This window comes from Nonomuraea sp. NPDC050790, from assembly GCF_044456745.1.
Lineage (GTDB): Bacteria > Actinomycetota > Actinomycetes > Streptosporangiales > Streptosporangiaceae > Nonomuraea.
This window is the reverse complement of sequence record NZ_JBITGF010000010.1, coordinates 112862-167127: the sequence shown is the minus strand read 5'-3', so window position 1 is coordinate 167127 and position 54266 is coordinate 112862. Positions and strand designations below refer to the sequence as shown.

The following is a 54266-nucleotide window of genomic DNA, read 5'->3' as shown; positions in this document are numbered from 1 at the left end:
GCCGACCTGCTGGACCGCCTGACGCCTCAGGAGCTCCAGGTGGTACGGCTGGCCGCCGAGGGAGCCAGCAGCAGGGAGATCGCGGCCAAGCTGTTCCTGAGCCCGCGGACCGTCGAGTACCACCTCTACAAGGCCTACCCCAAGCTCGGCATCACCTCCCGCAGAGAACTGGCCAGGCTCAACCTCTCCTAGCGCTGGACACCGGCTCGGGGGCGGGCTGGGTGGGCCGCTTGGGGCGGGGACGGGAGGCGCCGAGGAGGATCGCGCCCAGGACCGCCGCCGCGCCCACGAGCTGGCCGGGCGAGAGCGACTGGCCGAGCGCCGCCCAGCCGACTACCGCGGCCACCACCGGGCTGAGCAGGGCGAGCACCGTGACGCGGGTCGGGGCCAGCGTGGTGACGCCGCGGAACCACAGGACGTAGGCCAGCGCGGTGCCGACGAGCGTGAGGTAGGCGTAGCCGGCGAGATTGGTAAGGGTGAAGGCCGGCAGCGCGCCCTCGACCAGGAACACGAACGGCACCAGCAGCAGCCCGCCCCACGTCAGTTGCCAGCCGGTCAGCGCCAGCAGCGCGGTGGGGCGGTGGGCGAAGCCCTCAGGCGCTCCCCAGCGGCGCCCGAGCACGGTGCCCAGCGACATCACGCCCATTCCGCCGGCCGCCGCGGCCAGGCCGACCGCGTCGAGCGCGACCGTGGAGCGGAGCACGAGGAGCGCCACCCCGGCCACGCCGATGACGGCGCCGGCCATGGCCCGTCCGCCCGGCCGTTCCTTCAGCAGCAGGTACGCCAGCGCCGCCACCACGAACGGCCCCAAAGCCCCGAGGACCGCGGCCACGCCGCCGGGCAGCCGGTAGGCCCCGACGAACAGCAGGGCGAAGAACAAGCCGATGTTCAGGAAGCCGAGCAGGGCCGACCGCCACCACCACGCGTGCCGGGGCAACGCCAGCCGCCCGGCGAGCGCGGCCACTGCGGCGATGAGCAGCAGTCCGGCGGGCAGCGCGCGTACGGCGGCGGCCAGCAGGGGCCGGTTCGCCGGCAGGAACTCGGTGGTCACGAGGTAGGTGGTGCCCCAGAGCGCGGGCGCGACCGCGGTGACGGCGACAAGCCGAAAGTCTCTCATATCTAAGTATCTTAACCTTAAGCTACTTAGATGCAAGCTATCCTGGGAATCGTGGACGACGTCGACCGCATCATCGAGCAGTGGGCCCGCGAACGGCCCGACCTGGAGACACCGGCGATGGAGGTGTTCGGGCGCATCTACCGCATCTCGCAGCGGATGGCGGCCCGGCAGGAGCGGGTGCACGCGCGGTTCGGGATCAGCAGGGGCGAGTTCGACGTGGTGGCCACGTTGCGGCGGTCGGGCGAGCCGTACCAGCTCGCGCCGAAGGAGCTGGCGGCGTCGCTGATGCTGACCTCCGGCGGGATGACCGGGCGGCTCGACCGGCTGGAGAGGGCCGGGCTGGTCACCCGCTCGCCCGACCCCGACGACCGGCGCGGCCTGGTGATCACGCTGACCGCACGCGGCCTGGACGTGACCGACCAGGCCGTCGCGGCGGGGCTGGCGGCGCAGCGCGAGGTGTTCGACCTGCTGCCCGCGCGCACCCGCGAGGAACTGCCCGGCATGCTGCGCGACTTCCTCGCCCTGCTGGAGTGAGCTATCGGCCGGCCTCGAGTTCGGCGAGCAGCCTGGCGTAGGTGGGGGCGAGGCCGCGCAGTGCCCTGGCGGCGGCCGGGTCGTCGCCGGTCGTCAGCGGGTACTGGACGGCGCCCAGCAGGCGGGCCTGGTCGCGGGCCACCGCGGCGGCCTCGGGCAGGCCGAGCAGAGCGAGGCAGGCGGACGCGTCGGACAGGCGGTGGACGCCGACCCTGACGGCGAAGCCGGTCAGCAGCCCCCGGGTGTCCGGCGGCAGACCCGCTTCCACCAGGTCGGCCAGCGCGTACACGGCCTCGGCGCCGCCCAGCGTGCCCGGCGGGACCGGCAGGTCGGTACGGCCGGCCAGCCAGCGGGCGGCGCCCGGCAACGAGTCGCGCAGCGCGTCCATGAACGGCACCTCGCGGACCCGGGTGAAGGTGGTGCGCATGACGAAGCCGTCGGGTTCGTACGAGACGGAGTCGCCCTGCCACGATTTGAGGAAGTCCGCGACGGGCAGCGTGGCGTACGGGAAGCCCTCGGGGTCGTGCAGGAGGACCGTGTCGTCGTCCACCGCGAGGACGACGACGTAGTGGTCGGCGCTCAGGCCGTCGGGGGAGTAGGTCAGCAGTCCCATGTCGAGCGGGCCGGCCAGGACGGGGCCCTCCGCGGCGCGCAGGCGGGCGAGGGCCTCGTCGGCGGTGCCGCCGGTGGTGCGCGCGCAGGTCCAGCCGAGCGCCTGCATCGCCGCGTCGAGGCCGATCTCGGGGTCCCAGGCGTAGGGGTCGAAGTACGGGGTGTCGCCCCCGGTCAGTTGCGCGCCGAACGCGGCGCCGGTCAGCGTCTCGATGACGGCCACCGGCGGGGCGTGCTCGCCGAGGGCCATCGCGAGGGAGTTGGTGTAGCAGTAGGGGCCGGAGCCCAGGTAGGTGAGCATGCCGGTCAGTGAACGGCCTGCCACGGTGTGAGGGTCAAGTCCGGCGGTCCGCGCCGCCCGCCGTACCGCCGAGGGGGAGTGGCGGCGGGGTGTCTCGGGGGCGCGGACCGCGTGACCGGCCCCTGGGCGGCAGGGGCGCGGGCCGCGGGCCCGCCCTCGATCCCTGTGCGGTAGGGACGGAGGACGGGCCCGCTTGGAGGGGAACGTTTGGGCGAGGTGGGGTTCCGGCGCCTTGCGCCCGGAGGAGGCCGCCCGGCGTTCCCGTGGTGTTAGTGGCGGGCGAAGACCTGGGTCCAGTGCGGGCCCTTGGGGTCCTGGCCGGCGCCGATGTGGGTGTAGTTGCAGTTCATGATGTTGGCCTTGTGGCCGGGGCTCTTCATCCAGCCGTCCACGACGGAGGCGGCGGTGCGCTGGCCCATGGCGATGTTCTCGCCCCATGCCCTGATCGGGGAGAACCCTGCGGCCTTGATCCGGTCACCGGGGGAGCGGCCGTCCTGCGAGGTGTGCGAGAAGTAGCCCTTGGCCGCCATGTCGGCCGAGTGGCCCCTGGCCGCGGCGTGCAGCTTGGGGTCGTGGGTGAGGGGCTTGCAGCCGCCGGCCGCGCGGGCGGCGTTGGTGAGCCTGACGACCTCCTCCTCCACGGCCGAGCCGACGGCGCCGCCGTTCGAGGGGGTGGGCGTCGGCGTGGGGGTGGGTGCCGGGGTGCCGGTGGGGGTCGGCGTCGGCGTGGGAGTGGGGGTGGTGGAGCACGACAGCCGGACGGGCTTCGACTTGCTGCTCTGCCCGGCGGAGTCGAGGGCGATCACGTAGTAGGTGCGGGGGGTGGTGGTGCAGCGGATTCCGGCCACGATGCTGCCGTTGGTGATGATTTTGGAGCCGCTCTTGACCGTGCGGTCGGGGCCGGGACGGGCCTGCTTGATCCGTACCCGCAGGCGGGCCGGGTCGTCGCAGTTCTTGCGCGCGGCAGCCCCGCGCACCATGCCCTTGCCGTCGACGTACGGCTTGGCCGCGACGATCTGGCAGGGGTCCGCGCTGGCGGTGGCCGTAGCGGCGTGTGCGGCGGTGACGGAAGTGCTCAATGCCGCCAGACTTCCGAGGCAGGCAAGTGCCTGGAGCTGTCTGCGCACGTTGTCCTCCGGTGGGGGTTAGACGCTGCTTCGAACCCGCATTCTGGTGCGCACACATCGGGCATGTCCCGAAAAACCACCCTATACCTGGAGTCCCAGGTGTCCCATTCGTAACAAAACTCCCTCGCACCTGCGTAAACCTCTCCGCCTGGTCGCGCGTCTCTCCTTTTTCGTTACGGCAAGCCGCCCCCAAGCCACCCGCCGCCGTGCGCGGGCGCCGATCGGGGGGATCGCTTCTCAGGTCGGACGACACCCCGCCGCGACGGCCCACCTTGACCGGCCAAGGCGGTAGGGGCGCGCGTGACGGTGGCCCGCCACGCGCGGCCTGCCTGCCGTGACCCTGGAATGTCCGCGACCCCGTACGGCGGGTGGGGGTGGGGCGGCTTGCCGTAACGGATGGAAGGGGGTGACGGAGAGATCGGGGGCGAGATCAGCAGGAAACGGGCTTGAGCCAGGAGCACTCGAGGTCGGCGCCGGTGGAGGCGGAAGGGGACACCGAGCGCAGGTCGGCGGTGGCGTGGGTGCGGGAGAACTGCGCCAGCCGGATCGCGATCTTGTCCTCGATGTCCTTCGGCGAGCCGGACAGGTACTGGTTCAGCATGATCGCGAACACCAGCGGCTCCCCGTCCGCGCTCGTCACATACCCCGACAGCGCCGTCACGCCGGTGAGCGAGCCCGTCTTGGCGCGGACGTTGCCCGCGGCCGGGGTCCCGCGCATGCGGCTGCGCAGCGTCCCGCCCACGAACCGGTCCGGCTCGCCCGCGATCGGCAGCGAGTCGTAGAACGCCGGGAACCACGGCTTGCCCCGCACCGCGCTCAGCAGTTGCGTGATCGACGTCGGCGTGAAGCCGTCGCGTCGCGACAGCCCCGAGCCGTCGCGCATGTTGATGACCTGGACGCCGTTGGCCTTGGCGAAGTCGGTGCTGACCTTGAGCCCGGCCGCCCACGTGCCCTGGCCCGCGACCTTGCGTCCCATGGCCTTGGTGAGGATCTCGGCGTGGATGTTGTTGCTCAGCTTCATGAACGGCACCAGCAGCTCGCTCAACGGCATCGACTCGTGCTCGGCGAGCTCGATGGCGCCGGAGGGCGCGGCGGCGGCGGTCGTCGGGCCGAGGACCTTCACGCCGTGCTTGGCCAGCGCCTTGCGGAACAGCGAGGACACGTAGGCCGTGGGATCGTCGACGGCCACCCACTCCTGGTAGGGGTCGGCGACGGTGCCGGTGATGACGACGGTCCTGGTGCCGTGCTGGCGTTCGATGAGCACGTCGGTCTCCGCGCCCACCTTGGCCCGGTTGACGATGGTGAGGTAGTTCGTCTCCGGCGTCGTGGAGACCTTCACCTCGGAGCCCGCGGCGGCGACGGAGACGATGACCGATCCGGCGTCGTAGTCGCGGTCGGGGGAGGCGGTCAGGGCCGAGATCGGCGCGGCGTAGTACGCGGTCTCGTCGTCCCAGGACCAGTCGTTGCCGAGGCGCTGGCCGTCGAACCAGGTGTCGTCGGCCACCAGCCTGCCCGTGACGAGCTTGATGCCCTTGCCCGCCACGGCGGCGGCCAGGCGGTCGTAGTCCTCGGCCAGGACGGTCGGGTCGCCGGTGCCGCGCAGCACGAGGTCGCCGGTGAGGACGGAGCCGACCTTGCGGCCGGAGGACAGCACGGAGGTGGTGAAGCGGTGATCCAGCCCGAGCGTCTCGGCGGCCGCGGCGGCGGTGAACAGCTTGGTGTTGGAGGCGGGGGTGAGTAACTTGCCCGCGTCGGTGGCGTAGAGCTCCTCGCCGGTGCTCGCGCTCTTCACCACGACGCCCGCGCGGGCGATGGTGAGGCGGGAGTCGGCGAGGATCTTGTTGATGTCGGTGGCCAGGTCGGCCACGCCCGTGGCGGGGTCGAGGGCACTGGCCGGTGTGGCGGGTGCGGAAGCCCACGCGAGGGCCGCGACGAGCGCGCCCGCGGCGAGGGAGGCGGAGGTGCGCCGCATGTGATCTCCAAAAAGCTCAGGGGACTCGCTGGGATCATCGAACAGCGCAGGAAGCCTGTAATCCGCAAATATCCGTATTTTAGGCGGAGGGTTGACCCGAGGTCAGAAGGAAGCCGCAGTCTCCGAAGGAGATCTCGTCGCCCGAGCGCACCTTCGCCGGGCCCACCAGGCGCCAGCCGTTCAGCCGGGTGCCGTTGAGCGAGCCCAGGTCGACCAGCATCCATCCGCCGTCGTCCTCGCGCCGCAGCTCCGCGTGGATGCGCGAGACCGTCAGGTCCGACAGCACCAGGTCGCAGGCCGAGCCGCGGCCGACGACGTAGCGGACGCGCTCGTCGTCGGGCAGCGCGAGCCGGGGCAGCCGCGGACGCCGCCAGGCCGCCTGTACGCGGGTCGTGAGGTCGGACACGGCCGAGACCATGTCGGTCAGCCGCCGGCGCAGCGTGGGCCGGCGCGGCAGGTCGGCGACCAGCTCGTCGAGCTCGTAGCGGTTCTGCGCGCGCAACGCCTGATCCACCCTGCCGACGAAGGTGTCGTGGGAGATGCGTCCCTCGACTGCGCGGTCACGGAGCTCGTTGATCGCGCGATCACGTTCCCCGTCGGATGCGCGGAACGGGGGATGCGTCGAGCTCATTCCCTGAGTATCGGCCTGAGGAGCGTTCCCTGTCCAGAATACGCGGATCTCTTGCGATTGGCATACTGAGTATGCATACTCAGTATTCATGTCGATCAGACACGGAATGCTGGCACTCCTGAGCCAGGGGCCGCGTTACGGCTACCAGCTCAAGCAGGAGTTCGAGGCGTCGACGGGGGCGACCTGGCCGCTCAACATCGGCCAGGTCTACACGACGCTCTCGCGCATGGAACGTGACGGCCTGGTCGAGCCCGGCGGCGCCGACGAGCAGGGGCGAGCCGTCTACACGATCACCGAGGCCGGTCGGGAGGACCTGGCACGATGGTTCAGCACCCCCGTCGACCAGGGCGACCGGCCTCGGGACGAACTCGTGATCAAACTGGCCATGGCCGTCGCCGCCCAGGACACGGACGTGGCCCGCGTCATCCTCACCCAGCGCGCGGCCACCATGCGCACGCTGCAGGAACTGACCAGGGCCAAGCGGGCCCACACCGGCGAGCTCGCGCAGCGGCTCGTCCTCGATTCGACCATCTTCAAGGCCGAGGCGGAACAGCGCTGGCTGGACCACTGCGAGGCCGTTCTCAAGGAGAAGAAGGCATGACCGTGGTGAGTCTGCAGGACGTGACCCGCGTGCACGAGGGGGTGCACGCGCTCAACGGGGTGAGCCTCGACGTCTCGCCCGGCGAACTGGTCGCGGTGATGGGCCCTTCGGGCTCGGGCAAGTCGACCCTGCTCAACATCGCCGGCGGGCTCGACCGTCCCACCTCGGGCCGCGTGGTGATCGAGGACAGGGACCTGGCCCAGGTGTCCGACCTGGCCGCGCTGCGGCGCCGTAGCGTGGGATACGTCTTCCAGGACCTCAACCTCATCCCCACCCTCACCGCGGCGGAGAACGTGATGCTGCCCCGCGAGCTCGACGGCGTGCGCGCCCGGCAGGCCCGCGAGGAGGCCCACGCGGTGCTGGCCGAGGTGGCGCTCGACCACGTCGCCGACCGCTTCCCCCAGGAACTGTCCGGCGGCCAGCGCCAGCGCGTGGCGATCGCCCGCGCCCTGGTCGGGCAGCGGCGCCTGCTGCTGGCCGACGAGCCGACCGGCGCCCTGGACACCGCCACCGGCGACGAGATCCTCCAACTGCTGCGCGGCCGCTGCGACGCGGGCGCCGCCGTCCTCCTGGTCACCCACGAGCCGCGGTACGCCGCGTGGGCCGACAAGGTCGTCTTCCTGCGCGACGGCGAGATCGCGGACTCGACGGCGGTCCCGCTGGAGAGCGCCCGATGAGCGCCTTCGGCGCCGCGCTGCGCATCTCGCGGCGCGACAGCCTGCGCGCCAAGGGCCGCAGCACGCTGGTCATGGTGATGATCGCGTTGCCGGTGTTCGTCTTCACCGCCCTGCTGACCGGCATCGAAACGAGCCAGGTGAGCCCGCGCGAGGGCCTGACCGCCAGGCTCGGCGCGGCCGACGCCCAGATCATCACCCAGCACGCCCGCGGGCCGGTCCAGCAGAATGCCTTCGGGGAGGTCGTCGCCTACCCTGCGGACGAGGGCGCCGCGAAGCCCGGGGAATGGACGGCCGCCGAGATCGCGGCGCTGGCGCCCGGCCGCCTGATCACCTACGACATTGGCACGGTCGACGTCCGCATGGGCGCGACCTACCTGAACGTGCCCGCGCTGGAGATCGACCTGCGCGACCCCATGACCCGCGGCATGCGCGAACTGGTCGAGGGCCGGCTGCCCGCCGCGCCCGGGGAGGTCGCGGTCTCCGCCGCGCTCGCCGCCCGTGGGATGCGGGTCGGCGACACCCTGGAGGTGAGCAGGAAGTACCGGCCGGTGAAGGTGGTCGGCGTGCTCACGCACCCGTTCGAGCCGGTCAGGACCGAGCTCGTGGCCCCGCGCGGCACGATCCTGTTCGACCGGCGCGACGGCCAGGGCACCGGCTTCCTCCTCGACGCCGACGCCCCGGTGCTCTGGCCCGCCGTGGAGAAGCTCAACCAGTCCGGCCTGGCCGTGCGCTCGCGCGCCGTCGTGACCGACCCGCCGCCCGACACGGCCTTCGGCGACATGCCCGCCATTCTCGACACCCCCGCCATTCTCGACACTCCCGACGTCGTCAGCGTCATCACCATCGGCGCGGGCGTCATCATGATCGTCCTGGAGACCGTGCTGCTGGCCGGGCCCGCCTTCGCCGTCTCCCTGCGGCGCCGGCGCAGGGAACTGGCCGTCTACGCGGCCCAGGGAGCCTCGCCCGCCCACCTGCGCACGATCGTCCTGGCCGACGGCCTCGTCCTCGGCGGTCTCGCCACGGCCGCCGGTCTCGTTCTCGGCCTCGTGGCGGGCACGGCCGGGGTGGGGCTGGTCCCGTTCGTGACGTCGGTTGGGCCGGTCGACATCCCCTGGCCGTCCGTCGCGGGCATCGCCATGCTCGGGCTGGCCAGCGGGGTCATCGCCGCGCTCGTGCCGGCCGTCCAGGCCGCGCGCCAGGCCCCCGCCCAGGTGCTCGCCGGCCGCGAGGACGTCGTGCGGGGCGGGCGCGCGGGCCGGCCCGTGCTCGGCCTGCTGCTCGTGCTCGCCGGCCTCGTCGCCACCTACTTCGCGCTGCGGTCGGTCCTCACGATGATCCTGGCCGCGGCCGTGCTGGTGCAGCTCGGTCTGGTCGCGCTCATGCCGTGGCTGGTCCGCCGCACCGCGGGCCTGGCCGCGCGGCTGCCGCTCCCGCTGCGCCTGTCCGTCCGCGACGCCACCCGCCATCGTGTCCGTACGGCTTCCGCCGCCGCCGCGGTCATGGGCGTGACCACCGCGCTGGTGGCGGTGGGCATCGGCTACGCCAGCCTGGACGAGCAGGGGCGCGCCGCCTACAACGCGAGGATGCCCGCGGGCACCGTCACCGTCGGGGCGGTCACCGCCGACGAGGCGACCTGGGCGGGGTTGCGGGCTTCGGTGGAGAAGAAGTACTCGGGGACGAAGTTCGTGACCGGCTATGCCGTAAAGGGGAAGAAGAGTGGCGTGGGCCGGGTCGCGCTCGCCGACCCCATGCCGGCCTGCGGCCGCTGCACCGATGCCTTCCTCATGTACGACCTGCCGGTCGGTGAGGCGGACCTGCTGGCCCTCGCCCTGGGCCGCAGGGACGCCAAGGCGGAAGCGGCGCTGGCGGAGGGCAAGGCGGTCGTCTTCCGTCCGGACGCGATGAAGAACGGGCGGATCGACGTCGCGTTCATGGGCGATCGCGGCGGGGCGCCGGACGTGTCGGTGCCCGCGGTCGAGGCGCGCCCGTCCGACCCGTATCTGCAGGGCGCGCTGATCCCGCCCTCCGCCCTGGTCAAGGCCGGTTACACGGTGCTCCCTCGGCACCTGTTCGCCGCCTACACGCCGGCCGACCCACAGGCGTTCAAGAAGGAACTGGAGTCGATGGCCTGGGGCACGACCGTCTGGGTGGACTCCGGGTTCCGCAACGACTACGCGCCGCTGTTCTGGGCCATGGCGGTGGCGGCGATGGTCCTGGTGCTCGGCGGCACGCTCGCCGCCACCGGGCTGGCGGCGGCCGACATGCGCCGCGACCTGGACACCATGTCGGCGGTCGGCGCCCCGTCCGTCACCCGGCGGCTGGTCGTCGCCACGCAGGCCGCCTACATCACGTTGCTCGGCACGGTGGTGGGCGTGGGCGCGGGCCTGGTCACGGGCATCGCCCTGGCAGGGTCGGCGCCGCGCGACGTCAGCGGGGAGGCGCCGTCGCTCGACCTGGGCATGGTCACCGTCCCGTGGGCGCTGCTGGCCGTCACGGTGATCGTCCTGCCCGTGGTGGCGGCGGTGATCGCCGGGGCGTTCACCCGGACTCGGCTCACACTCGCCCGCCGGATCGCCTGACTTATCCACAGAACCCCATTCGGCCCCTCGACCCCCTCCGCCCGGCTGTCACAGTCGGTCACCAACCGGTGACACCTGGCTGAGGGGGTTCTAGCATGATGACCATGGCGCAGATCTGGACCATGATCGGCCTCATGGGTGCGGCTCTGGCCACCATGATCGGCCTGTGTTTGCGTACCATCAGGGCCGAGATCGGCGGCCTGGCAGGCGAGACAAGAGCCGAGTTCAGCGGCCTGCGTAATGAGATGCAGGCCGGGTTCAGCCGTCAGCGCGCCGAACTCGGCAGCCTGCGCAACGAGATGCAGGCGGAGATAGGTGGCCTGCGCCATGAGATGCGCGCCGAGATCGGCGGTCTACGGAACGAGATGCACGCGGAGATCGGTGGCTTGCGGCATGAGGTGAACGCGCGGTTCGACCATGTGGATCGGCGGCTGGACAAGCTCGAAGGGCTCGACCGAGAGGTGCACGCGCTCACCCTCAAGGTCTCCGGCTGGCAGCCGCCGCCACAGCCGCCCAAGGAGGCCGAGGAGGACTAGGCCCGGCGGGTCACCCGGATCTTCGACTGCTTGTGCCGGAGGTTCTCCCAGTCGGTCATGAAGACGGCGTCCAGATCGTGCCGGTCGGCCAGGGCGACCAGGGTTTCCGTGCGGTAGTAGAAGTCCTCGCGCAGGACCTGGTGCTCTTTGCCGTCGGTGCGGTCGAAGGTGAAGTCGAACCAGCCGTCCGGCTTCATCACCCGTCCCACGTGCCGGAAGCACTCCTCGATGACCTCCAGCGGGGAGTGGGAGAAGACGCTGTGGGCGTGGACGACGTCGAAGTACGCGTCGGGCAGGAAGGCCAGGCGCAGGTCGCGCACCGGCGTCAGGTGCGGCAGGCGGCCCTGCAGCCCGTGCGTCACCAGGGTCTCCTGGGCGGCGACGAGGATGTCGGGGGAGATGTCGAGGCCGTAGTAGTTGCCGGGCTCCAGGTAGTCGATGAACAGGCGGCCCGCCCGCAGGTTGCCGCAGCCGATCTCCAGCATGCGGTGCTCGGGGCGCAGGCCGTGCCCGACCAGGTAGTCGAACTGCAACCGGCCCAGCCGCATCCAGCGTTCGTGGGACTTGGAGCCGACCGCCGCCTCCGGGTTGCGGGCGGTGTCGGACTTCATGACGGCCCGGTAGTAGGCCACGTGGTCGTCGGTGCGCAGGCGCAGCCAGGTGTCGCGGCTCAGTCGCCGCAGGTGGGGGAAGATCCGGTCCGGATGCCTCAGGGCATAGCGGGCCTGGTGGTAGAGGCTTGTTCGGTCCATGGGACGTCCCTCGGCAGGCGGTACTTCAGAGTCATGAAAACAGACAACAGGATGATTACCGAGGGCACCACGGTCTGACCGAGCAAAACTGCGGTAACCGCACTGCCAGGTTGTTCGACCGGGCGGCTCGGGTCCGACTCGAGGAAGCCGCCGATCGACAGCACCGTTCCGAAGATCAGGGCGCCGAAGGAGGCGATGCCGCTCTCGATCGCCGTCCACACCCCGGTGAACACCCCGGCCCGCCGCTTGCCGGTGAGCGCGGCGTCCACCGCGACCACGTCGGCCAGCATCGAGAACTGCAGCAACTGGACTCCCGCGATGCCCGCTCCGACCAGGAGGAGCGTCAGATGCGCGTAGACCGGGCCCAGCAGGGGCGTGGCGGCGGCCAGCGCCGTCCCGCCCGCGTACAGCAGCGCGGCCAGCACCATCGCGCCCCGCTTGTCGAAGCGCTTCGACAGCCACACCCACAGCGGCATCGTCAGCAGCATCGGGCCCACCAGCACCGCGAAGAGCGTGGTGGTGGCCTTGGGGTCGCCGACCGTGTACGCGGCGAAGTACGGCGCGGCGGCCAGCATCATGCTGACGGCCAGCATCTGGGTGGAGCTAAGGGCCAGCAGCCAGAGGAAGGCCCGGTTGCGCCGGACCGCCTTGAACTGCTCCCACAGGCGGCCGCTGTCGGGTTCCGGGGCGCCGGTCATGGGGGCGCGGGCCGTACCGAAGAAGGAGCCGAGCATCGCGGCGAACATGATCACCGCGATCGTCACCGCCATGAGGCGGTAGCTGCCGAGCGTGCCGTTCTCGCCCTGGCTGTTGACGATCGTGGGGGCGAGGATGCCACTGATGGCGGTGGCGGCGCCGATGAAGACCATGCGCCACTGCAGCAGGGAGGTGCGCTCGTGGTAGTCCTCGGTCATCTCGGCGGGCATCGCCTTGTAGGGGACCTCGAACAGGGCGTACGCGGTGGCGGCGAGCAGGAAGCAGGCGCCCACGTAGAGGGCGGCGGGCAGGCCGCGCAGGGGTGGCCCGGCGAAGACGGCCACGAACGCCAGCGGCAGCGTGAGCGCTCCGGCCAGCAGCCACGGGCGGCGCGGTCCCAGGCGCGAACGCGTGCGGTCCGACCAGCGGCCCACCAGCGGGTTAATGACCAGGTCCCAGACCTTGGGCGCGGCCACGATCGCACCGGCCAGCCAGGCGGGGACCGCCAGGAAGTTGGTCATGTAGTAGAGCAGGAGGAGGCCGGGGACGGCGGCGAAGGTGGCCGTGCAGAAGGAGCCCACGCCGTAGCCGAGCCGCACGCCGCGCGGGACCGTGGGGGCGTTCGCCACCGGTGCGATCATGCCCCTCATTCAAACCTACCGAGCCCTTGCTCGGTAAGACCCAACCCCGGCCACCCGAAGTTCGGGGCCCTGACCAGTCAACGCCTTCAACAGGGCCCACAACCAGGCGTGATCTCCCGTGGAGTGGGCGCACTTCTAAAGAGCAACGTCCGAGCGCGTCGCCCCGGAGTGTGGTGCCCAAGGGGCGCTGCCCGGAACGCGGCGCCCACGGGGGCGTGGTCCGGAGGGCGGTGCCCAAGGGGTGCTGCCCGGAGCGTGGTGCCCATGGGGTGCGGTCCGGAAGGGGTGCTCCTCGGGGCCGTGTCCGGGGGTGCTTCCGGGGGCCGGTTGGGGCCGGTCCCCGGTTGGGTCAGTCGGTGACGTCGGCGCAGACCACGTGGGCGCCGATCTCCACCATCCGCTGCTCGCTGCGCGCATCGGCCACCCGGGCCATCAGGATCGGCGCCCCGCTGGCGGCGAACTGCGGCAGCCTGGCCCGCGCGCCCCTGTGCAGGTCGCGCACCACGTCCTCGGCCGCCGACATGTGCACCTTCACGTGCAGCATGATCCCCGTCGCCCCCGACGCGGTGCGGGCCTCGGAGATCCACACATGGTGCACGAGCGGGTAGTCGCCCAGCAGTTGGGCGATCGCCTGGCGCAGCGCGGGCAGGATCGGGTGGGTGCAGCGCCGGTAGCCGGGGTCCACCTGCTGCATCGGCCCGGACAGGTGCGGGCGCGGCGCCGGGATCCACGGCTGGGCGGGCGCCTCCGGCATCATGGCGGTCTTGTGCGCGGGGCGGAACATGTCCGCGCCGCGCGAGACCGTCGCCATCGCGCCCGTCGCGTAGGCCGCCGGCGCGGCGGCCGACAACACGGGTGTGGGTCCCGTCCTGGTGGATCTGAGGAAGCGCTGCAGATCGTCGATGGGTACGGCTGCCGCGGCAGGCCCGGCAGCGTCGATGACGATCTCCCGCACCCCGGTGACCCGCTGGATGTCCAGGATGGTGTCGGCGTCGCACGCCGACAGGGAATGGCTGCCTCGATGCCGGGCGTAGGTCATCGGGCTGGTGTACCCGAGCAGCACTCGGTCACCTGCCTGGGTCGTGCCGAGCACGACGGATCGGTCTGGCCGCACGGCAACCAGGACTCCACCATCACTGAGGGCGCCGAGCAGGCGGTGGGGACTGCCATGCTGGGCGAGCACGTCGGCGAGAGCGGGGTTCCCGATGCTCATATGACGAACCATAGGTAGTTGGCCACGGCTTATCAGGCTAATAGCGAATAAATCTCCCGATCAAGACAAAGATGGCCGCGGGATGGATGACTTTGCCCGGAGAGGGGTACTCGTCACCCTCGTATCCCCCGTCTCAGCTGCGGTATCGGCGTGCCGTACGTCTCAGATCCCAAGACCCTCGTGAACGCGTTCACAAGCGCGGATACACTCAGAGGGATCCCGAGGGGCCCGCCGCAGTGCCCCTCCACAGCCCGCCGCATGCCCTAAGGATCCACTGTGAACAAGCCCGTCGTCCTGGTCGCCGAGGAGCTCTCCGAGGCCGGCCTCGCCGTGCTCGCCGCGGACTTCGAGGTCCGTCACACCGACGGCGCCGACCGGTCCCAGCTTCTGCCCGCCATCGCCGATGTGGACGCGATCATCGTGAGGTCCGCCACCCAGGTGGACGCCGAGGCCATCGCGGCCGCGCCCAAGCTGCGCGTGGTCGCCCGCGCCGGCGTCGGCCTGGACAACGTTGACGTCGACGCGGCCACGAAGGCCGGTGTCATGGTCGTCAACGCGCCGACCTCCAACATCACCAGCGCCGCCGAGCAGACGATCGCGCTCATCCTGGCCTCCGCCCGCAACACCGCCCAGGCCCACTCGGCGCTGAAGAACGGTGAGTGGAAGCGGTCCAAGTACACCGGTGTCGAGCTGGACGAGAAGGTCGTGGCCATCCTCGGACTGGGCAAGATCGGTCAGCTTGTGGCCCAGCGCCTGCAGCCGTTCGGGGTCGAGCTGATCGCCTACGACCCCTACCTGCCGCCGGCCCGCGCCGCGCAGATGGGCGTGCGGCTGGTCAGCCTGGAGGAGGCCATCAAGCAGGCCGACTTCATCACCGTGCACCTGCCCAAGTCGAAGGAGACCCTCGGTCTCATCGGCGACAAGGAGCTGCACGAGGTCAAGCCGAGCGTACGGATCATCAACGTCGCCCGCGGCGGCATCGTGGACGAGGGCGCGCTCTACTCCGCGATCAAGGAGGGCCGGGTCGCCGGCGCCGGGCTCGACGTGTTCGCCAAGGAGCCCTGCACCGACAGCCCGCTGTTCGAGCTCGACCAGGTCGTCGCCACCCCGCACCTCGGCGCCTCCACGCACGAGGCCCAGGAGAAGGCCGGCACCCAGGTCGCGCGGAGCGTGAAGCTGGCGCTGGCGGGCGAGTTCGTGCCGGACGCGGTCAACGTCCAGGGCGGCGCGGTGGCCGAGGACGTCAAGCCCGGCCTGCCGCTGGCCGAGAAGCTGGGCCGCGTCTTCACCGCGCTGGCCGGCGAGGTCGCCACCAAGCTCGACGTCGAGGTGCGCGGCGAGATCGCCTCCCATGACGTGCGCGTGGTCGAGCTGGCCGCGCTCAAGGGCGTCTTCGCCGACGTCATCGAGGAGCAGGTCACCTACGTCAACGCGCCGCTGCTGGCCAAGGACCGCGGCATCCAGGTCGAGCTGGTCACCAGCTCCGAGAGCCCCGACTGGCGCAACGTCGTCACCGTCCGCGGCGTGCTGGCGGACGGCCGCCAGGTCTCGGTCTCGGGTACGCTCTCCGGGCCCCGCCAGGTCACCAAGATCGTCGAGGTCAACGGCTACGAGATGGAGATCGAGCCGACCGCCCACCTGTCGTTCTTCACCTACACCGACCGCCCCGGCATCGTCGGCGTGGTCGGCCGCCTGCTGGGCGAGCAGGGCATCAACATCGCCTCGATGCAGGTGGCGCGGGACACCAAGGGCGGCAAGGCGCTCATCGCGCTGACCGTGGACTCGGCCATCCCGGCCGACGTCGTGGACCAGATCATCGCCGAGATCGGCGCCGACAGCGGCCGCTCGGTGGACCTCGAGGACTGACCCTCCCGGGCCTGACCGATCACACAAGCGGCCGTCGTGGAATGTTCCACGGCGGCCGCTTTCCTGTCTCAGCATGCGAGATGCTAGGACATCCAACGAGATTCCCGGGGTACGCTGGCGGCAATGCGCCAGGTTCTCGTACTTATTACCTGCCGCGGCGGGGCCTGTTAGGGCAGGTCGACCACTCGCCGCGGTGTGTGGCGTTGCGTCGGCCGTTAAGACCCGTTCCCTCCGGATCCGTGACCCGGATCGGCGGACCAGGCTCGGTCCGACCCGTGACCGGGGTCCGGCCTTCTTCTCGAAGCAACTGAAGCACGCCCGCGAAATGAGACGAGTCGCATCATGTACGAGATGTACCCCTGGAACCACGCCGACGAGAACGAGGAAGAGGCGGCCGAGGCTGTCCAGTTCGCCCTGGACCGGCGTGACAACGGCGGCGCCCCCTCCCGCTAGACCGCCGCATGAGCAAGCGCGAGCGCCCCGAGCAACGGGGCGTCGTCGCTGAAGCGCGCCTGCCGTACCTCCGGAGCGAAAGGTACGGCCCGCCGCACCTCGGCCACCAGCCCCGGCATGATCACGTCGGCCGCGCCCATCATCCCGCCGCCCACCACGAGGCGCTCGGGATCGATGGTCACGCACAGGTTCGCCACGCTGACCGCCAGCAGCCGCAGCGCCTCCGTCACCAGCTCACCGACCGGGCCGTCGGCCCCGGACGCGTAGTGGGTGAGGAGGTGGGCGGTGGTGACCGGCCGGCCCAGCAGGGCTGAGGCGCGCCTGGCCAGGCCGCTGCCCGACACCCGTTCCTCCAGCGGCACGTGCCCGTCGGCGAACGCCGGTTCGCCGGGCTCCACCTGGAGGTAGCCGATCTCGCCGGCCGCGCCGTGCGCCCCGGGCACCACCGCGCCGCCGACGATCAGGGCGGCGGCCAGGCCGGTGCCGAGGTTCAAGTAGAGGCCGGTGGAGACGCCGCGCAGCGCGCCCCAGCGCAGTTCGGCCGCCGCCGCGGCGTTGACGTCGTTGTCGATGGCCACGGGGATGTCGCCGTACTCCTCGGCCAGCAGTCTGGGCAGTTCGAGGCCGTCCCAGCCGGGGACGTTGGGCGACAGCCGTACCACGCCGTCGCGGATCACCCCCGTGGTGGAGAAGCCGACCGCGGCCGGACGGCGGTCGAGGCGGCGGGCGGCGGCGAGCGCCCGCGCGAGCGTGTCAGGGCCGGTGTCCAGGCGCTCGCGCGCGGTGACCTCGGGCCCGTCGGCGCCGGAGACCCCCACCGCGATCTTCGTGCCGCCGACGTCGATGCCCAGCACCTGGCTCACCTGATGGGACCCTTTCTGGCGAGTGAGTCGATGGCGACGGCCAGTGCGAGCACCGCGGCCGTGACCATGAGGCGGACGGAGGAGTCCACGCTGAGCAGGAACATACCGCTGGTGATCGACTGGATGACCAGCACCCCCAGCAACGCGGCGTAGGCGCGGCCCCGGCCGCCGAACAGCGAGGTGCCGCCGATGACCGCGGCGGCGATGGCCATGAGCAGGATGTCGCTGCCGCCCGACTGCTGGTTGACCGCGGACAGCCGGCTGGCGGCGAGGATGCCGCCGGCCGCGGCGAGCGTCGAGCCCAGGCTGAAGGCCAGGATCCTGATCCTGGTCACGTTGATGCCCGCGCGCCTGGCCGCCTCGGCGTTGCCGCCGACCGCGTACACGTGCCGGCCGAAGGCGGTGTGGCGCAGCATGAGGTCGAACCCCACCACCAGCGTGCCGAAGATGACCAGCAGCAGTGGCACACCGCGGTCGGCCGACATGATCAGCACCCCGGTGCCGAGCAGCACCGCGAGCCCGGCCGAGCGCGCCCAGAGCCACCACGCGGCCGTGACCGGGAGCCCGGCCCGCGCCCGGTGGACCCGGTTGAGCAGGCTCACGCCGCCGGAGCCGAGGACCAGCCCCGCCACCACCAGCCACGACAGCCAGCCAGGCAGCCAGGTGTCGCTCAGCCCGGAGACGAAGCCGGTGAACGGCAGGTTGATCGTGCCCCCGTCCCGCAGCAGGTAGAGCAGCAGTCCCTGCCAGCCCATCAGCCCGGCCAGCGTGACCACGAACGACGGCATCCGCAGCCGGGTCAGCATCAGCCCGTGCAGCAGCCCGATGACCGCGCCCGCCGCCAGGGCGAGCCCGATCGAGGCCAGCGGGTGCCAGCCCTGCTTCACGTTGACGATCGTCATGATCGTCGCGCACAGGCCGCTGACCGACCCCGCCGACAGGTCGATCTCGCCCAGCAGCAGCACCATGATGAGGCCGAGCGCGATCGTGCCGGTCGCGGCCATCTGGAGCGCCAGCGTGGTGAGGTTCTGCGCCGACAGGAACCGGTCGTTGAGCGTGCTGAAGATCACCGCGATGGCGACGAGCGCGCCGACGACCGGCCACGCGCCGACGTCGCCCTGCTTCAACACCTTCAGGGGGTACGGCCTGCGCAGCGTCGTGTCCGGGTTCATGCTCCCGCTCCGGTGATGGCGGCGACGATCTCTTCCTGGGTGGCGGCGGCCGTACCGAAGAACCCGGCGTTGCGGCCCAGCCGCAGGACGGCCACCCGGTCGCTCACCGCGCGCACGTCGGCCAGGTTGTGCGAGACGACCAGCACCGCGAGGCCGCGCTCGCGCAGCCGCCCGATGAGCGCGAGCACCTGCGCGGTCTGCTCCACGCCGAGCGCGGCGGTCGGCTCGTCGAGGATGACCAGGCGCGGCGAGCCGAGCAGGGCCCGCGCGATGGCCACCGACTGCCGCTGGCCGCCGGAGAGCATCGCGACCGGCACCCTGATGTCGCGGATGCGCACGTCGAGCTGGTCGAGCAGGTCGCGGGTGGCGCGCTCCATCCTGATGTGGCGCAGGAATCGGTCCTCGGCGCCGAGGAAGAGGTTGCCGACGACGTCGAGGTTCTCGCACAGGGCGAGGTCCTGGTAGACGGTGGCGATGCCGAGGTGCTGGGCGTCGCGCGGGCCGCCGATCCTGACCGGCGAGCCGTCCACGGTGATCGTGCCCGCGTCCGGGACGACGACGCCGGAGATGGCCTTGACCAGGGTGGACTTGCCGGCGCCGTTGTCTCCCATGAGCGCGACGACCTCGCCGGGACGTAGGTCCAGGCTCGCCCCGTCGAGGGCCTGGACCGCGCCGTACCGCTTGGTGATCCCCGTGGCGGAGATCATCTACTGGATGCCGTTCTTCTCGCAGGCCGCCTTGACCTCGGCGGTGCAGATCTGCTCGACGGTGTAGAACCTGTCCTTCACGATCGTGTCCTTGACCTTGTCGGCGGTGACCGGGATCGGGTCGAGGAGGAAGGCCGGGATGTCGGCGGCGCCGTTGTTGACCTTGGTGGGGGCCTGCGGCGTCTGGCCGTTGGCGAGGGCGACGGCCAGTTCCGCCGACTTCTCCGCCTCAGCCCTGATGTCCAGATAAATGGTCATGTGCTGTTCGCCGGTGAGGATGCGCTGGATCGCGGCGAGTTCGGCGTCCTGGCCGGTGATGGGCGGCAGCGAGGCGTACCCCGCGCGCTTCATCGCCGCGATCGCCCCGCCCGCCATGCCGTCGTTCGCGCTCAGCACCCCCACGATCCTGTCCCGGCCCAGCGCGGTGATCGCCTGCTCCATCTCCTGCTGCGCCTTGTCCGGGCTCCAGTCCGGCGTGTCGAACTCCCGGCCCACCTTCACCTTGCCGTCCAGGACGCTCTTGGCGCCCTTCTTGTAGTCGGCGGAGCTGGGGTCGGTGGGGGAGCCGTGGATCATCACGATCTCGCCCTTCGCCGTCGTGCCCTTGGCGTCGAGCGCGTCCAGCAGCGCCTGCCCCTGCATCTCGCCGACCCGCACGTTGTTGAACGACACGTAGTACGCGTAGTCGATCCCCGAGATCAGCCGGTCGTAGGCGATGACCGGGATCTGCTTCTGCTTGGCCTGGTTGACCAGCGGCGCCACGGCCGCGGCGTCGACCGCGTCCAGGACCAGCACGTTCGCGCCCTGGGTCATGGCGGCCTCGACCTGCTGTTGCTGCTTGGCGGCGTCCTGGTCGGCGTTGCTGTAGAGGATCTCGCAGGTGGCGCAGAGCGCCTTGACCTTGGCCTCGAACAGGGGACGGTCGAACGCCTCGTACCGGGTCGTCTTGGATTCGGGCAGGAAGAGGGCGATCTTCTTGGCCGCCTGCCCCTGGTCGGCCTGGGACGGCCGGGTGCCGGCCGTCGTGTCCGCGCCTCCGCCGCCACATGCCGCCAGCAGCAGCATCGCGGCCGCCACGGGGACCATCACTGCTCGGTGCATCGCGCATCGTTCCTCTCGAGTGCAGCCGGACCCCCGATCCACCCACCAGCCGACCCCGCCCTTCACCGCCTTCGCCAGGACTCTCGGCCGGGCAGGACCGGATCGGATGATGGTTGGTAAGAAAGGTAATTTACTATCCCGCGCGTTGGCTAGAGTCTGCCGTGAAGGGGAGGTCGCGGTGCGAAGCGAGCTGGGAAACCCGCGGTTGCTGCGGGTCATGAACGAGCGGCGGCTGCTGGACCAGCTTCACCGCGAGGGCCCCGCGTCCAGAGCCGACCTCGCCAAGGTCACCGGCCTGTCCAAGCCGACCGTCTCCGCCGCGCTGGCCGGGCTCGAGGAGGACGGCCTGGTCCACCTCGTCGGCGAGGTGTCCGGCCGCCCCGGCCCCGTCACCTCCCTCTACGACGTCAACGCCGCCTCGGCCCACGTCGCCGGCATCGACATCGGCCGCAACTGGATCCGGGTGGCGGTGGCCGATCTGCGGGGGGCGTTCGCGGGCCGTACCGACGGGCGTAACACCGCGCGGACCTCCGCCGAGCTGGGCGAACTCGTCGCGGGGCTGGCGCGGGCGGCGGCGCGGGAAGCCGAGCTCGACTGGTCGGCCATCGTCTGCGCGGTCGTGGGCTCGCCCGGCGTCTACGACCAGAACGCCGGCCGCCTCGACCTCGCCCCCAACCTCCCCGGCCCCGACCTGGCCGAGCGCCTGCGCGCCGCCCTCAACGTGGACCTGGTCATCGAGAACGACATCAACCTCGCCGCGGTCGGCGAGCACGCCTACGGCGAGGGCCGGGGCAAGTCGAACTTCGCCCTGGTCTCGATCGGCACCGGCGTGGGCATGGGCATCGTCGTCAACGGCGAGCTGTACGTGGGGGCCAGGGGCGCCGCGGGAGAGGTCTCCTACATCCCGGCCGTCGAGGAGCAGGCCGTGGACCAGCGGGACGCGCGGGAGCACGGGGCCACCGAGACCCTGGCCGCGGCGCCGGGCGTGGTGCGCGCGGCACGGGCCGCGGGGCTGTCCCTGGACACGGCCAAGGAGGTCTTCGCCGCCGCGGAGAGCGGCGACCGGGCGGCCCTGTCGGTCGTGGCCGCGGAGGGCCGCAGGATCGGCGGCCTGCTCGTGGCGGTGGCCGCCGTCCTGGATCCCGAGGTGATCGTGCTGTCCGGCGGCGTCGGGCACAACCTCGACCTGCTGGGCGAGGCCATCCAGCGCCGGATCGCCGAACTGGGCCCCCTCAGGCCCGCGGTCGTGGCCAGCGCGCTGGGCGACAGCGGCGTGTTGCTGGGCGCCGTCGCCCACGCGCGCGGCCGGGCCTGGGACCTGATCTTCTCCGCCCGTATGGGCTGAGGCCCTGCTATGTGCTGAGGCCCCGTATGGGCTGAGGCCCTGTTATGTGCTGATGCCCCGTATGGGCTGAGGCCCTGTTATGGGCTGAGGCTCAGAGGGTCGCGGTCGGCATGACGGGCGCCGGCGCGCGGCGCAGTTCGGCGAGACGGTCGGTGAGCTTGACGCCCTTGGGGTCCGGGCGCACCGCGCCCACGAACGCCCGCCGCCGCCACGAGCTCAGCTTCTCCTCCTTGACCACGTCCCCGGTACGCGGCGCGTGCACCATGTGACCAGGCTTGGAGATCATGCCCACGTGCCCCAACCCGGAGAAGAAGACCAGGTCACCGGGCTTGAGATCCTTCCAGGCGATCTTCCTGGAGAAGGCGGAGTACTGCTGGGCGGCGGTGCGGGGCAGTTCGATGCCCGCGCTCTCGTAGGCGCGCAGCATGAGTCCTGAGCAGTCGTAGCCGCGCCTGCCGGTGCCGCCCCAGACGTACGGCGTGCCGCGCTTGTCCATGGCGTAGGCCAGGGCCTTCTCCCAACTGGGCTTGGGCGCCTGCCGTTCCTGGACCTGCTTGACCACCTGACCGGTCAGCGTCACCTCGTAGGGGTCGACGGCGGCGCTGTCGGGAGCGGCGGTGGCGGGGGATGCGAGGGTGGCCGCGGTGACACAGGTGAGCACGGCGGTCGCGATGATGCGAGACAGGGGAATGTCCTTCCACACGGCCTACCGGGTTAGCTGTCGGGCTCGGGCTGGAAGTCGCCCTACCGCGCTGGGATGACGCGGATTCGCCCCATAGGGGAAGTGGGTCCCCGGCTCCGCGCTACGGTGCGCGGATTCGGCTCGTGGGACTCTAACGAAACAGTCAAAAGCGTGCAAATCGGGCAAAATGCAGTGTCCGAAAAATGAGATGGGTTGCTCGGCAGGCGAGACGAACCGGTAAGGTACCGCCCATGGAGTCGCGTAGCATTCGCCTGGCCGTCATCCCCGGAGACGGGATCGGCACCGAGGTCGTCAACGAGGGCCTCAAGGTCCTCGAAGCGGTCGGTCCCAAGTTCGACATCACGCACTACGACCTCGGCGCGGACCGCTACGCCAGGACCGGCGAAGTCCTGCCCGACTCCGTGCTCCAGGAGCTGCGCGGCTACGACGCGATCCTGCTCGGCGCCGTCGGCGACCCCCGCAAGGTGCCGCCCGGCCTGCTGGAGCGCGACCTGCTCCTGCGCATCCGCTTCGACTTCGACCACTACGTCAACCTGCGCCCGGTCAAGCTGCTGCCCGGCGTCGCGACGCCGCTGGCGAACACTCCGCCGGAGAACCTCGACATCGTCGTCGTCCGCGAGGGCACCGAGTCGCTCTACGCCGGGACCGGCGGCGCCATGCGCAAGGGCACGCCGTACGAGGTGGCGACGCAGGAGTCCATCAACACCGCCTACGGCGTCGAGCGCGTCGTCCGCTACGCCTTCGCCAAGGCGCAGAGCCGCCCGCGCAGGAAGCTCACGCTGGTCCACAAGACCAACGTGCTCACCTTCGCCGGCGACCTCTGGCAGCGCACCTTCGACCGCGTGGCCGAGGAGTACCCCGAGGTCACCACCGACTACGTGCACATCGACGCGGCCACGATGTTCTTCGTCAACCAGCCCGAGCGCTTCGACGTGATCGTCACCGACAACCTGTTCGGCGACATCATCACCGACCTCGGCGCCGCCGTGGCCGGTGGCATCGGCCTGGCGGCCAGCGGCAACATCAACCCCGAGGGCGCCGCGCCGAGCATGTTCGAGCCGGTCCACGGCAGCGCGCCCGACATCGCCGGGCAGGGCAAGGCCGACCCGACCGCCACGGTCCTCTCGGTCGCCATGCTCCTGGACCACCTCGGCCTGACCGCCGAGGCCGCCCGGGTCGAGCAGGCCGTCGCCGCCGACATCGCCGAGCGCGGCGCCGCCCGCACCACCGCGGAGATCGGCGACGACCTCGCCGCCCGAGTATCCGGCGGCGCCTGACGCCGCAGGCCACCGGCCCCGCGAGCGGCCCGCCGTACCCTTGGACCATCGGTACGGCAGGCGGCTCAGGACCACCCGGTACCCCAGACCTGACCAGCGGCCCAGGCGCCCCAGCGCACTCGCGGCCGCCTGACCACCTACGCCCGGTGGCTCGCGAGAGCCTCCGGGCGTTTTCGTTGCGCCCTAACGGTCGTCCTTTTAGATGCAGTAAGTTCCCTCTACCCGATCCGGCGCAGAATGGATGCAGGGTAGTCCTCAAAGAAAGAGAAGGATCTCCGTCATGACCACCTCTCAGAAGCTCAGCTTCGACGTGCAGCTATCCGACCACGCTCGCACCGCGGCAGAGCGCGAGGCGGTACTGGCGAGCCCCGGGTTCGGGAAGGCCTTCACCGACCACATGGTCTCGATCGACTACACCGAGGGCGCCGGCTGGCACGACGCCCGCCTGACGCCGTACGGGCCGCTCACGCTCGACCCCGCGACCTCCGTCTTCCACTACGCGCAGGAACTGTTCGAGGGACTCAAGGCCTACCGCCACGCGAACGGCTCGATCGTCACCTTCCGCCCGTACGCCAACGCCGCCCGCTTCAACCAGTCCTGCCTGCGCATGGCCATGCCGGAGCTGCTGGAGGACACCTTCGTCGAGGCGCTCGAAGTCCTGGTCCAGGCCGACCGCGACTGGGTCCCCACCACCGAGGGCCACAGCCTCTACCTGCGCCCGTTCATCATCGCGACCCAGGTCGGCCTCGGCGTCAACTACCCGTCCGAGAACTACCGCTTCATGGTGATCGCCTCACCCGCCGCCTCGTACTTCAGCGGCGGCGTCAAGCCGGTCTCGGTGTGGCTGTCGACCGACTACACCCGTGCCGCGCCCGGCGGCACCGGCGCCGCCAAGTGCGGCGGCAACTACGCCGGCGCCTTCGTCGCCCAGCGCGAGGCCGTCGCCCAGGGCTGCGACCAGGTCGTCTGGCTCGACTCCCACGAGCACCGCTACGTGGAGGAGATGGGCGGCATGAACCTCTTCTTCGTCTACGGCGACCGCCTCCTCACCCCCGCCCTCACCGGAACGCTCCTGCCCGGCATCACCCGCGAGTCCATCCTCACGCTCGCCGGCGACCTGGGCCTGAAGGCCGAGGAGGGCCGCCTGTCGATCGAGGAGTGGCAGGCCGGCTGCGAGTCGGGCGAGCTGACCGAGGTCTTCGCCTGCGGCACCGCCGCCGTGGTGACGCCGGTCGGCTCGGTCAAGGGCGCCGACCGCGCCTGGACCGTGGGCGACGGCACGCCGGGCCCGGTCACGATGCGCGTGCGCGACGAGCTGGTCGGCATCCAGTACGGCACCCGCCCCGACCCCCACGCCTGGATCCACAAGATCAGCTAGTTCTTGCGGATCAGGGTGAGCCCGTCGGAGATCGGGAGGATGGTCGTGGTCACGCGGGGATCCTGCATGACCATGTCGTTGAACTCGCGGATCGCCACCGTGTTGTCGTCGTTCCTGGACGGGTCGACCACGTAGCCCGTCCAGAGCGTGTTGTCCACCATGATCAGCCCGCCCGGACGCAGGCGCTCCATGAGCAGCTCGTAGTAGGCGGGGTAGCCGGGCTTGTCGGCGTCGATGAAGGCCAGGTCCACCGAGCGCTGCAGGGCGGGCAGGGTCTCGGCGGCCGGGCCGATGGTCAGGGTGACGCGGTCGGCGATCCCGGCCTCCTCCCAGTAGCGCTTGGCGATCGCCGTCCACTCCTCGCTCACGTCGTAGCAGTACAGGTGGCCGCCGGACAGGCCGCGGGCCAGGCAGAGCGACGAGTAGCCGGTGAACGTGCCCACCTCGACGACCACCGACGGGTCGAGGAGCTGGGTGAGCATGGTGAGCAGCCGCCCCTGGGAGGCGGAGACCTGCATGGCGGCCTGGTCGCCGGTCGCCTCGCGGGTCTCGATGGCGAGCTGCTCCAGGAGCGGGTCCGGGCGCGTGGTGTGTTCGTGGATGTACTGGGCGATCGGCTGGTCGAGCACGAAGTTCTTCATGGCGTCATTGTCGATCAGCGGACGGCCTCAGTGTCGATGGGTTCGGCCGTGTCGAAGGCAATGTCCATGGCTGGGCAATATGTCGTAAATGATATGGTCGCCTGCGATGAACAAGAGGCTGGTGGCGGCCGGGGTCGCCGCGTGTGTCGTGCTTGCCGTACTCGCCGTCGTGGCCTTCTCCGAGCCGAGCGGCAACCAGGGCGCCTACCAGCTCACCCGCCAGCCGGACGGCTCGATGGTCCTGGCCAGGCCGGGGGTCACCGCGCCGGTCCTGGATCTGTACGAGGACTTCGACTGTCCCGTCTGCAAGCAGCTCCACGCGGCCGTCGATCCCACGATCCAGCGCCTGGCCAAGGCGGGCAGCGTGAAGGTGGTCTTCCACCCGGTGACGATCTTCCGGGACGAGCCGATGCGGTCCAACAGCGTACGGGCCGCCGCGGCCGCCCGCTGCGTGCCCGCGGCCAACTGGCTGGCCTTCCGCGACCAGCTCTACGCCATCCAGCCCGCCCCGCACGGCACCGCCAGCGGCTTCACGCCCGAGGAACTGGTGGGCGCCGCGCGCAAGGCGGGCGCCTCGGTGGACGAGTGCGTGAGCACGCAGACCTTCGCCGGGCAGCACCTCAGCGAGAACGCCGGCCCCCGCCTCGACGGGACCCCGACCGTGCTGTTCAACGGCCAGATGCTGGGCGATGTGGCCTTCGACGCGAAGGCCCTGGAACAGCTCATCACCGGCGGCGACGGCGTCTCCATCTGACGGCCGGAGCAAAGGATGTCCCACAACGTGAGATCAGTGTGCCAGATGGTGAATCCATGTGGCAGACTCGGCTGCACCATGTTCTACGGTCTGCTCATTATCGGCAGGCGCGCTGGCTGACAAAGGACACCGCCAGCGCGCAGACCTCTCACGTCCGTGAGGGGTCTTTTTCATTTCCACGGGAGACCAAATCAGATGGCCGACGACCGCTTCCACGTGTACGACACCACGCTGCGCGACGGCGCACAGCAGGAAGGCCTCAACCTGACGGTGGCCGACAAGCTGTCCGTCGCGCGCCACCTGGACAGCCTGGGCGTCGGCTTCATCGAGGGGGGCTGGCCGGGCGCCAACCCCAAGGACACAGAGTTCTTCAGGCGGGCTCGAACAGAGCTCGACCTGAAGCACGCGCAGCTTGCCGCGTTCGGCGCGACCCGCCGGGCAGGCATGAAGGCAGCCGATGACCCTCTGGTCGCCGCACTGCGCGAATCCGGCGCGCCGGTCGTGACCCTTGTCGCCAAGAGTCACGACCGGCACGTGGAGCTGGCCCTCCGCACGACCCTCAGTGAGAATCTCGCGATGATCCGCGACACCGTCTCTCATCTGAAAGCGGAGGGCCAGCGGGTCTTCCTCGACGCCGAGCACTTCTTCGACGGGTACAAGTCGAACCCAGCCTACGCTCTGGAGGTCCTCAGGACGGCGGCCGAGGCCGGGGCCGACGTCGTCGCACTGTGCGACACCAACGGCGGCATGCTCCCCGACGAGCTCGCCGAGGTGGTGTACGCGGCCGCCCAGACCAGCGCCCGCGTCGGCATCCACTGCCACGACGACACCGGCTGCGCGGTCGCGAACACGCTGGCCGCGGTCAAGGCCGGCGCCACCCACGTCCAGGGCTGCGCCAACGGCTACGGCGAGCGCTCGGGCAACGCGAACCTGTTCACCGTCGTGGCGAACCTGCAGCTCAAGCGCGGCTTCGACCTGGTGCCGCCGGCCGCGCTCCAGGACATGACCAGGATCGCCCACGCCATCACCGAGGTCACCAACGTCACCCCGAACTCCCACGCCCCCTACGTGGGCATGTCCGCCTTCGCGCACAAGGCCGGCCTGCACGCCAGCGCCATCAAGGTGGACCCGAACCTCTACCAGCACATCGACCCCGCCGCCGTCGGCAACGACATGCGCATGCTGGTCTCCGACATGGCCGGTCGCGCGAGCGTCGAGCTGAAGGGCCGCGAGCTGGGCTACGAGCTGTCCGCCGAGAACTCCAAGGAGCTCGTCGACCGGGTCAAGGAGCTGGAGTCGCAGGGCTACACGTTCGAGGCCGCCGACGCCTCGTTCGAGCTGCTGCTGCGCGACACCCTGCACGGCGAGCGCAGGCGCCACTTCGAGGTCGAGTCCTGGCGCGTGATCGTCGAGCGCACCAAGGGCGGCGAACTGGTCAGCGAGGCCACGGTCAAGCTGCACGCCAAGGGCGAGCGCATCGTGGCCACCGGCGAGGGCAACGGCCCGGTCAACGCCCTCGACCGGGCGGTCCGCCTGGGCCTGGAGAAGCTCTACCCCGAGCTGGCCGCGGTCGAGCTGATCGACTTCAAGGTGCGCATACTCGAGGGCACCCACGGCACCGACGCCATCACCCGCGTCCTCATCACGACCAGCGACGCCACGGGCGAGTGGGCCACGGTCGGCGTGGACGAGAACATCATCGACGCCTCCTGGCAGGCCCTGGAGCAGGCCGTCACCTACGGCCTGCTGCGGGCGGGCCGCGAGTTGTAGCAGGCCGTAAAGCGCCGGGTGTTAAGGACTTTTGGGGTACGGCGCCGCCGTACCCCAAAGGCCGTCACTTACTGATGCGGACCGCGTCGGCGATCACGAGGCCGGTGCCGGAGGTCCACCGGCTCACCCCGACGACGTTGTAGTCGCCCGCGTTGAGCGAGAAGGTGCCGAGGCTGCGCCACCCGCCCCCGCCGGAACGCTGGTCGACGTAGACCGTCTGGTTGCCGCCCGAGGCGGCCACGATGTACGGGGCCGAGCTGTTGTAGCCGGGCAGTGCCGGGTACCAGACCTCGACCTTGTAGGTGCCCGCGGTGGGGATGTTCGCCTTGTACCAGGCCGGGTCGCTGGCCGCGACGGGCTCGGCGAAGCGGTAGTCGGGGCCGTGGCGCTGGTCGGAGTACGTTGAGGTGCCCCAGTTCGCGCTCGCGGTGAACCGGCCGGCGGTGGTGTTGTCCACGATGGTGGACCAGGTGGTGCCGCCGCCTCCGGTGACGTACTGCATGTACTTGTTCCAGTCCCAGTGCCGGCCCGGGTCGGTGTGGGTGGCGCCGGGGACCTCGTTGTGCCCGATGATGCCGGTGCGCGTCTTCGGGATGCCGTACTTGTTGCACAGGTAGGCGGTCAGCGCGGCGGAGCTGCGGTACATGGCGTCGGTGAACCACGACGGGTTGTCGACGAAGCCCTCGTGCTCGATGCCGATGGAACGCGTGTTGTAGCTCCAGTTGCCGGCGTGCCAGGCGACGTCCTTGTCACGGACCATCTGGGTGACCGCGCCGTCGGAGGAGCGGATCACGTAGTGGGCGGAGACGTTGGCGCTCGGGTTCTGGAACCAGGAGATGGTGCCGGCGTACGAGCCCTGCGTGACGTGGATGATCACGCGGTCGATGTTGTAGCTGGACTCGCGGCTGGAGGCGGTGTAGTTGCCCGAGTTCGCCGCGACCCAGGCGGCCGGCGGGTAGTCGGGGCTGAGGGCGGCCATGGCGGTGAGGTCCTGGGCCTGCTCGTACGCGCCGCGCTCGGCGGTCACCATCTGGGCGGGAACGCTGATCTGCTCGGCGCCCGCGGTGCCGGTCACGCCCTTGCCGAGGAAGTCGTAGACGGTGTCGGCGTACAGGCGGGCGGTGGCCGGGTCGGCGGCGTTGCTGTACTTGGCGACGACCGGGTACCACGCCCCGGGCGGCGCGTCGGCGGCCAGGCCGAGCTCGTCGGCGTAGGCGCGCAGCACGGCCGCGCCGCCCCTGACGTTGGCCGCGGCGTCGCGCTTGAGCGCCCGCGTGGACAGGCCGGTCAGCTCCGCGGCCTTCTCCAGGACCTTGGCGGTCGGGTTGCTGACCAGGTGCATCACGCCGTAGCCGCCGCTGGCGCTGGGCTGTCCCGCGTGCCCGTCGAAGTGGGTCTCGGCGTAGGCGATGGTGGCCAGCAGGTCGCGGGGGACCTTGTAGGTCTGCGCGGCCTGGGCGAAGGCGTCGCCGAGCGGGGCGGCCTGGACGTTCGCGCGGGCGGTCGTGGTCGGCAGGACGAGGGTGAGCATGGCGATCATGCTCGTCACGAGCAGCACTAATCGGGGGGTTCGAGTAGCCCTCATGGCCGCAAGATACGACTATCCCTGACTGATGTCGATAATTGACATCACTCCGGCTTTACTTGAAACTTTCCGTCGTCCCTGTGTTCAGAAGACCACCGACACGCCGTTCACCTTCACCTTGCCGCCCGAGCACGACACCTTGGGGTCGTCGGCGCCCGGCACGACCACCGTCACCAGCTCCTTGGCCGCGGGCGAGACCACCACGCTGGCTGGCTTCTTCGACAGGTACGTTGGCGACACCCAGCCCCGCTTGCCGCCCCGCTCCACCTTCTGCCCGCCGACCGGCGTGCAGCCCGCGAACTGCACCAGCGTGACCCGGTACTTCCCGTCGCCCAGCACGACCCGCCCGCCCGCGTTCGACACGACCGTGAACGAAGGGTCGAACCGCCACAGGTTGCGCACCTTCTTCCCGCCGCTCGCGCTGTCGCGCACCGCCATCACGTCCTCGCCGTGGTTGACGAACACGCTCCTGGTACGCCCCACGCCGTACGCCTTGTCGGCCACCCGGAAGGTCTGGCGGCCGGAGCCGTACGTCGCCTTCGTGAGCTTCGTGGCGGTACGCGGGCGGAACCGCGCCCCCTCGACGAGGGGCACGTTGTGCGCCTCGGGGGAGAGCGTCCAGTAGCGGTAGGAGCTCTTCTCGTAGGAGTGGAAGCCCGCGTCGACCAGGATGTCGCGGCCGTCGGCGTAGTAGGTGACGCCCATGTGGTCCTCGTGCCCGTGGAACTTCATCCCCGGCCCGAACCGCAGCGAGTAGTAGGCCGACTCCTTGGTCCAGTCGGTCCGACCGAAGACGTAGCCGGCCCGGTAGACCTTGACCTTCTCCTTGGGCGTGCCCGTCTCCATCTTCGGCTGGGTCTCGGCGCTGCCGTCGCCGATCGGCACCATGTAGCCGCTGGGCTCGGTGGAGTGGGCGACGAAGTCCTTCAGCGCCTCGGTGCGCTTGGCGATCTCGCCTGGCACCTTGCGGCCGCAGTCGCGCATGTTGGTCATGGCGACCTGGAGCCGGCCGTACACGTAGACGGCGTAGCGCGGCGCCTGCTCCATGAGCGCGCCCTGTGAGTCGACGTCGAGCTTGACCGTGCCGGTCAGCCGCTTGATCGCCAGCGACGCCCAGTCGCGCCGCTCCAGCCGGCAGCCGATCGCCAGGAGCGCGATGTCCTGGTCGATGCCGTGGTTGTGCCCCTTCTTGTACAGCCGCGCGTCCGACAGCAGCTTCGCGTGTTCCTTGAGGCTGTCCTTCAGCCACCCGTCGCCGACGTGCATGCTCAGGCAGACCAGCGCCTGCGTGCGCAGCGAGGTCGGGTGGTCCTTCCAGACATAGTCCTTGGTACGGCCGGCCCCACGCCTGTTGCTGGCCACCCAGTCCTTGGTGATCTCCTTGGCCCGCTCCAGGTACCGCGGCTCACCGGTGTTCTCGTAGCTGACGACCAGCGTGCCGACCCAGCGCAGCGAGTGGAAGACGAACTCCCACGACCGGTTCCGGTACGGGCTCGCGCCCCAGTTGATCTTCTTGCCCAGCTTGTACGGCGGCTGCCCGACGAGCGAGATCTCCCCGTTCATCACGTCTTCGGCGGTGGGCGTGCCGGGGATCCAGTCACCCTGGCACTGGGCGGTGCGTTTCACCTTGTCAGCGGCCTGCGCGGGGGTCCCGAGCCCGGTGGTGGCGAGCATGAGGGCAAGGGGGATCGCGAGGCGGCGCACGCCGGTGTCCTTCCGAGGGTGTTTCACGGGAGCGAGACATGCTCTCGAACCGACGATCAAGAGGTCAAGCCGGGTGCGCGATCGTTAGCGGCTCGATGCCATGCTGACTTCGTGAACTACGCAGACATCCTGATCCCGGACACCGCCGCCTGCCGGCTCGCGCTTGAGGTGGCCACCGAGTTCCACACCCCGTCGCTGCTCAACCACTCGATACGCGCGTACCTCTTCGCCGCCGCCTACGGTGAGACCAACGCCATAGCCTTCGACGCCGAACTGCTCTACGTCTCGGCGATGCTGCACGACCTGGGCCTGGCGAAGGATTTCGACAACCACACGGTCCCCTTCGAGGAGGCCGGTGGGCACGTGGCGTGGGTGTTCGGGGCGGGGGCGGGCTGGCCGCCGGAGCGCAGGAGGCGTGCCGCCGAGGTGATCGTGCGCCACATGTGGCCGGAGGTGGACGTCACGAAGGACCCCGAGGGCCACCTGCTGGAGCTCTCCACGGCCATGGACATCTCCGGCCGCCAGACCGACGAGATCCCCGAGCCGGCCAAGCAGGAGATTCTGCGCCGCTACCCGCGCCTGGACCTCGTGGAGCGGTTCACGGCTCGGATGACCGAGCAGGGCACCCGCAAACCGGACAGCGTGGCCGGCGGCTTCGTCCGCGCCGGATTCGCCGACAAGCTCGCCGCCAACCCCCTGAACTTCCTCGACGCGTGATGCGCGTCGGCCGTGACGTGCCCGCATAGGGTTGGCGCATGGCTGTCGTGAAGATCAACGCTCTGACCGTTCCCGCCGAGATGCGCGAGGACCTGGAGAAGAGGTTCGCCAACCGGGCCGGGATGGTCGACTCGGCCGACGGGTTCGAGTGGTTCGAGCTGCTGCGGCCGCTCGAGGGGACCGACCAGTACCTCGTGTACACGCGCTGGCGCAGTGAGGAGGACTACCTGGCCTGGCAGCGGGGCCCGGCCTTCCAGCGCGGCCACGCGCAGGCCGCCGAGGCCGCCAAGAGCCAGGGCCACGGCCACGCGGCGGCGACCGGCTCCCAGGTCTGGACCTTCGAGGTCATCCAAAGCGCCGCCCCCAAGTCGTGACCCCACCCGGGTGGCCCACCGCGCCAGGGCAGGCCACCCGGCCAGCACCCCCGCCCTGGGCCGCCGCACCTGGACGCGCCTTGGGAGGCGGCCAGGCGAACACCCTGCCAGCGGGCATAAAGGCGTCCTGCCAGTGGAGCCACAACGCACGTGTGGGCAATCACACGGATTTCCGACGAGCCGCACGGCTGAACGCAGGCGGGCACGGGTTGCCCAGTCCGCAGGGTCAGCGGCAGGCCAGGGGTGGGGGTTAAAAGGGCGCCGAGACGGCGGGGTGGTGGGCGACGCGCCCTCGGCGGTGGCCAGGGTGGGGCACGGGAAGTGGTGAACGTGGGCCGTTGCGGTGGGCACCACGTCCGACGTGAGAAGCGACCCCCACGATCGGCGGAAACCCGCGACGGCGGGTGGCGGTACGGGGGCTTGCCGTAACAGAAAGAAAGACGGCATCCAGGAAAAAGGTCGTAGTCCCGACCGGATTCGAACCGGCGCTACCGCCTTGAGAGGGCGGCGTCCTGGGCCACTAGACGACGGGACCTTCGTGGACTTGTGACAGTGGTAGTCCCGACCGGATTCGAACCGGCGCTACCGCCTTGAGAGGGCGGCGTCCTGGGCCACTAGACGACGGGACCCTGATCACAAGTGATTTCGCCGGGTCTCCCCGGCGACGCAGGTAACTCTACCGCACCCCGAGGAGCACTCCAAACCGCTTAACCGCCCAGGAGATCGGGCCGGTGGCGCCGGATCCAGGCCCCCATCGGCCCTCGTTCCCACAGCGGATCCAGCTCTCCCAACGGGATCGCGACCTCGCTCCTCCCGGTCGCCGGATCGACGGGCGCGGCCGCCAGCCGCCGCCGCATCCACCCCGGCACCCGCTCAGGAGTACGGCGGGTGCCCCACCCGATGATCCCGGTCGCCCGCAACGGCTGCGTCCTGACCCGCATCCCCCCGCGCCGCCCGATCCACCGCGGATCGGCGCTCTGCGTCTCCACCACCCCGACACGGGTGATGTCCCCCCACAGCAGCCGGACGGAGAAGCCGTGCGCGTCGCTCAGCGAGACGCCCTCCCCGGAGAAGCGCACGACCGTCCCCGAGACCAGCCTGCGGTGCTTCACCACCAGCACGCCCGCCAGCACCGCCACCCCGGCCAGCCCCACCAGCACGCCGCCGACCGTGGACCCGGTCAGGATGGCGCCCAGCAGGAGGAGGACGAGGAAGAAGAGCAGCAGCGGCCCGGCGAAGGCGAGGGCGAAGCGCGGGAAGGAACCCGGGCGAATACGGAACTCTTCCATAAGCAGAAAACGGATGCCCTATCGAGAGGACATCCGTCAAAAGCTGGGGTACCAGGACTCGAACCTAGACTAACTGAACCAGAATCAGTCGTGCTGCCAATTACACCATACCCCACCGAAACGAACCCCTTGGGGAGTTCGCCTGGCGACCTCCGAAAGAATAGCCCAGCTTGGCGGTCACCACCAAAACGATTGCCCGACCGGGCGTCGGGGGCGCCCGGCGACCCCGCGACATGCCAAGCTGAAGGAGGACAAAACCACCGCATGAGGAGCTCGAACGTTGGCAGAGAACCCGTTCTTCACACCCAGCAGCCTGCCCTATCAGCTGCCTGATTTCGGGGCTATCCGGGAGGAGCACTACCTCCCCGCGTTCGAGCGCGGCATGAGCGAGCACCTGACCGAGGTGGCGGCGATCGCGGACAGCGAGGAAACGCCCACGTTCGACAACACGATCGCGGCGCTGGAGCGCTCGGGCCGCGTCCTCGGCCGCACGGGCATGGTCTTCTACAGCATTGTCTCCTCCGACTCCACCGACGGCATCATGGCCATCGAGAAGGAGATCTCGCCGAGGCTGACCAAGCACAGCGACGAGATCCGGCTCAACCGCGCGCTGTGGGCGCGGATCAAGCAGGTCAACACCTCCGACCCGGAGGAGTCGTGGCTGCTGGAGAAGTACCGCGAGGACTTCATCAGGGCCGGAGCCGACCTGTCGGAGAGCGACCAGGAGCGGCTCAAGCGGCTCAACGAGGAGCTCGCCACCCTGTCCACCGACTTCTCGCAGAACCTGCTCAGGGCGAGCAAGGAGTCCGCGCTGGTCGTGGAGGACGCCGCCGAGCTCGACGGGTTCGACGAGGCGCAGCTCAAGGCGCTGGAGAAGGACGGCAAGTACGTCCTGCCGCTGCTCAACTTCACCAACCAGCCCGGCCTGGCGCAGCTCACGAACCGGGAGACCCGCCGCAGGCTGTACGAGCTGTCGGTGGAGCGGGCGCCGGAGAACCTGAAGCTGGCCGTCCGGATGGCCACCCTGCGCGCCGAGCGGGCCAAGCTGCTCGGCTTCCCGAGCCACGCCGCCTACAGCGTCGCCGACCAGACGGCCAAGACGGCCGAGGCGGTCGAGGAGATGCTCGGCCAGCTCGTCGGCCCCGCCGTACGCAATGCCAAGAAGGAGGCGGAGGCGCTGGCCGAGCAGGCCGGGTTCGCGATCGAGCCGTGGGACTGGTCGTTCTACACCGAGAAGGTGCGCCAGGCGAAGTACGACTTCGACGCCGACGCGATGCGCCCCTACTTCGAGCTCGACCGCGTCTTCCGCGACGGTATCTTCTACGCGGCGGGCCGCCTGTACGGGCTGAGCTTCACCCAGCGGACCGACCTCAAGGGCTACCACGAGGACGTCTCGGTGTGGGAGGTGTCCAACGAGGACGGCTCGCAGCTCGGCCTGTTCCTGCTCGACCCGTACGCCCGCCCGACCAAGCGCGGCGGCGCGTGGATGAACAACCTGGTCGACCAGTCCTACCTGTTCGGCGAGCTGCCCGTCGTCATGAACAACCTGAACGTCACCAAGCCGGCCGACGGCCCGACGCTGCTGACGTTCGACGAGGTCGACACCGCCTTCCACGAGTTCGGGCACGCGCTGCACGGCCTGTTCTCCGCGGTGCGCTACCCGAGGGTGTCGGGCACCAACGTGCCGCGCGACTTCGTGGAGTACCCGTCACAGGTCAACGAGATGTGGGCGACCTGGCCGGAGATCCTCGCCAACTACGCCAAGCACTACGAGACGGGCGAGCCGATGCCCGCCGAGCTGGTGGAGAAGATGCAGGCGACGGAGAAGTTCAACCAGGGCTTCGCGACGGTCGAGTACCTGGCCGCGACGCTGCTGGACTGGGCCTGGCACAAGCTGGCCGCGGGCGAGACGGTCGAGGACGCGCGCGCGTTCGAGGCCGCGGCCCTGGAGTCGGCCGGGATCGCCTTCCCGCTCGTCCTGCCGCGCTACCGCACCAACTACTTCGCGCACATCTTCTCCGGCGGCTACAGCGCCGGCTACTACTCCTACATCTGGAGCGAGGTGCTCGACGCCGAGAGCGTGGAGTGGTTCAAGGAGAACGGCGGCCTGAAGCGCGAGAACGGCGACCACTTCCGCCGCGAGCTGCTGTCGAAGGGCGGCAGCCTCGACGCGCTGACCGCCTTCCGCAACTTCCGGGGCCGCGAGCCCAGCATCCGCCCGCTGCTTGAGCGTCGCGGATTGGTGTAGAAAGTCCCTTCTGAGGGGGTACGGCGGGGCCTGCCGTACCCCCTCACTCGTCTTCCGCGCCCAGTTCCTTCCGCAGCCACTCCCGCTCCGCCGCGCCGGTGGCCCGCGCGACCAGCAGCATGCCGCGCCGGTAGGGATCGCTCTCCTCCTCGGCCCGCACCGGCCGCTCGCCGTCGTAGAAGAAGCTGGCGGGGGTCTCCAGGAAGTCGAGCCTGCGCCGCAGCACCCGCGCCCGTTCGGCCGGATCCGGCAGCGCCGACAGGAACGTCAGCAGCGCGAAGAACCGCGTCTGGTCGCTGATGTCGACGTCCGTGGGCTCGCGCAGCCGCCGCCGCAGCTCCCGCCTGCCGTCCGCCGTCAGCGTCAGCACAAGCCGGCGGGCCGCCGCGCTGCCCTCCTCCTCGTGCCGTTCGACCAGGCCCTTGGCCTCCAGCCGGGCGATGGCCGGGTAGAGCGCGCCGTCGCTGACCGGCCGCAGGTGCCCGCTGAGCAGGCTGGCGTTCCCCGTCTACGTGGAGTTGCTCGCCGCGGTCGTCGCGGTCAGCGTGATCGACCTGCTCTGGGTCTCCGGCCTGGGCGAGAGCGCGGTCGCGGCGGTCACCGTGGCCACGACCACCGAATACCTGGCGCTCGGGCTGTTCCTGGCCGTCGAGACCGGCCTGACCGTGCTCGTCGGCCGCCGCGACGGCCGCGCGCCGCTCGCGCCCCTGGTCAGGACCGGCTGGCTGCTCTGGGCCGCGATCAGCCTCGCCGTGGCCATGCCCGGCGTGCTGCTGCGCGAGCCCCTGGCCGCCCTGCTCGCCGCCGACGCGCCCACCGCCGCCCTGGCCGCCGACTACTACCTGATCTCCCTGGCCGGCCTGCCCGTCTTCTTCGCCCAATGCGTGGTGTACGGCGTGCTCAAAGGCAAGGGCGACACCAGGACCCCGATGCGCAACGCGCTGACCTGCAACGCCCTGGTCGTCGTCCTGGACCCGCTGCTCATCCACGGCCTTGACATGGGCGTCCAGGGCGCCGCGTCGGCCACCGTCCTGGCCCGCCTGGCCACGCTCTGCCTGGCCCTGCGCGCGCTCGTCCGGCAGGCGCCCGCCGACGCTCCGGGCCGGGTCCCGGCATGGGAGATCGTGCGCACCGGGCTGCCCATGTCCGGCGACTTCCTGGCCCGCGCCCTCGTGGGCATGCTCCTGGTGGACGTCGTCGCGCGGCACGGCGTGGCGGCGCAGGCCGGCTACGGCATCGGCTCGAAGGTCATGCTGGCCGGGGTCATGGCCTTCTACGCCCTGCGCCAGGCCACGATGATCAGAACGGCCCGCTCGGAGCCCGCCGGCCGGCCGCTGCTGCTCGGCCTCGGCGCCGGGGTGGCCGTCGCGGCGGTGCTCAACCTGGTGGCGGTGCCGGTCGCCGGATGGTTCACCGCCGACCCGGGCCCGGCCGTGGAGTTTCTGCGCTGGATGACGCTCTACCTGGTGCCCTTCGGCGGGCTGATCGCCGCGGGCGGCGTCCTGCAGGCCAGCGGGAGGGGCGGCCGCCTGCTGGCCGCCACGCTGGCCGGCTTCGCGGTGCAGGTGCCGCTCGCCTACCTGCTGAGCTCGTGGCTGGGCGTCACGGGCGTGTGGGTGGCGATGGCCGCCGGGGCTCTGGTGAGCCTCGGCGGCGCCGTACTCACGCCTGGAGCTTGGACAGGGCGGCGCGCAGCCGCTCCTGCGCGCGCTCGCGCCCGAGCACCTCGATCGACTCGAACAGCGGCAGGCCCACGGTCCGGCCCGTGACGGCCACGCGGACCGGCGCCTGCGCCTTGCCGAGCTTCAGCCCGTGCAGGGCGCCGACCTCCTCCAGCGCGACCTTGAGCGACTCGGGGTCCCAGCTGACGGTGTCCAGGCGCTCCAGGTAGCCGGAGAGGATCTCCACCGGGGAGTTCTTCATCGCCTTGTCCCAGGAGACCTCGTCGAAGACGGGCTCGGGCAGGAAGAGGAAGTCGACGTTCTGCCGGATCTCCGACAGCACCGCGATGCGCGTCTGGGCCAGCGGGGCGACCTTGCTGAACGTCTCGCGGTCCCAGCTCGGGTCGAGGTAGGCGGCGCAGCGCTCCTCGAAGGTCTCCAGCGGCAGCGCGCGGATGTACTCGCCGTTGAAGGCGCGCAGCTTCTTCTCGTCGAAGTAGGCGCTGGCGGAGTTGACGTCCGCCAGCTTGAACAGCGGCATCATCTCCGACCACGGCATGATCTCGCGGTCGTCGCCGGGGCCCCAGCCCAGCAGCATGAGGTAGTTGACCATCGCCTCGGCCAGGTAGCCCTCGTCGCGGTAGGACTCCAGGGCGACCTTGTCGCGGCGCTTGGACAGCTTCTTGCGCTGCTCGTTGACGATCACCGGCAGGTGGGCCCAGATCGGGGGCCGCTTGCCGAGCGCGGGCCAGAGCATGACCTGCTTGGCCGCGTTGCCCAGGTGCTCCTCGCCGCGGATGACGTGGGTGATGTCCTGGGTGATGTCGTCGACCGCGTTGGCCAGCACGTAGAGCGGCGAGCCGTCGGTGCGGGCGATGACGAAGTCCTCCTGCGCGTCGTTGGGGAACTCGACGCGGCCGCGGATGACGTCCTCCACCACCGTGACGCCCTCGTCGGGCGTGCGGAAGCGGGTCGCGCCGGCGGTCAGGCCGCGCTCGCGGCAGTGGCCGTCGTAGCCCTTGTGCTCGGAGCCGGTGCGCGCCACCAGGTCCTCGCGGGTGCAGTCACAGTGGTACGCGCGCCCGTCGGCCAGCAGCTTCGCCACGGCCTCGCGGTGCTGCGGCTCGAAGGCGGACTGGAAGTAGGGGCCCTCGAAGGCCGGGTTGGTGCCGTTGACGCCGATCCAGTCGAGCGCGGCGATGATGCCCTCGGTCCACTCCGGCCGGTTGCGCGAGGCGTCGGTGTCCTCGATGCGCAGCACGAACTGGCCGCCCGACTGCTCGGCCAGCGCCCAGTTGAACAGCGCGGTGCGGGCGCCGCCCACGTGGAACATGCCGGTCGGTGAGGGCGCGAAGCGCACCCGCAGGTCAGTCACGGGATACCACCTTGTTCGTGAGTGTGCCGATGCCCTCGATGCCGACGCTGACCTCGTCGCCGACCTCCAGCGGGCCCACGCCCGCGGGGGTGCCGGTCAGGATCACGTCGCCGGGGATCAGCGTCATGACCGCGCTGACGTAGGCCACCAGCGCGGGGATGTCGTTGATGAGCTGGTTCGTGCGGCCGCTCTGGCGCACCTCGCCGTTGACCGTCGTGGTCAGCGCGAGGTCGCTCGGGTCGAGGTCGGTCTGGATCCACGGCCCCAGCGGGCAGAAGGTGTCGAAGCCCTTGGCCCGGGTGAACTGCACGTCCTTCTTCTGCAGGTCGCGGGCGGTGACGTCGTTGGCGCAGGTGTAGCCGAAGATGACGTCCTTGACCCGCTCGACCGGGACCTCCCTGCACAGTCGGCCGATGACCACGGCCAGCTCGCCCTCGTAGTCGACGCGGTCGGACAGGGTCGTCGGGTAGGCGATGGGCTCGCCGTGGCCGATGACCGAGGTCGACGGCTTGAGGAAGATGAGCGGTTCCTCCGGCACCTCGTTGCCCAGCTCCGCGGCGTGCTCGGCGTAGTTGCGCCCGATGGCGATCACCTTGCTCGGCAGCATCGGGGACAGCAGCTTCACCTCGGCCAGCGGGAACCGCTCACCGGTGAACTGCACCTGGTTGAAGGGGTGCCCGGCGACCGCGGAGACGACCTCCTCGCCCGGACCGCCCTCGACCACGCCGAACGAGACACCTTCGCCTGTGGAGAACCTCGCTATACGCACCCGACAAGGCTAGCGCCGACCTGCCGGGTCCTGGCCCACGTAGGTCCGTGGCTCATTTAGCGCAAGTCAGGACTTGTCAATAAATCCAGCTCGTGACGCATTTTTCCCGGTATGTCGGAAATTTAGCCTGAAGCAGTTGCTACATGCTGTGACACTTCAATTCTCGGGGGTGACGATCGTGTCGGAAGCCACGGTCAAGGAGACGCCGGCCGTACCGCGGGCGCGGACCCAGAACGGCTCCGCGAGCGGCGCGCTCGACAGTGAGAACGGCACCACGACCATCGACGACGGTGTGGTCGCCAAGATAGCCGGGCTCGCCGCCCGCGAGGTGAGCGGCGTGTACGAGATGGGCGCGGGCGCCGCCCGCGCCATGGGGACGGTGCGGGGATTCGTCGGCGCCGACAAGAGCGTCGCGCAGGGCGTGTCGGTCGAGGTGGGCGAGCGCCAGGCCGCCGTGGACCTCGACCTGGTCGTCGAGTACGGCACCGCCATCCCCGACCTGGCAGGAGCGGTGCGCAAGAACGTCGTCACCGCGGTCGAGCGCATGTGCGGCCTGGAGGTCACCGAGGTCAACATCAAGATCGACGACGTGCACATGCCCGGTCAGCGGTCCGAGGAGACGCCCAAGAAGGAGCCCCGGGTCCAATGACCGACGCCCGGGCGATCGCCGACATGGCACGCGGCGTCCCGGGGGTGGCCGGCCTGTCCGGCGGCCCGTTCGGGACCGTGTCCACCTACCTGCCGGGTGAGCGCCTGGTGGGGGTGGCCGTGCGCGACGACGGCGTCGAGATCTCGATCGTCGCCCGCAACGGGCACCCGCTGCCCCAGCTCGCCGCGACGGTACGCCGCGCGGTGGCGGGCCTGGCGGACGGTCGCCCGGTCAACATCCGCATCGACGACCTGGAGGAGACCTCATGACGAACTATCCGCTGTCCATCATCGGGATGGCCGTGGGCATCGTGCTCGGCCTCGCCGGGGCCTTCGGCGGCATCGGTGCGTTCCTGCTGGTGCTGCTGCTCGGCGCGCTCGGCTTCCTCGTCGGCCGCCTCGCCGAGGGCGGCGAGGTGAACGTGGCCCACCTCACGGTGAGACGCAAATGACCGCGACCGAGGTCGCCACGGCGCAGGCGCCCGCCGACGTCCTGGTGCCCGCCCAGCGGGTGCCGTCGCGGGCGCGCGGGCGCACCACGGTCACCGACCGCGCGGCCACCCGCATCACCTGCGCGCTGGCCGGCTCGCTGCCCGGGGTGGTCGCGGTCGCCGAGCACGACGGCCTGCCCTGGACCCGTACCACCGCCGCGCGGGTGGACGGCGACCAGGTGCGGGTCCGGCTGTTCGTCACCGTGGGCTACCCGGCGCCGCTGCGCTCGACCGCCCGCCGCATCCGCGAGGAACTGGCCGGTGAGCTCGGCCGCCTGACCGGGCTGACCGCGACGGAGATCGACGTCATCGTCACGCACCTGGCACAGGAGAACGAGGGGGCGGCGTCGTGAGCGCGGATCGGGCTGACCGGGCGGCGCTCAAGGAGTTCCGGCCCCAGCGCACGGTGCCCGCGGTGATCGTGGCGGTGCTCCTGGTCGCGCTGGGCGCGGTCGTGGCCGCCGAGGTGATCTCCTGGCTCTTCGGCCGCCCGGTCGGCTGGCTCCCGGCGGCGAACATGCTGGACTGGGCCGCCGCCACGCCGTGGCAGAGCCCGGTCGTGCTGGTCGGCGCCATCGTGGTGACGTTGATCGGGCTGGCGCTGCTGGTGTTCGCGCTCGTGCCCGGCCGGCCGAGGCTCGTGCCGCTGCACACCAGCGACCCGCAGCTCGTCATCGGGGTACGGCCGCAGAGCTTCTCCAGCGCCCTGGCCCACGCCGCGGGCGAGGTGCCGGGCGTGCGCTCGGCCGAGGCGGCGCTGCGCGGCAGGACCGTCGCGGTCACGGCGACCACCAGCGGCTGGAACGACGCCGCCACCGGGGCACAGGTCCGCGAGGCCGTGCTGACACGGATGGAGGGACTCGCGCCGGTCCAGCGCTACCAGGTGTCCGTCCGGCTGAAGGAGCGAGCGTGAACCGCACCACCCGGCGGGGCAACCGCCTCGGCCTGGCCCTGGTCGGGCTGCTGCTGGCCGTGCTCGGGGGCGCGGCCGTGGCCAGGAGCCTCGCGCTGATGCCGCAGAACTGGGCGCCGGCCGCGGAGCCGCTGGTCAACGGGCCGGTGAGGGAGTTCTTCGCCTTCTCGTGGGCCTGGTGGCTGGTGGCGCTCGCCGGGCTCGTGCTGGTCGTGCTGGGGTTGCGGTGGCTGGCCGTACAGGCGAGGAGCTCGCGGCTGTCGTCGCTGCGCCTCGACAACGGGCCCGAGGGCGTCACGGAGATCGCCGCGAGCGGCGTGACCGACGCCGTCGCGGCGGAGGCCGCCGCGAGCCCCGCGGTGCTGAGCGCCCGCGCCGACCTGGCGGGCTCGCCCCGCCACCCAGAGGTACGGCTGCGCCTGGTCGCCGACGAGCGCGCCCCGATCGACGAGATCAAGGAACACCTGGCCGGCGTGGCGATCCCGCACATGCGCCAGGCCCTGGAGACCGACCGGCTGCCCGCGATCGCCCGGGTGAGCCTGAAACCGCCCTCCGCCCGCTGAGCGGGGCGGAGGGCGATCGGGTCAGGCGGTGGAGCGGGCCTTGAACAGGGCGCGCTTGGCCGCCTTGGCGACCTGCTTGTCCGGGTGGACCTGGGAGATCAGGTCGAGGAGTTCCTCCACGTGCGCGTGGGGGATCTTCCAGATGACCTCCAGCAGGTTGTTCAGGAGCTCGGGCCCGACGTCACGCAGGCTGCTCACGAACTCGGCGCGTCCCAGACCCGCGGAGATGGTCCACATGTCCAGGATGAGCCAGTGGGTGTCGTCCTGGGTGGGTTCGGGGGCATCGGGGACCTGGAGCTGGGTGAGGTGGGTGGCGGCGTAGGGGCGCAGCGCCGGGTGTGACAGCGCCTGCTGCCAGGCGGGGACGGCGGCCTCGCCCAGCGTGCCGACCACGCTGGCCGCCTGCACGCGGACCAGGGCGTCGTTGTCGTCCTGCGCCGCCGCGTCCAGCAGCTCCTGGGCGGCCCTGCCCGGCTCGCGCAGCTCCATCCAGGCGGCGAACTCGGCGTCCGCCTCCTCCTCCGGCAGCTCGGCGCTCAGCGTGAGCAGGTCGAGCGCGCTCATCGACTCGATGGCCGGTCGCGCGTCCACCTCGATGTCGGCGTCGTCGGCCAGGTGCACGACGCCCTCGACGCCCAGCGGGGTCAGCCTGACCTCGCCGGAGACGGTGACCATGCCGTAGCCGACCAGCCAGTCGAGCACGGGGGCGAGCGGGTCGCCGCCGTACTGGCCGGCGGCCGCGGTCCAGGCTTCCGCGCCCAGCTCGTCGATCTCGGCGGCGGCCTCCTCCAGCTCGCGCCTGAGGCCGTCGAGCTCGCGGGCGCCGCCGGCCAGCAGCAGCCGGATCAGCAGGCCGCGGGTGAGACCGGCCAGGGCCATGGTGAGGTCGTCGTCGTCGAGCTCGGGGTCGCCGTAGTCGACGGAGTGCAGGCCCAGCATCCACGCGTCGAGGACGTCCTCGTCGTCGTCGAAGGGCCAGCTCGCGGTGTCGTCGTCGACGCTGACGGTGTCGTCGCCGGCGGGTTCGATGAACTCCAGGTCGACCGCGAGGTTCCAGATGTTCCACAGTTGCGGGACGTCCTCGCCGGCCTGGGGTTTCGGCAGCCCGACCACGTCGAGGGCCTCGACCACCTCCTCGTCGGACAGCAGCGAGTCGTCGCCGACCCGGCGCCCGGGGCCGACCCAGACCGACAGGTCACGGGCCTTGGCGATCAGCGGTACGGCCCGCACCGCCTCGGCCAGCTCGGAGTCGGGGCTGAGCCGGATGGTGTCGAGCTCGGCGAGCCGGTCGGCGAACGGCTCGAAGTCGCCGAGGTCGCCGCCCTCCTCCTCGTCGTCCTCGTCACCTTCGTCGTCTTCGTCGCCTATGAGGTCCTCCATCAGATCGATGAAGTCCTCCTCGACGTCGGCGAGCTCGCCGAGGAGGTCGGCCAGCGCGTCGGAGCGCTCGCTCAGCCGGCCGGACTTCGACAGGAACGTGAGGTAGGCGTCGAGCGCCGGGACCATGCCGTCGGCGGCGGCATCGGGGTCGTCCACCACCTTGGGCATCTGTTCGAGCATGACGCCACGGACGTCGGCACGCTTCCAGGTGCCGACATCGGAGGAGAAGGTGATGCGGTGCCAAAGAGCGGCGGGTCCCACCAGTTCGGGGGAACTGTCGGGCGCGTTGGTGCGCGCCCAGACGATGAACTCTTCGAGCAGGGGTCGCAGCTCAGTGGCGGCTACCTCGATGCGATCTGTCACCCACTCAGGCTAGTGCGCCCGGGACGCGCTCGGCTCCCCAAATAGACGGTTTAGCTGATCATGGCACCTCAGGAGGAACGGCGCATCGACTCGGTGATCCGCTCGGCCGCCGCCATCACCGGTACGGCGTGCAGCCGGCCGGGCGCGCGGGTGAGTCGCTCGATCGGACCGGAGACCGAGACGGCGGCGATCACCTTGCCCCCGCTGCCCCTGATGGGCGCCGAGACGCTGGCCACACCCTGCTCGCGCTCGCCCACGCTGTGGGCCCATCCACGCCTGCGCACGCTGGCCAGGGTCGCGGCGGTGAACTTGGCGCCGCGCAGCCCCCGGTGCAGCCGGTCGGGCTCCTCCCAGGCGAGCAGGATCTGGGCGGCCGAACCCGCGGTCATCGGCAGCGCCGACCCCACGGGCACGGTGTCACGCAGCCCGCTGGCCCGTTCCGCGGCGGCCACGCACACGCGCTCGTCACCCTGGCGCCGGTAGAGCTGGGCGCTCTCGCCGGTCAGATCGCGCAACTGGGTCAGCACGGGCGCCGCCACGGCCAGGAGCCGGTCCTCACCGGCTGCGGTGGACAACTCCGACAGCCGCGGTCCCAGGACGAATCTGCCCTGCGTGTCACGCGTCACGATGCGGTGGTGCTCAAGCGCCACGGCCAGGCGGTGTGCCGTCGGCCGGGCCAGTCCGGTGGCCTGAACGAGCTGCGCGAGCGAGGCCGGTCCGGCCTCCAGGGCATTGAGCACGAGAACGGCCTTGTCCAGTACGCCGACTCCGCTAGAGTTGTCCATACACCGATACTGCCGTCTCGACATATGAGAAGGCAAGTCGGCGCGGAGTCTCAAGGAGGAGATCAATGGGCCGCACACTGGCGGAGAAGGTCTGGGAGCGACACGTCGTACGGCGCGCCGAAGGCGAACCCGACCTGCTCTTCATCGACCTTCACCTCATCCACGAGGTGACCAGCCCGCAGGCGTTCGACGGCCTTCGCATGGCCGGACGCCAGGTGCGCAGGCCCGATCTCACCATCGCCACCGAGGACCACAACGTGCCCACCGTGCTGGGCCCGATCAGCGACCCGGTCTCCAAGACGCAGGTCGAGACCCTGCGCAAGAACGCCGCCGAGTTCGGCGTCCGCCTCCATCCGATGGGCGACGCCGGGCAGGGCGTGGTGCACATCATCGGCCCGCAGTTCGGCCTGACCCAGCCGGGCATGACGATCGTGTGTGGCGATTCTCACACCTCCACCCACGGCGCCTTCGGCGGCATCGCCTTCGGCATCGGCACCTCCGAGGTCGAGCACGTGCTGGCCACCCAGACGCTGCCCGCCTACCGGCCCAAGACGATGGCCATCGAGGTCTCCGGCGAGCTGCCCGTCGGCGTCACGGCCAAGGACCTGATCCTGGCCATCATCGCCAAGATCGGCACCGGCGGCGGCCAGGGCTACATCGTGGAGTACCGGGGCGAGGCCGTCCGCAAGCTCTCGATGGAGGGCCGGATGACCGTCTGCAACATGTCGATCGAGGCCGGCGCCCGCGCGGGCATGATCGCTCCGGACGAGACCACGTTCGCCTACCTCAAGGGCCGCAAACACGCGCCCTCCGGCGCCGACTGGGACCAGGCCGTCGAGTACTGGAAGACGCTCAGGACCGACGACGACGCGGTCTTCGACAAGGTCGTGGAGATCGACGCCTCCACGCTCACGCCGTTCGTCACCTGGGGCACCAATCCCGGGCAGGGGCTGCCGCTGGGCGCCGCCGTACCGGATCCCGCGGAGATGGCGGACGCCACCGAGCGGGCCGCGGCCGAGCGGGCGCTGGAGTACATGGGGCTGAGCGCGGGCACGCCGCTGCGCGAGATCGAGGTCGACACCGTCTTCGTCGGCTCGTGCACCAACGGCCGCATCGAGGACCTGCGCGCCGCCGCCGAGATCCTGCGCGGACGGCAGGTCAAGACCCGCACGCTGATCGTGCCCGGCTCCATGCTGGTCAAGCTGGAGGCCGAGAAGGAGGGCCTGGACAAGGTCTTCGAGGCCGCCGGTGCCGAGTGGCGGCAGGCCGGCTGCTCGATGTGCCTCGGCATGAACCCCGACACGCTCCAGCCCGGCGAGCGCAGCGCCTCGACCTCCAACCGCAACTTCGAGGGCCGCCAGGGCAAGGGCGGTCGCACCCACCTGGTGTCGCCGCAGGTCGCCGCGGCCACCGCCGTAACCGGCCGCCTGACCGCGCCCGCCGACCTGGCCGTCACGGCCTGACCGCAGAGGACCACGCACATGGACGCCTTCACGACCCACACCGGTACGGCGGTGCCGCTGCGCCGCAGCAACGTCGACACCGACCAGATCATCCCGGCCGTCTGGCTCAAGCAGGTCAGCCGCACCGGCTTCGAGAAGGGCCTGTTCTCCGCCTGGCGCGAGGATCCGTCCTTCGTCCTGAACAACCCGGTCTACGACGGCGCCACGATCCTGCTGGCCGGCCCCGACTTCGGCACGGGCTCCTCGCGCGAGCACGCCGTCTGGGCCATCCAGCAGTACGGCTTCCGCGTCGTCGTCGCCGCCCGCTTCGGCGACATCTTCCGCAACAACTCCACCAAGATGGGCCTGCTGCCCGTCGTCCTGGAGGCCAAGGTCGTGGAGGAGCTGCAGGCGGCGGTCGAGGCAGACCCCACCACCCGGATCACCGTCGACCTGGGCGAACGCGAGGTACGGCTCGGCCAGGACGCGTGGAGTTTCGAGATCGACGACTACACGCGCTGGCGGCTCATGGAGGGCCTGGACGACATCGGACTGACCCTGCGTCACGCCGACGACATCGCCACGTACGAGAATGGTCGGCAGCCATGGCTGCCGACGACCGTCTAGACGACGACCTGGAAGAAGACGAGCTGGCGCGGCGGTTGCGCGAGGCGCACCGCCGCGTACGCATGCTCCCCGCCGACGAGAAGGAGCGTGTCGCCCGTAGATATCTGGCGATCTGCGACCTGGCCAAGCGCGATCCGGAGCGTGCCGCGGGCCGCCTGGAGGCCTTCCTCGAAGGGCTGGACGACACGCCACGCGGTCAAGAAAACACGTCGGGTGATTGAGTTCCCCCGGAAAGCCCCTTAATTTCGAGCGCGTAAGGGGTTTCTACGTGAGGCGAGTGTGCTGGAACCCCGAGCCGTAACAGGGGGATAGATGAACAAGCGGGAACTCGTCGACGCCATCGCTGACCGGGTGGGCGACAAGAAGACGGCCACCGAGGCCGTGAACGCGATTATCGACGCCGTCCAGAAGGCTGTGGCGAGCGGCGACAAGGTCTCGATCACGGGCTTCGGCGCGTTCGAGATGGTTCACAAGCCTGCGCGCACGGCCAGGAACCCGTCGACCGGTGCGGAGATCAAGGTCGTCGAGAGCTGGGCGCCCAAGTTCCGTCCCGGCTCCGACTTCAAGGAGCTGGTGAACGCCGGCGGCAAGAAGGCGGCGAAGAAGAAGTAGTAGTCACTTCTGCGTGATGGCCCGGGTCCCGCTTGGAGCGGGGCCCGGGCCGTCGCGTTCCCGGTTCTTCAGGGCGTGGGAAACGTCGAGAGCGTGATGAACGTGACCTCGCCGTCGGTCACCGACAGGTTGACGCGCTGGCCGGAGCGCAGCAGCAGGAGCGGCCCGGCGTCGAAGGCGCGGGTCGGGAAGTCGAGGACCGTCCCGTCGTCGAGGAAGACCGTTCCGGAGCGGGTGGCCGGGTCGTAGGTACGCACTGTCGCCTGCACCCGACCAGCGTAAATCGTTTGACCCGGGCGGGCGAGCCCCGGAAGATCGAGCCCCATGCGGCGACGGACGAGTGGAGATTTTCCGAAGTTCGCGGTGGCCAACGCCGTCACCCAGGCCGGGACCCAGGTCACGTTCGTCGCCCTCCCGCTGGCCGCGGTGCTCACCCTGGACGCCGGGTCGTTCCAGCTCGGCCTGCTCACCGCGGCGGAGATGATCGCCTTCCTGCTGGTCGGGCTGCCCGCCGGGGTCTGGGTGGACCGGCTGCGCCGCCGTCCCATCCTGGTGTGGACCGACCTGATCCGCGGCCTCGCGCTGCTGAGCGTCCCGATCGCCGCGTGGCTCGGCGTGCTCTCGCTGGTGCAGCTCTACCTGGTGGCGCTGGTCATCGGCTTCTGCACGGTCTTCTTCGACGTCGCGCACATGAGCTTCCTGCCCGCCGTGGTCGGCAGGGACGGGCTCGAACGCGGCAACAGCGTGCTGGAGGCCACCAGCAGGGTCTCCATGCTGGCGGGGCCGGGTCTCGGCGGGCTGCTCGTGCAGTGGCTGACCGCGCCGGTCGCGCTGCTGGCCGACGCGATCAGCTATCTCGCCTCAGGGGTGCTGCTGTCGCGCGTACGCGCCGAAGAGACGCCCGCGCCACGGCAGGCCGGGCGGCGGCTGCGCAAGGAGGTGGCGGAGGGCATCCGCTACGTCGCCGGTGAGCCGGTCCTGCGCGTGGTGGCCGTGCTCGGCGCGCTGGCACAGCTCGGCAACGGCGTCTGGAACGTCGGCCAGCCCCTCTACCTCATCAGGGAACTGGGCGTCGGCGCCGGGCTCTACGGACTGATGCTGTCCGCGGCGGCCGCCGGAGGGCTGGCCGGCGCCGCCTTCGCCACCCGGATCACCGCCCGCTTCGGCGCCGGGCGCACCATGGCGGGCACCGCGGCCGTCGCCATGCTCCTCTACCTGCCGCTGACGCTGGTGGCGGACGGGTGGCGGCTGGCGTTGTTCCCGGCGTTCATGGTGCCGGCCGGGGCCCTCAGCGTGGTGTTCAACATCACCCAGGTCAGCTACCGCCAGCGCACCACCCCTGAGCACCTGCTCGGCCGGGTCAACGCCAGCATGCGCTTCCTCATGTGGAGCGCGGTGCCGGTGGGCGGGCTGCTCGGCGGGGCGCTGGGGGAGTGGAGCGGCGGGCGCGCGGTGTTCGTGACCGGCGTCCTGCTGGTGGCCGCCGCACACCTGCCCGTGGTCCTGTCCCGCACGATCCGCCACCTCGACACCCCCTGACCCCACACCACGAGGTACGGCCACGCGCCCGGTCACCCCGCGTCGGGCCAGAGGTCGGCGACCACGGTGGCGGTGTGGCGGCCCAGGCCGAGTCGGACGGCGGCGCGCAGGTCGTCCGGTGTGTCCACGTCGCGGCGGACCGAGTCGATGCCCGGCAGCTCCAGTTCCTTGGCGCCTCCGGCCAGGTGCTTGGCCCGTGACTCGCCGCCGAAGCGGGGGGTGAAGGCGACGCCGGGCCGTACGCCGTAGAAGGTGGTGCCGACGTCGAGGGCGTCGGGGACGAACGCCTGGTCGTGGTCGGCCGCCGCGGTCAGGACCGTGGCCAGCTCCGCCGGGCGCAGCGTGGGCAGGTCGGCCTGGAGGGCGCCGACGTGGTGGTGCGGCGCCAGCCGTACGGCATGGGCGGCGCCTGTGCGCAGGGCGGTGTTCAGGCCGCGGTCGGGGTCGTGCACCACCTCGGCGCCGAGGGCGCCGAGCGGACCGGCGGCGGCGGGATCGGCGGTCACCACGACTACCCGCGCCACGAGCGGGCAGGAGAGGGCCGCCGAGACGGTGTCGCAGGCGACCGCGACGGCGAGGCGGGTGCGGTGCGGACCCGTGGCGGCGGCCAGCCGGGTCTTCGCCGCGACCAGCGTCTTCACCGGGATGACCAGTGACCAGCTGATGCTCATAGGCTTAAGTCTCGTGCCTCGACATCCCGCGCGGCCAACCGGGAGACTTGAGACGCATTCCGTACCTGTTGGAGGAGACCATGAGCCGCCCCGTGCGACCATCGCGCTTCTGGGAGACGCTGGCGGTGGTGATCGTGAAGCCGTTGTCGTGGCTCCTGGTGAAGAAGGACTGGCGGCACGGCGAGCGCATCCCGCGGACCGGCGGCATGATCATCGCGACCAACCACCTGTCGTGGACCGACCCGGTGCTCCTCGCCCACTTCCTCTACAACCACGGCCGCTGGCCGGTCATCCTGGCCAAGGCGGGGTTGTTCAAGGTGCCGGGGCTCGGCGCGGCCGTGCGCGGGCTGCTGGCCATCCCCGTCCAGCGGGGCAGCAGCGACGCGGTCAAGTCGCTCAACTACTCGGCGGAACGACTGAAGGACGGCGCGTGCGTGCTCTTCTACCCGGAGGGCACCGTCACCCGCGACCCCGATCTGTGGCCCATGGTCGGCAAGACCGGCGCGGCCCGGCTGGCCCTGGAGAGCGGCGCGCAGGTCATCCCGGTCGCCCACTGGGGGGCCCAGGAACTGCTGCCGTATGGGGAGAAGTGGCCGAAGCCGCTCCCGCGCAAGACCTTCCACGTCTCGGTGGGGCCGCCGGTCGACCTGTCCAAGTACGCCGACCGGCCCGCCCACGCCGACGTGCTGCGCGAGGCCACCGCCGACATCATGGCGGCGATCACCGCTCAGCTCGCCGAGCTGCGCGGCCAGAAGGCTCCGGAAACTCCCTTCGACCCCGCCGGGCGGTGAACGCATGACCAAGACCGCTGTGTTCGGCACCGGATCGTGGGGGACCACGTTCGCCATGATCCTGGCCGAGGCGGGCAACGAGACGGTGCTCTGGGGGCGCAGGCCCGAGCTCGTCGCGGCGATCAACTCGACCGGGGAGAACCCCGACTACCTGCCCGGCATCGCGCTGCCCCGCGCGCTGCGGGCCACGGACTCGGCGGCCGAGGCGCTGGACGGGGCCGACTTCGTGGTGCTGGCCGTACCGTCGCAGACGTTGCGCGGGAACCTGGGCGCCTGGCGCGAGCACATCCCGGACGACGCGGTGCTGGTCAGCCTGATGAAGGGCATCGAGCTCGGTACCACCAAGCGGATGAGCGAGGTGATCCGCGAGGTCGCGGGCGTGCCGGAGGAGCGCGTGGCGGTCGTCTCCGGGCCCAACCTGGCCAAGGAGATCGCCCAGCGCCAGCCCGCCGCGACCGTCGTGGCCTGCACCGACGAGGCCGTGGCCAAGAGGCTGCAGGACGCCTGCCACCTGCCGCCGTGGTTTCGCCCCTACACCAACCTCGACGTCGTGGGCGTGGAGCTGGGCGGCGCGGTCAAGAACGTGATCGCGCTGGCCGTCGGCGTCGCCGTGGGCATGGGCATGGGCGACAACGTGGCCGCCATGATGATCACCCGCGGGCTGGCCGAGATCTCCCGGCTCGGCGCGGCGCTCGGCGCCGACCCCCACACCTTCTCCGGCCTGGCCGGCATGGGCGACCTGGTCGCCACGTGCACGTCGCCGCTGTCGCGCAACCGCACGTTCGGCGAGAACCTCGGGCGCGGCATGACGCTCGAAGAGGTGATCGCCGCGACGCGCCAGACCGCGGAGGGCGTCAAGTCCTGCGAGTCGGTGCTGGAGCTGGCGCGCAAACACGACGTCGAGATGCCGATCACCGAGGTCGTCGTGGGTGTCGTGCACGACGGCGTGTCGCCCGGGGAGGCGGGGATGTTGCTGATGTCGCGCTCGCCCAAACCCGAGCGTTACGGCGTCTGACCGGCTGTCTCCGGTAGATTCGGACACCATGAGCAAGCCACGCGTCGCCGTCGTATTCGGAGGTCGCAATTCCGAGCACGCCGTCTCCCTGATGGGGGCGGGCAGTGTTCTGGACGCGATCGACAGGACCAAGTACGAAGTGATCCCGATCGGGATCGCCCAGGACGGCAGGTGGGTGCTCGCCGCCGGCAGCCAGCGCTTCGCCATCGAGGAGGGCGAGCTGCCCGTGGTCGACACCTCGGGAGCGGCGCTGGCCCTGCCGGCCGACGGCGGTTCGCTGGTGGCCTACGACCCCGGCAGCATTCCGGTGGAGCTGGGCGCGGTGGACGTGGTCTTCCCCGTCATGCACGGCCCGTTCGCCGAGGACGGCACGATCCAGGGCCTGCTGGAGATGGCCGGGGTGCGGTACGTGGGGTCCGGGGTGCTGGCCAGCGCGGTCGGCATGGACAAGGCGTACATGAAGACGGTCATGGCCGCCGCGGGGCTGCCCGTCGGCCGCTACGTGGTCGTGCGCGAGCGCGACTGGCGCCTCGACCGCGACCGGGTGCTCAAGGAGGCCGAGGAACTCGGCTGGCCGGTGTTCGTCAAGCCCGCCAGGGCCGGCTCCTCCCAGGGCATCTCCAAGGCCGAGGACCGCGCCTCGCTGGAGGCGGCCGTCGAGGCCGCCCGCGCGCACGACCCCAAGGTGCTCATCGAGGCCGCGATCGTCGGGCGCGAGATCGAGTGCGCGGTGCTGGAGTCGCTGGGCGACGACCCTCCCGCCGCCTCACGGCCGGGGGAGGTGCAGGTCGAGGGCGGCCAGGAGTTCTTCGACTTCGAGGCCAAGTACTACCCCGACCAGATGTCGCTGACCGTGCCCGCCGACATCCCCGCCGAGGTGGCCGAGGAACTGCGCGCCATGGCCGTGCGCGCGTTCGAGACGCTGGAGTGCGAGGGCCTGGCGCGGGTCGACTTCTTCTACACGGCCGAGGGCAAGCTGATCTTCAACGAGATCAACACGATGCCGGGCTTCACCTCGCTGTCGGTGGCGCCGCAGCTCTGGGCCGCCTCCGGGCTCGACTACCCGGCGCTCGTGGACCGGCTGGTGCAGCTGGCGCTGAGCCGTTCACCCGGTCTTCGCTGAGGTGACCTTGCCGATCGCCCCGGAGAGCTCCGCGAGGACCTCCGCGGCGACGTGCCCCGCCGCGATCGTGGCCTCGACGTAGGCCACGTCGGTGATCGCGGTGAACAACGTGCTGCGGTCCGGGTCGGCGAACCAGCCGACCCCGTCGATCTCCTGCAACTGGTCGGTCGGCGCCATCCTGGCCGGCCGTCCGACGCCGCAGCGCACCGCGATCTCGCCCTCGCCCCACACCGCCACGTAGGGCGACTCGGGCGTGGAGGCCGTGCGCTGCGCGCCGTCCAGGGTCTGGGGCAGCAGCGGGCCGAGCTCCGCGCACGCCGTGGCCGCCGCACCCTGTGGCGCGGGCGGTTCCACCTGTACGGCGCCGCCGCATCCGGCGATGAGGAGCAGGACGAGGAGGACGGCGGCGGCGCGCATGACGGGAAAGCCTTCTGTATCTAGATGTGGACGATCGGGCACGTCAGCGTACGCGTGATGCCCTCCACCGCCTGAATCTGGGCCACGACCAGCTTGCCGAGCTCATCGACGTTGCGGGCTTCCGCACGCACGATCACGTCGTATGGGCCGGTCACGTCCTCGGCCTGCGTGACACCGGGGATGCCGGCGATCTCGCGGGCCACGGTCGCGGCCTTGCCCACTTCGGTCTGAATAAGGATGTAGGCCTGCACCATGACGTCCTCCCGGGCGAATTGGATCAGCGCCGAAGGGCCACCGTACCCTTTCCCGGCCGGTGTGCGGGAGTGTGGCCGGTCGCCCGGGTTCGCACCTGCGTGACCCGGCGTGTCCTGCGTGTGTTTCAGCATACGTAGGCACCCTGGCGGGCAGGTGGAGCAGGCCTCCACATACCGTGTTTGCACAGGAGGTGCACCATTAGAGTCGGAAATTTCGGTGAGTTTAGGGTTATATCCCGAATCTCCGGACAGTTGCCTCAGGGGCCCGGCGTACTGCTCGGCCCCGGAGACGACGCGGCCGTCGTCACCGCGCCCGACGGCCGGGTCGTCGTGTCCACCGACCTCCTGGTCGAGGGACGCCACTTCCGCCGCGACTGGTCCTCCGGCTACGACGTGGGCCGCAAGGCCGCCGCCCAGAACCTCGCCGACATCGCCGCCATGGGCGCCACCCCCACCTCCCTCGTCGTCGCCCTCGGCATGCCCGCCGACCTGCCCATGTCCTGGCTCGACCAGCTCACGCTGGGCATCCGCGACGAGTGCGCGCTGGTGGGCGCGTCCGTGGTGGGCGGCGACCTGGCCCGCTCCGAGTCCCTCGTCCTGGGCGTGACCGCCCTGGGCAACCTCTCCGGCCAGGCCCCCGTCACCCGCTCGGGCGCCCGCCCGGGTCACGTGGTGGCGGTGGCCGGCCGCCTGGGCCACGCCGCCGCCGGCCTGGCCCTCCTCCAATCCGCCCCCACATCCCCGTCCACCACACCCCCGTCCACCACACCCCCGTCCACCACACCCCCGTCCACCACACCCCCGGCCGCCACGGCCCCGGAGCACCCTCACACCGCCTCCGACCACCCCACCGACCTGTCCCGCCCCGCCTCAGCCGCTCCCGACCCCCTT

57 protein-coding genes, 3 tRNA genes and 1 riboswitch (2 of these 61 running past the window's edge) are annotated in these 54266 nt (G+C 70.9%); of the genes, 31 read left to right on the top strand and 29 right to left on the bottom strand.

Going from position 1 to position 54266, the window contains the following annotated elements; translation table 11 throughout:
- Positions 1-192, top strand: the end of a protein-coding gene (locus tag ACIBEJ_RS41560; protein ID WP_397188458.1) for a LuxR C-terminal-related transcriptional regulator. 2838 nt of this gene lie to the left of the window's left edge; 192 of the gene's 3030 nt are visible here — the last part of the coding sequence; its start codon lies off the left edge, out of view; it ends in the stop codon at positions 190-192.
- On the opposite strand, the gene ACIBEJ_RS41555 is transcribed toward ACIBEJ_RS41560, so the two are convergent.
- Positions 179-1117 (bottom strand): EamA family transporter, encoded by a 939-nt coding sequence (locus tag ACIBEJ_RS41555; protein WP_397188457.1) that lies wholly within the window; start codon positions 1115-1117, stop codon positions 179-181. The two genes, ACIBEJ_RS41560 and ACIBEJ_RS41555, sit on opposite strands and share 14 nt — an antisense overlap.
- A gap of 51 nt (positions 1118-1168) precedes the next feature.
- Here ACIBEJ_RS41555 and ACIBEJ_RS41550 point away from each other — a divergent pair, with 51 nt between their 5' ends.
- Positions 1169-1651, top strand: coding sequence for a MarR family winged helix-turn-helix transcriptional regulator (locus tag ACIBEJ_RS41550; protein WP_397188456.1), 483 nt, complete (start codon positions 1169-1171; stop codon positions 1649-1651).
- 1 nt (position 1652) lies between these two features.
- Here ACIBEJ_RS41550 and ACIBEJ_RS41545 read toward each other — a convergent pair whose 3' ends face one another.
- The 4 genes from ACIBEJ_RS41545 to ACIBEJ_RS41530 form a co-directional block, all read right to left on the bottom strand.
- Positions 1653-2588 carry a hypothetical protein gene (locus ACIBEJ_RS41545; protein WP_397188455.1) on the bottom strand — a complete coding sequence of 312 codons (936 nt, stop codon included), beginning with the start codon at positions 2586-2588 and terminating at the stop codon, positions 1653-1655.
- A gap of 245 nt (positions 2589-2833) precedes the next feature.
- Positions 2834-3643 carry a CAP domain-containing protein gene (locus ACIBEJ_RS41540; protein WP_397188454.1) on the bottom strand — a complete coding sequence of 270 codons (810 nt, stop codon included), beginning with the start codon at positions 3641-3643 and terminating at the stop codon, positions 2834-2836.
- Positions 3644-4121: 478 nt separating this feature from the next.
- Positions 4122-5663 (bottom strand): D-alanyl-D-alanine carboxypeptidase/D-alanyl-D-alanine-endopeptidase, encoded by a 1542-nt coding sequence (dacB, locus tag ACIBEJ_RS41535; RefSeq protein WP_397188453.1) that lies wholly within the window; start codon positions 5661-5663, stop codon positions 4122-4124.
- A gap of 79 nt (positions 5664-5742) precedes the next feature.
- A complete protein-coding gene (locus ACIBEJ_RS41530; RefSeq protein ID WP_397188452.1) occupies positions 5743-6294 on the bottom strand; it encodes an FHA domain-containing protein in 552 nt (183 codons plus the stop codon).
- A gap of 88 nt (positions 6295-6382) precedes the next feature.
- Here ACIBEJ_RS41530 and ACIBEJ_RS41525 point away from each other — a divergent pair, with 88 nt between their 5' ends.
- From ACIBEJ_RS41525 to ACIBEJ_RS41510, 4 genes are all read left to right on the top strand, one after another.
- Positions 6383-6895, top strand: a complete 513-nt coding sequence (locus ACIBEJ_RS41525) for a PadR family transcriptional regulator (RefSeq protein WP_397188451.1) — start codon at positions 6383-6385, stop codon at positions 6893-6895.
- Positions 6892-7572, top strand: a complete 681-nt coding sequence (locus ACIBEJ_RS41520) for an ABC transporter ATP-binding protein (RefSeq protein ID WP_397188450.1) — start codon at positions 6892-6894, stop codon at positions 7570-7572. The genes ACIBEJ_RS41525 and ACIBEJ_RS41520 overlap by 4 nt, the downstream gene beginning before the upstream one ends.
- Complete coding sequence (locus ACIBEJ_RS41515) at positions 7569-10151, top strand: FtsX-like permease family protein (RefSeq protein ID WP_397188449.1); 2583 nt, start codon at positions 7569-7571, stop codon at positions 10149-10151. The genes ACIBEJ_RS41520 and ACIBEJ_RS41515 overlap by 4 nt, the downstream gene beginning before the upstream one ends.
- Positions 10152-10255: 104 nt before the next feature.
- Positions 10256-10687, top strand: coding sequence for a hypothetical protein (locus ACIBEJ_RS41510; RefSeq protein WP_397188448.1), 432 nt, complete (start codon positions 10256-10258; stop codon positions 10685-10687).
- On the opposite strand, the gene ACIBEJ_RS41505 is transcribed toward ACIBEJ_RS41510, so the two are convergent.
- The 3 genes from ACIBEJ_RS41505 to ACIBEJ_RS41495 form a co-directional block, all read right to left on the bottom strand.
- Positions 10684-11439, bottom strand: coding sequence for a class I SAM-dependent methyltransferase (locus ACIBEJ_RS41505; RefSeq protein WP_397188447.1), 756 nt, complete (start codon positions 11437-11439; stop codon positions 10684-10686). The two genes, ACIBEJ_RS41510 and ACIBEJ_RS41505, sit on opposite strands and share 4 nt — an antisense overlap.
- Entirely contained in the window at positions 11397-12776 is a 1380-nt protein-coding gene (locus ACIBEJ_RS41500; protein WP_397188446.1) for an MFS transporter, read from the bottom strand. Before ACIBEJ_RS41500 ends, ACIBEJ_RS41505 begins: the two co-directional genes overlap by 43 nt.
- A gap of 349 nt (positions 12777-13125) precedes the next feature.
- On the bottom strand, positions 13126-13989 hold the full coding sequence (locus ACIBEJ_RS41495; protein ID WP_397103149.1) for a hypothetical protein: 864 nt from the start codon (positions 13987-13989) through the stop codon (positions 13126-13128).
- Positions 13990-14265: 276 nt separating this feature from the next.
- Here ACIBEJ_RS41495 and serA point away from each other — a divergent pair, with 276 nt between their 5' ends.
- Complete coding sequence (gene serA, locus ACIBEJ_RS41490; protein ID WP_397188445.1) at positions 14266-15855, top strand: phosphoglycerate dehydrogenase; 1590 nt, start codon at positions 14266-14268, stop codon at positions 15853-15855.
- Between the two features lie 449 nt (positions 15856-16304).
- Here serA and ACIBEJ_RS41485 read toward each other — a convergent pair whose 3' ends face one another.
- From ACIBEJ_RS41485 to ACIBEJ_RS41470, 4 genes are read right to left on the bottom strand one after another with little or no spacing between them, the layout of a single operon-like run.
- Complete coding sequence (locus ACIBEJ_RS41485) at positions 16305-17171, bottom strand: ROK family protein (protein ID WP_397188444.1); 867 nt, start codon at positions 17169-17171, stop codon at positions 16305-16307.
- Positions 17168-18343 carry a sugar ABC transporter permease gene (locus ACIBEJ_RS41480; RefSeq protein ID WP_397188443.1) on the bottom strand — a complete coding sequence of 392 codons (1176 nt, stop codon included), beginning with the start codon at positions 18341-18343 and terminating at the stop codon, positions 17168-17170. The genes ACIBEJ_RS41485 and ACIBEJ_RS41480 overlap by 4 nt, the downstream gene beginning before the upstream one ends.
- A complete protein-coding gene (locus ACIBEJ_RS41475; protein WP_397188442.1) occupies positions 18340-19050 on the bottom strand; it encodes an ATP-binding cassette domain-containing protein in 711 nt (236 codons plus the stop codon). Before ACIBEJ_RS41475 ends, ACIBEJ_RS41480 begins: the two co-directional genes overlap by 4 nt.
- A complete protein-coding gene (locus ACIBEJ_RS41470) occupies positions 19051-20151 on the bottom strand; it encodes a sugar ABC transporter substrate-binding protein (protein WP_397188441.1) in 1101 nt (366 codons plus the stop codon).
- A gap of 178 nt (positions 20152-20329) precedes the next feature.
- Between ACIBEJ_RS41470 and ACIBEJ_RS41465 the strand changes: the two genes are divergently transcribed.
- Positions 20330-21496: an ROK family protein gene (locus ACIBEJ_RS41465; RefSeq protein WP_397188440.1), complete on the top strand. Its 1167-nt coding sequence runs from the start codon at positions 20330-20332 to the stop codon at positions 21494-21496.
- 91 nt (positions 21497-21587) lie between these two features.
- Here the strand turns inward: ACIBEJ_RS41465 and ACIBEJ_RS41460 are convergent, their stop codons facing one another.
- Positions 21588-22157 carry a C40 family peptidase gene (locus ACIBEJ_RS41460; protein ID WP_397188439.1) on the bottom strand — a complete coding sequence of 190 codons (570 nt, stop codon included), beginning with the start codon at positions 22155-22157 and terminating at the stop codon, positions 21588-21590.
- Positions 22158-22184: 27 nt separating this feature from the next.
- A riboswitch (cyclic di-AMP (ydaO/yuaA leader) is annotated at positions 22185-22330 on the bottom strand.
- Positions 22331-22429: 99 nt separating this feature from the next.
- On the opposite strand from ACIBEJ_RS41460, the gene ACIBEJ_RS41455 reads away from it, so the two are divergent.
- Positions 22430-23476: a 3-isopropylmalate dehydrogenase gene (locus tag ACIBEJ_RS41455; RefSeq protein ID WP_397188438.1), complete on the top strand. Its 1047-nt coding sequence runs from the start codon at positions 22430-22432 to the stop codon at positions 23474-23476.
- A 280-nt stretch (positions 23477-23756) separates the two neighbouring features.
- A complete protein-coding gene (locus tag ACIBEJ_RS41450; protein ID WP_397188437.1) occupies positions 23757-24854 on the top strand; it encodes a branched-chain amino acid aminotransferase in 1098 nt (365 codons plus the stop codon).
- Here the strand turns inward: ACIBEJ_RS41450 and ACIBEJ_RS41445 are convergent.
- On the bottom strand, positions 24851-25495 hold the full coding sequence (locus tag ACIBEJ_RS41445) for an O-methyltransferase (protein WP_397188436.1): 645 nt from the start codon (positions 25493-25495) through the stop codon (positions 24851-24853). The two genes, ACIBEJ_RS41450 and ACIBEJ_RS41445, sit on opposite strands and share 4 nt — an antisense overlap.
- Before the next feature lie 106 nt (positions 25496-25601).
- Between ACIBEJ_RS41445 and ACIBEJ_RS41440 the strand changes: the two genes are divergently transcribed.
- Entirely contained in the window at positions 25602-26249 is a 648-nt protein-coding gene (locus ACIBEJ_RS41440) for a DsbA family protein (protein ID WP_397188435.1), read from the top strand.
- Positions 26250-26444: 195 nt separating this feature from the next.
- Entirely contained in the window at positions 26445-28019 is a 1575-nt protein-coding gene (gene cimA, locus ACIBEJ_RS41435) for a citramalate synthase (protein WP_397188434.1), read from the top strand.
- A gap of 64 nt (positions 28020-28083) precedes the next feature.
- Here cimA and ACIBEJ_RS41430 read toward each other — a convergent pair whose 3' ends face one another.
- Both ACIBEJ_RS41430 and ACIBEJ_RS41425 read right to left on the bottom strand, forming a co-directional pair.
- Positions 28084-29550 carry an N-acetylmuramoyl-L-alanine amidase gene (locus ACIBEJ_RS41430; RefSeq protein ID WP_397188433.1) on the bottom strand — a complete coding sequence of 489 codons (1467 nt, stop codon included), beginning with the start codon at positions 29548-29550 and terminating at the stop codon, positions 28084-28086.
- Between the two features lie 138 nt (positions 29551-29688).
- The gene (locus ACIBEJ_RS41425; protein ID WP_397188432.1) at positions 29689-31308 is read right to left on the bottom strand and encodes a heparinase II/III family protein; all 1620 of its coding nucleotides are present in this window, start codon (positions 31306-31308) and stop codon (positions 29689-29691) included.
- 111 nt (positions 31309-31419) lie between these two features.
- On the opposite strand from ACIBEJ_RS41425, the gene ACIBEJ_RS41420 reads away from it, so the two are divergent.
- Together ACIBEJ_RS41420 and ACIBEJ_RS41415 are read left to right on the top strand one after the other, a co-directional pair.
- The gene (locus ACIBEJ_RS41420; RefSeq protein ID WP_397188431.1) at positions 31420-32025 is read left to right on the top strand and encodes an HD domain-containing protein; all 606 of its coding nucleotides are present in this window, start codon (positions 31420-31422) and stop codon (positions 32023-32025) included.
- A gap of 38 nt (positions 32026-32063) precedes the next feature.
- Complete coding sequence (locus tag ACIBEJ_RS41415; RefSeq protein WP_397188430.1) at positions 32064-32399, top strand: antibiotic biosynthesis monooxygenase family protein; 336 nt, start codon at positions 32064-32066, stop codon at positions 32397-32399.
- Positions 32400-32861: 462 nt separating this feature from the next.
- Here the strand turns inward: ACIBEJ_RS41415 and ACIBEJ_RS41410 are convergent.
- From ACIBEJ_RS41410 to ACIBEJ_RS41395, 4 genes are all read right to left on the bottom strand, one after another.
- A tRNA-Glu gene (locus tag ACIBEJ_RS41410) sits at positions 32862-32934 on the bottom strand.
- Positions 32935-32952: 18 nt separating this feature from the next.
- A tRNA-Glu gene (locus ACIBEJ_RS41405) sits at positions 32953-33028 on the bottom strand.
- Positions 33029-33106: 78 nt separating this feature from the next.
- On the bottom strand, positions 33107-33688 hold the full coding sequence (locus tag ACIBEJ_RS41400) for a hypothetical protein (protein ID WP_397188429.1): 582 nt from the start codon (positions 33686-33688) through the stop codon (positions 33107-33109).
- A gap of 43 nt (positions 33689-33731) precedes the next feature.
- Positions 33732-33803: transfer RNA gene (locus ACIBEJ_RS41395), tRNA-Gln, on the bottom strand.
- Between the two features lie 165 nt (positions 33804-33968).
- Between ACIBEJ_RS41395 and ACIBEJ_RS41390 the strand changes: the two genes are divergently transcribed.
- The gene (locus tag ACIBEJ_RS41390) at positions 33969-35936 is read left to right on the top strand and encodes a M3 family metallopeptidase (protein WP_397188428.1); all 1968 of its coding nucleotides are present in this window, start codon (positions 33969-33971) and stop codon (positions 35934-35936) included.
- Between the two features lie 43 nt (positions 35937-35979).
- On the opposite strand, the gene ACIBEJ_RS41385 is transcribed toward ACIBEJ_RS41390, so the two are convergent.
- The gene (locus tag ACIBEJ_RS41385) at positions 35980-36414 is read right to left on the bottom strand and encodes a PadR family transcriptional regulator (RefSeq protein ID WP_397188650.1); all 435 of its coding nucleotides are present in this window, start codon (positions 36412-36414) and stop codon (positions 35980-35982) included.
- A 34-nt stretch (positions 36415-36448) separates the two neighbouring features.
- Here ACIBEJ_RS41385 and ACIBEJ_RS41380 point away from each other — a divergent pair, with 34 nt between their 5' ends.
- Positions 36449-37705, top strand: coding sequence for an MATE family efflux transporter (locus ACIBEJ_RS41380; protein ID WP_397188427.1), 1257 nt, complete (start codon positions 36449-36451; stop codon positions 37703-37705).
- Here the strand turns inward: ACIBEJ_RS41380 and gltX are convergent.
- A complete protein-coding gene (gltX, locus tag ACIBEJ_RS41375; protein WP_397188426.1) occupies positions 37599-38972 on the bottom strand; it encodes a glutamate--tRNA ligase in 1374 nt (457 codons plus the stop codon). The genes ACIBEJ_RS41380 and gltX overlap by 107 nt on opposite strands.
- Complete coding sequence (locus ACIBEJ_RS41370) at positions 38965-39741, bottom strand: fumarylacetoacetate hydrolase family protein (protein WP_397188425.1); 777 nt, start codon at positions 39739-39741, stop codon at positions 38965-38967. Before ACIBEJ_RS41370 ends, gltX begins: the two co-directional genes overlap by 8 nt.
- A 178-nt stretch (positions 39742-39919) precedes the next feature.
- Here ACIBEJ_RS41370 and ACIBEJ_RS41365 point away from each other — a divergent pair, with 178 nt between their 5' ends.
- Genes ACIBEJ_RS41365 through ACIBEJ_RS41340 form a run of 6 tightly spaced genes read left to right on the top strand, consistent with a single transcriptional unit; the run spans position 39920 to position 42356 of the window.
- Entirely contained in the window at positions 39920-40390 is a 471-nt protein-coding gene (locus ACIBEJ_RS41365; protein ID WP_397188424.1) for an Asp23/Gls24 family envelope stress response protein, read from the top strand.
- Entirely contained in the window at positions 40387-40659 is a 273-nt protein-coding gene (locus tag ACIBEJ_RS41360; protein ID WP_397188423.1) for a hypothetical protein, read from the top strand. Before ACIBEJ_RS41365 ends, ACIBEJ_RS41360 begins: the two co-directional genes overlap by 4 nt.
- Complete coding sequence (locus ACIBEJ_RS41355; protein WP_397188422.1) at positions 40656-40841, top strand: hypothetical protein; 186 nt, start codon at positions 40656-40658, stop codon at positions 40839-40841. The genes ACIBEJ_RS41360 and ACIBEJ_RS41355 overlap by 4 nt, the downstream gene beginning before the upstream one ends.
- A complete protein-coding gene (locus ACIBEJ_RS41350) occupies positions 40838-41233 on the top strand; it encodes a hypothetical protein (RefSeq protein ID WP_397188421.1) in 396 nt (131 codons plus the stop codon). The genes ACIBEJ_RS41355 and ACIBEJ_RS41350 overlap by 4 nt, the downstream gene beginning before the upstream one ends.
- Positions 41230-41793 (top strand): DUF6286 domain-containing protein, encoded by a 564-nt coding sequence (locus ACIBEJ_RS41345; protein ID WP_397188420.1) that lies wholly within the window; start codon positions 41230-41232, stop codon positions 41791-41793. The genes ACIBEJ_RS41350 and ACIBEJ_RS41345 overlap by 4 nt, the downstream gene beginning before the upstream one ends.
- Positions 41790-42356: a hypothetical protein gene (locus ACIBEJ_RS41340; protein ID WP_397188419.1), complete on the top strand. Its 567-nt coding sequence runs from the start codon at positions 41790-41792 to the stop codon at positions 42354-42356. Before ACIBEJ_RS41345 ends, ACIBEJ_RS41340 begins: the two co-directional genes overlap by 4 nt.
- Before the next feature lie 21 nt (positions 42357-42377).
- On the opposite strand, the gene ACIBEJ_RS41335 is transcribed toward ACIBEJ_RS41340, so the two are convergent.
- Together ACIBEJ_RS41335 and ACIBEJ_RS41330 are read right to left on the bottom strand one after the other, a co-directional pair.
- The gene (locus ACIBEJ_RS41335; RefSeq protein ID WP_397188418.1) at positions 42378-44099 is read right to left on the bottom strand and encodes a hypothetical protein; all 1722 of its coding nucleotides are present in this window, start codon (positions 44097-44099) and stop codon (positions 42378-42380) included.
- 68 nt (positions 44100-44167) lie between these two features.
- Positions 44168-44884 (bottom strand): IclR family transcriptional regulator, encoded by a 717-nt coding sequence (locus tag ACIBEJ_RS41330; RefSeq protein WP_157250884.1) that lies wholly within the window; start codon positions 44882-44884, stop codon positions 44168-44170.
- A 65-nt stretch (positions 44885-44949) separates the two neighbouring features.
- Between ACIBEJ_RS41330 and leuC the strand changes: the two genes are divergently transcribed.
- From leuC to ACIBEJ_RS41310, 4 genes are all read left to right on the top strand, one after another.
- Positions 44950-46347: a 3-isopropylmalate dehydratase large subunit gene (leuC, locus tag ACIBEJ_RS41325; RefSeq protein ID WP_397188417.1), complete on the top strand. Its 1398-nt coding sequence runs from the start codon at positions 44950-44952 to the stop codon at positions 46345-46347.
- A gap of 18 nt (positions 46348-46365) precedes the next feature.
- A complete protein-coding gene (gene leuD, locus ACIBEJ_RS41320) occupies positions 46366-46953 on the top strand; it encodes a 3-isopropylmalate dehydratase small subunit (RefSeq protein ID WP_397188416.1) in 588 nt (195 codons plus the stop codon).
- Complete coding sequence (locus ACIBEJ_RS41315; protein ID WP_397188415.1) at positions 46932-47174, top strand: hypothetical protein; 243 nt, start codon at positions 46932-46934, stop codon at positions 47172-47174. The genes leuD and ACIBEJ_RS41315 overlap by 22 nt, the downstream gene beginning before the upstream one ends.
- Before the next feature lie 91 nt (positions 47175-47265).
- Entirely contained in the window at positions 47266-47565 is a 300-nt protein-coding gene (locus tag ACIBEJ_RS41310) for an HU family DNA-binding protein (RefSeq protein ID WP_397188414.1), read from the top strand.
- 68 nt (positions 47566-47633) lie between these two features.
- Here the strand turns inward: ACIBEJ_RS41310 and ACIBEJ_RS41305 are convergent, their stop codons facing one another.
- Positions 47634-47834 carry a hypothetical protein gene (locus ACIBEJ_RS41305; RefSeq protein ID WP_397188413.1) on the bottom strand — a complete coding sequence of 67 codons (201 nt, stop codon included), beginning with the start codon at positions 47832-47834 and terminating at the stop codon, positions 47634-47636.
- Between the two features lie 55 nt (positions 47835-47889).
- Here ACIBEJ_RS41305 and ACIBEJ_RS41300 point away from each other — a divergent pair, with 55 nt between their 5' ends.
- Complete coding sequence (locus ACIBEJ_RS41300; protein ID WP_397188412.1) at positions 47890-49104, top strand: MFS transporter; 1215 nt, start codon at positions 47890-47892, stop codon at positions 49102-49104.
- Between the two features lie 32 nt (positions 49105-49136).
- Here ACIBEJ_RS41300 and cofC read toward each other — a convergent pair whose 3' ends face one another.
- Positions 49137-49775 (bottom strand): 2-phospho-L-lactate guanylyltransferase, encoded by a 639-nt coding sequence (gene cofC, locus ACIBEJ_RS41295; protein ID WP_397188411.1) that lies wholly within the window; start codon positions 49773-49775, stop codon positions 49137-49139.
- Positions 49776-49855: 80 nt separating this feature from the next.
- On the opposite strand from cofC, the gene ACIBEJ_RS41290 reads away from it, so the two are divergent.
- The 3 genes from ACIBEJ_RS41290 to ACIBEJ_RS41280 are packed head-to-tail and all read left to right on the top strand — an operon-like array spanning position 49856 to position 52704.
- Positions 49856-50566, top strand: coding sequence for a lysophospholipid acyltransferase family protein (locus ACIBEJ_RS41290; RefSeq protein ID WP_397188410.1), 711 nt, complete (start codon positions 49856-49858; stop codon positions 50564-50566).
- 4 nt (positions 50567-50570) lie between these two features.
- Entirely contained in the window at positions 50571-51581 is a 1011-nt protein-coding gene (locus ACIBEJ_RS41285; RefSeq protein ID WP_397188409.1) for an NAD(P)H-dependent glycerol-3-phosphate dehydrogenase, read from the top strand.
- A gap of 28 nt (positions 51582-51609) precedes the next feature.
- On the top strand, positions 51610-52704 hold the full coding sequence (locus ACIBEJ_RS41280; RefSeq protein WP_397188408.1) for a D-alanine--D-alanine ligase family protein: 1095 nt from the start codon (positions 51610-51612) through the stop codon (positions 52702-52704).
- Here the strand turns inward: ACIBEJ_RS41280 and ACIBEJ_RS41275 are convergent.
- Both ACIBEJ_RS41275 and ACIBEJ_RS41270 read right to left on the bottom strand, forming a co-directional pair.
- Positions 52687-53121, bottom strand: a complete 435-nt coding sequence (locus tag ACIBEJ_RS41275; protein WP_397188407.1) for a DUF3515 family protein — start codon at positions 53119-53121, stop codon at positions 52687-52689. The two genes, ACIBEJ_RS41280 and ACIBEJ_RS41275, sit on opposite strands and share 18 nt — an antisense overlap.
- 20 nt (positions 53122-53141) lie before the next feature.
- The gene (locus ACIBEJ_RS41270; RefSeq protein ID WP_184960545.1) at positions 53142-53375 is read right to left on the bottom strand and encodes an Lrp/AsnC family transcriptional regulator; all 234 of its coding nucleotides are present in this window, start codon (positions 53373-53375) and stop codon (positions 53142-53144) included.
- A gap of 252 nt (positions 53376-53627) precedes the next feature.
- Between ACIBEJ_RS41270 and ACIBEJ_RS41265 the strand changes: the two genes are divergently transcribed.
- Positions 53628-54266: the 5' portion of an AIR synthase related protein gene (locus tag ACIBEJ_RS41265; RefSeq protein WP_397188406.1), read on the top strand. Its footprint extends 612 nt past the window's final position; 639 of the gene's 1251 nt are visible here — the first part of the coding sequence; it begins with the start codon at positions 53628-53630; the stop codon falls past the right edge of the window.

Bases quoted from the DNA above. Each gene is read 5' to 3' on its own strand.
- ACIBEJ_RS41555 (WP_397188457.1), bottom strand. From the start codon at position 1,117: ATGAGAGACTTTCGGCTTGTCGCCGTCACCGCGGTCGCGCCCGCGCTC.
- dacB (WP_397188453.1), bottom strand. From the start codon at position 5,663: ATGCGGCGCACCTCCGCCTCCCTCGCCGCGGGCGCGCTCGTCGCGGCC.
- ACIBEJ_RS41530 (WP_397188452.1), bottom strand. From the start codon at position 6,294: ATGAGCTCGACGCATCCCCCGTTCCGCGCATCCGACGGGGAACGTGAT.
- ACIBEJ_RS41525 (WP_397188451.1), top strand. From the start codon at position 6,383: ATGTCGATCAGACACGGAATGCTGGCACTCCTGAGCCAGGGGCCGCGT.
- ACIBEJ_RS41520 (WP_397188450.1), top strand. From the start codon at position 6,892: ATGACCGTGGTGAGTCTGCAGGACGTGACCCGCGTGCACGAGGGGGTG.
- ACIBEJ_RS41515 (WP_397188449.1), top strand. From the start codon at position 7,569: ATGAGCGCCTTCGGCGCCGCGCTGCGCATCTCGCGGCGCGACAGCCTG.
- ACIBEJ_RS41510 (WP_397188448.1), top strand. From the start codon at position 10,256: ATGGCGCAGATCTGGACCATGATCGGCCTCATGGGTGCGGCTCTGGCC.
- ACIBEJ_RS41505 (WP_397188447.1), bottom strand. From the start codon at position 11,439: ATGGACCGAACAAGCCTCTACCACCAGGCCCGCTATGCCCTGAGGCAT.
- ACIBEJ_RS41500 (WP_397188446.1), bottom strand. From the start codon at position 12,776: ATGATCGCACCGGTGGCGAACGCCCCCACGGTCCCGCGCGGCGTGCGG.
- ACIBEJ_RS41495 (WP_397103149.1), bottom strand. From the start codon at position 13,989: ATGAGCATCGGGAACCCCGCTCTCGCCGACGTGCTCGCCCAGCATGGC.
- ACIBEJ_RS41480 (WP_397188443.1), bottom strand. From the start codon at position 18,343: ATGAACCCGGACACGACGCTGCGCAGGCCGTACCCCCTGAAGGTGTTG.
- ACIBEJ_RS41475 (WP_397188442.1), bottom strand. From the start codon at position 19,050: ATGATCTCCGCCACGGGGATCACCAAGCGGTACGGCGCGGTCCAGGCC.
- ACIBEJ_RS41470 (WP_397188441.1), bottom strand. From the start codon at position 20,151: ATGCACCGAGCAGTGATGGTCCCCGTGGCGGCCGCGATGCTGCTGCTG.
- ACIBEJ_RS41455 (WP_397188438.1), top strand. From the start codon at position 22,430: ATGGAGTCGCGTAGCATTCGCCTGGCCGTCATCCCCGGAGACGGGATC.
- ACIBEJ_RS41450 (WP_397188437.1), top strand. From the start codon at position 23,757: ATGACCACCTCTCAGAAGCTCAGCTTCGACGTGCAGCTATCCGACCAC.
- ACIBEJ_RS41445 (WP_397188436.1), bottom strand. From the start codon at position 25,495: ATGAAGAACTTCGTGCTCGACCAGCCGATCGCCCAGTACATCCACGAA.
- ACIBEJ_RS41440 (WP_397188435.1), top strand. From the start codon at position 25,602: ATGAACAAGAGGCTGGTGGCGGCCGGGGTCGCCGCGTGTGTCGTGCTT.
- cimA (WP_397188434.1), top strand. From the start codon at position 26,445: ATGGCCGACGACCGCTTCCACGTGTACGACACCACGCTGCGCGACGGC.
- ACIBEJ_RS41430 (WP_397188433.1), bottom strand. From the start codon at position 29,550: ATGCTCACCCTCGTCCTGCCGACCACGACCGCCCGCGCGAACGTCCAG.
- ACIBEJ_RS41415 (WP_397188430.1), top strand. From the start codon at position 32,064: ATGGCTGTCGTGAAGATCAACGCTCTGACCGTTCCCGCCGAGATGCGC.
- ACIBEJ_RS41400 (WP_397188429.1), bottom strand. From the start codon at position 33,688: ATGGAAGAGTTCCGTATTCGCCCGGGTTCCTTCCCGCGCTTCGCCCTC.
- ACIBEJ_RS41360 (WP_397188423.1), top strand. From the start codon at position 40,387: ATGACCGACGCCCGGGCGATCGCCGACATGGCACGCGGCGTCCCGGGG.
- ACIBEJ_RS41355 (WP_397188422.1), top strand. From the start codon at position 40,656: ATGACGAACTATCCGCTGTCCATCATCGGGATGGCCGTGGGCATCGTG.
- ACIBEJ_RS41350 (WP_397188421.1), top strand. From the start codon at position 40,838: ATGACCGCGACCGAGGTCGCCACGGCGCAGGCGCCCGCCGACGTCCTG.
- ACIBEJ_RS41330 (WP_157250884.1), bottom strand. From the start codon at position 44,884: ATGGACAACTCTAGCGGAGTCGGCGTACTGGACAAGGCCGTTCTCGTG.
- leuC (WP_397188417.1), top strand. From the start codon at position 44,950: ATGGGCCGCACACTGGCGGAGAAGGTCTGGGAGCGACACGTCGTACGG.
- leuD (WP_397188416.1), top strand. From the start codon at position 46,366: ATGGACGCCTTCACGACCCACACCGGTACGGCGGTGCCGCTGCGCCGC.
- ACIBEJ_RS41315 (WP_397188415.1), top strand. From the start codon at position 46,932: ATGGCTGCCGACGACCGTCTAGACGACGACCTGGAAGAAGACGAGCTG.
- ACIBEJ_RS41310 (WP_397188414.1), top strand. From the start codon at position 47,266: ATGAACAAGCGGGAACTCGTCGACGCCATCGCTGACCGGGTGGGCGAC.
- ACIBEJ_RS41300 (WP_397188412.1), top strand. From the start codon at position 47,890: ATGCGGCGACGGACGAGTGGAGATTTTCCGAAGTTCGCGGTGGCCAAC.
- cofC (WP_397188411.1), bottom strand. From the start codon at position 49,775: ATGAGCATCAGCTGGTCACTGGTCATCCCGGTGAAGACGCTGGTCGCG.
- ACIBEJ_RS41290 (WP_397188410.1), top strand. From the start codon at position 49,856: ATGAGCCGCCCCGTGCGACCATCGCGCTTCTGGGAGACGCTGGCGGTG.
- ACIBEJ_RS41285 (WP_397188409.1), top strand. From the start codon at position 50,571: ATGACCAAGACCGCTGTGTTCGGCACCGGATCGTGGGGGACCACGTTC.
- ACIBEJ_RS41280 (WP_397188408.1), top strand. From the start codon at position 51,610: ATGAGCAAGCCACGCGTCGCCGTCGTATTCGGAGGTCGCAATTCCGAG.
- ACIBEJ_RS41275 (WP_397188407.1), bottom strand. From the start codon at position 53,121: ATGCGCGCCGCCGCCGTCCTCCTCGTCCTGCTCCTCATCGCCGGATGC.
- ACIBEJ_RS41270 (WP_184960545.1), bottom strand. From the start codon at position 53,375: ATGGTGCAGGCCTACATCCTTATTCAGACCGAAGTGGGCAAGGCCGCG.